This window comes from Mycobacterium sp. NGS29, from assembly GCF_059812965.1.
Window position 1 is genome coordinate 1 of sequence record NZ_JCALDR010000018.1, and the last position, 57,671, is coordinate 57,671.

The following is a 57,671-nucleotide window of genomic DNA, read 5'->3' on the forward strand; positions in this document are numbered from 1 at the left end:
CGGCCACCTCGTGGGCGGCCCCGTACCTGGCCAGCAGCTTCGCCCGCAGCCGCGGGTGCAGGTTGACCTTGGTGATGTCGCCGTCGTAGTGCTCGAGCACCCGGTGGTCCATCACCTTGCGCCACAGCGGCGGGAAGTAGGTCAGCGTGATCATCGAGGCGTACCCGCTGGGCAGGTTGGGCGAGCCGGCCATGCTGCGCAGCGTCTGGTAGCGCCGGGTCGGGTTGGCGTGGTGGTCGCTGTGCCGCTGCAGGTGGTAGAGGAACAGGTTGGTGACGATGTGGTCGGAGTTCCAGCTGTGCACCGGGGCGCACCGCTCGTAGCGGCCGTTCTCCTTCTTCTCCCGCAGCAGCCCGTAGTGCTCGAGGTAGTTGACGGCTTCGAGCAGGCCGAAGCCGAACACTGCCTGGATGATCATGAACGGGATCAGGCTCACCCCGAAGACCGCGATCAGCACGCCCCACAGCAGCACCGACATGGCCCAGGCGTTCAGGACGTCGTTGGACAGGTAGGTGCGGGGGTCCCACGGGCTCTTGCCGAGCCGGCGAATCCGCTGCGCTTCGAGGTGCACCGAGGAGCGGGCGCTGCCGATGACGCTGCGCGGCAGAAACTCCCAGAACGTTTCGCCGAAGCGGGATGACGCCGGGTCCTCCGGAGTGGAGACCCGCACGTGGTGGCCGCGGTTGTGCTCGATGTAGAAGTGGCCGTACCAGGTCTGGGCCAGGGTGATCTTGGACAGCCAGCGCTCCAGGGAGTCCTTCTTGTGGCCCATTTCGTGGGCGGTGTTGATTCCGACGCCGCCGAGGACACCCACCGACAGCGCCACGCCGATCTTGCCGAACCAGCCCAGGCCGCCTTCGAAGCCGAGCCAGTGCAGGTTCGACGCGGTGAACAGGTAGGCGCCCAGCACCACGCTCAGGTACTGGAACGGGATGTAGATGTAGGTGCAGTACCGGTAGTACTTGTCGTTCTCCAACCGCTCCATCACCTCGTCGGGCGGGTTCTGGCCGTCGGGGCCGAACCGCAGGTCCAGCAGCGGCAGCAGGATGTAGAGCAGGATCGGGCCGATCCACAGCGGCACCTGCGCCGCGAAGTGCCAGTCCAGCCGGTTGAGCCCCCAGCTGATCGGCAGCATCACGAACAGCGCCGTCGGGGGGATGAGTCCCATCAGCCACAGGTAGCGCTTCTTGTCGCGCCACTCCGTTGCCGGAGCTCCCGTCGCCTGGGCGTCGATCTGGGTGGTCATATGCCAAACCTCCTTGTGTGTCACACCACGATGAGATTGGACATTACGGCAGTTTGCGTCTCTTGTCTAGACAAAGGGGCCATGTTTGTAAATCAAGTGCTCAAAGACATCCCATTTGTCTACGGCGTCCTGACCTCCACCTGCGCCGCACGACCCCGCTGCAGCGAATGCCGCCGTCCGTATCCGACGTAGATGACCACCCCGATCACCAGCCACACCCCGAAGCGCACCCAGGTCAGGGCGGTGAGGTTGAGCATCAGCCACAGACACGCGCACACCGAGGCGATCGGCAGCAACGGCACCCACGGCGCCTTGAACCCGCGCTGCAGGTCCGGGCGGGTGCGGCGCAGGACGATGACACCGGCCGAGACCAGCACGAACGCAAACAGCGTGCCGACGTTGACCATCTCCTCGAGCTTGTCGATCGGAAACACCGCAGCCGTGGCCGCGATCACGACCGCCACCAGCACGGTGATGCGGACCGGGGTGCCCCGGGCGCTGGTCTTGGCCAGGCCGCGCGGCAGCAGACCGTCGCGGGCCATCGCGAACAGCACCCGGCACTGACCCAGCATCAGCACCATCACCACCGTGGTCAGGCCGGCCAGCGCACCGACCGAGATGATGCCGCTGGCCCAGTGCACGCCGTTGGCCTGGAACGCCGTGGCCAGATTGGCCGAGTGGTGATCGACGGTCTTGAGCTGGGTGTAGGAGATCATCCCGGACAACACCACCGAGACCGCTACGTAGAGGACGGTGACGATGCCCAGCGACGCCAGAATGCCGCGCGGCACGTTGCGCTGCGGGTCTTTGGTCTCCTCGGCCATGGTGGCGACGATGTCGAAGCCGACGAACGCGAAGAACACGATCGAAGCACCCGCCAGCACGCCATACCAGCCGTAGTGGCTGCCGCCCGCCCCGGTGATCAGCGACAGCACCGACTGGTCCAGTCCGTTGCCGCCGTGTTGGACCTCGGGTTCGGGCACGAACGGCCGGTAGTTGGCGCCCTTGATGTAGAACGCCCCGACGACGACCACCAGGAGCACCACCGCCACCTTGATGGTGGTCACCACGGCGGAGAAACGGGACGACAACTTGGTGCCCAGCGCCAGCAGGACCGCCACCAGCGTGACGATCAGCAGCGCGCCCCAGTCGAAGGTGAACCACGCGAAGTGCTGGACCGCGCCGGCGAACCCGAAGACCGTGCCCAGGTAGCTCGACCACCCCTTGGCCACCACCGCCGCGCCGATGGCCAGTTCCAGCACCAGATTCCAGCCGATCACCCAGGCCAGCACCTCGCCGAAGGTGGCGTAGGAGAAGGTGTAGGCGCTGCCGGCCACCGGCAGCGTGGAGGCGAATTCGGCATAGCACAGCGCCGCCAGGGCACAGGTACCCGCCGCGATCAGAAACGAAATCCAGATGGCGGGGCCGGTGATGTCACCGGTGGTCGACGCGGTGACGGTGAAGATGCCGGCCCCGATCACCACCGAGACACCGAAGACGACGAGATCCCACCAGGTGAGCTCCTTACGCAGCCGGGTGCTCGGCTCGTCGGTGTCGGCGATCGACTGCTCGACCGTTTTCCTGCGCCAGCGATCTGCCATCCGAGCACGCCCCTTCAATCACTTATGGACCGGACAGTACTGGGTACTCTGCCCAAATGGTGGGGAGCGCGGAGAACAAGAATCACGCAATAGTCATCGGTGCCAGCATCGCCGGATTGTCCGCGGCGAAGGTGCTGTCGGACTTCTATACGCAGGTGACGGTGTTCGAGCGGGACGAGCTGCCCGGCGAGCCGGCCAGCCGGGCCGCCGTCCCGCAGGACCGGCACCTGCACATGCTGATGGCCCGCGGGGCCAACGAGTTCGAGAGCCTGTTTCCGGGCCTGCTCAACGACATGGTCGCCGCGGGCGTGCCGATGCTGGAGAACCGGCCCGACTGTATCCACCTGGGGGCGGCCGGACACGTCCTGGGCACCGGGCACACGCTGCGCGACGAGTTCACCGCCTACGTGCCGAGCCGCCCGCACCTGGAATGGCAGCTCCGACGCCGGGTGCTCGAGCTGGCCAACGTCGAGATCGTGCAGCGTCCCGTCGCCGAACCGCGATTCGAACCTGCCACACAGCGGGTGACCGGCGTGCTGCTGGACCCCGAAACCCCGGGTCAGGATCCCGAGTTCGTGCCGGCCGACCTGGTGGTGGATGCTGCCGGGCGCGGCACCCGGCTGCCGGTCTGGCTGACGCAGTGGGGTTACCAGCGCGCACCGGAGACGACGGTGGACATCGGCATCAACTACGCGACCCACCGGTTCCGGATGCCTGAGGGGTTGATCCAGGAAAAGGTGGTGGTCGCCGGGGCCTCCCACGACCAGCCGCTCGGGCTGGGGATGCTGTATTACGAGGACCGCACCTGGGTGCTGACCACGTTCGGGGTGGGTCACACCAAACCGCCGCGGACCTTCCCGGACATGCTGGGCCTGGCCAAAGAAATGCTGCCGGACCATTTCAACGCCGCGCTGGCGCAGTCCGAACCCGTCGGCGACCCCTCCTATCACGCCTTCCCGGTGAGCCGCTGGCGCCGCTACCACAAGGTGGAGCGCTTCCCGGGCGGAATCATCCCGTTCGGCGACGCGGTGGCCAGCTTCAACCCCACCTTCGGCCAGGGCATGACCATGACCTCGTTGCAGGCCCGCAATCTGCGCCAAGCCCTGCAGACCCCCGACGTGGACCTGGCCACCGAGCTGAGTCGGCTGACCGCCAAAACCACCTTCCCGGTGTGGATGATGAACGCGATCGGCGACGTGACTTTTCACCACGCCGTCGCCGACCCGGAACCGCGCTGGTACCGCGCGGCGGGCGGGCTGTTCGATCAGTTCCTGGGCGCCGCCGAGACCAATCCCGTGCTCGGCGAATGGTTTCTGCGCCGCTTCTCGCTGCTCGACAGCTTGTATATGGTGCCGACACCGTCCATCCTGGGCCGCACCATCGCGCACAACATGCGCTTGTGGGTAGGCGAGAAACGCGAGCGCCGGTTGGCCCGGCGGGCGGTTACAAGCCGACCGTAGCCCGGAACACCTTGGCCGGTTGGCGCGCGCACAGCCGGATCGGACCGTCGTCGGCGCCCACCCAGGCCGCCGCCCCGCGCTCCAGCGTCAGCGACCCGGTCTTGCCGTGCACCGTCAGCTCCCCCTCGGCGCACAACAGGATCTGCGGTCCGTCATGGCGGGACGGCGCGTCGACCTCGTGGCCCAGCTGCTCACCGTCGAGGACGAGCAGCGCGACCGCGAACTCGTCGGCCGGGGTCTCGTACACCAGGGCCAGGCCGTCGCGGCGGATCGGCGGACGCAGTTGCGACTCGGCGGACGGGGTGAAATCCAGCACCCGCAGCAGTTCCGCCACATCGACGTGCTTGGGGGTCAGGCCGCCGCGTAACACGTTGTCGGAGTTGGCCATCACCTCCAGCGCGAATCCGCGCAGATAGGTGTGCAGGTTGCCGGCGGGCACGAAGATCGCCTCGCCGGGGGCCAGGCTGATGCGGTTGAGCAGCAACGCCGCCAGCACGCCGGCGTCACCGGGATAGCGCTCCCCCAGTTCCAGCACCGTGCGCGCTTCGCCGGCGAACTCGGTGGCCCCGCAGCTCAGATACTGGATGGCCCCGTCGAGTACGGCGGGCACCAGCACGTCGAGGTCGGGCTGGGGGGCGGTGATCCAGGTGGTGAACAACGCCCGCAGGCCGGCTGCATCGGATTCGTCGTCGGACCCCTCGCCGAGCAGGTCGATGAACGGGTCCAGGTCGGAGACGGCCAGCGCCCGCAGCAGGTCGCTGGTGCGGGCCACTTGCCGGAACCCGGCCAGCGCCTCGAACGGCTGCAACGCCACCAGCAGTTCGGGTTTGTGACTGATGTCGCGGTAGTTGCGCACCGGCGAGTTCACCGGAATGCCGAGCCGCTCCTCGCGCCGATACCCCTCGACCGCCTGCGCGGTACTGGGATGGGCCTGTAGCGACAGCGGCTCGTCGGCGGCCAGCACTTTGACCAGAAACGGGAGCACGTCGCCGAACCGTGCCCGCGACGCCGCGCCCAGCTGGCCCTCGGGGTCGGCGCTCAGTGCCGTCAACAACGAGGTCTCGCCGTGCGGCGTGTGCAGAAAGGCCGGGTCGCCCGGGTGAGCGCCGAACCAGAGTTCGGCCTCGGGATGGGCGGCCGGCACCGGCCGCCCGGTGAATTCGGCGAGTGCGGTGCGCGACCCCCAGGCGTAGGTGCGCATGGCTCCGCGTAGCAGTTCCACCCTGTATCTATCCCCGTGCCAATCGCAGGTAAACCGCCGCCATCTCGAGCCGAACGGCCAGCACCGCCAGTTGCTGCTCGACGCGCTGAGCAGCGGTGGGCGCCGGCGCTTCCGGCACGTCCTGGGCACCGATCAGGTAGACGTCGTCCAGCCCGGCCACCCGGGCGGCGACCACCGTGCGCTCAGCGGCCAGCGTCAGCGCCAGCACCCGCAACCGCTGGGGCAGCGGCCCGTCGATCTGCTCGTCGTGGAACAGGTCGTGTTCCGGCGCGGGGTGGCCGCCGGGCCCACCGCGCAGCGCAGCCACCGCGTCCGCCAGGCCGGTGGCGGCGACCGCCTGCTGCGCATTGCGCAGCACCATCGAACTGCCGTGCCGGGCCAGCGTCAGCGTTGCGGCGCTGTCCCCGGCCAGCGCCACCTGGCACCCGGTCAGCCGCGCCGCCAGCATCTTGGCCGGATTGGTGAACAACTCGCGTGCGGCACTGTTGCGCAGCACCTCGGCGTCCAGTTCGTCGGCCAGCGCCCCCAGATCAAGAGGCAGCCGGGAGTCCACGGTCTGCAGCACCGCCAGACCGACCGCCAGATACCGGCACAGCCCGAACTCGTCGGGCGCCCACAACCGGGGCGCCAGCACCGCGACCCGGCCCGCGGTGGAGTCACGCAGCGGACCTTCGAACGGCGCCGCCACCACCACCCGCGCTCCGCGGCGCACCCCGGTGGCGGCCGCGCCGACCAGCACGGGGTCCCCGGGATCGTCGCCGGCCACCACCAGCACATCCAGCGGACCGATCCAGGACGGAGCCTCGGTGGCCAGCACGATCGGCGCCGCAGCGTCGGTGGCCAGCGTCGAGATCAGCAGAGCCCCGGCCGTTTCCGCGGGGCCGCGCCCGGCCACCCAGATCACGCTGCGCGGCCGGTCGTTGCCGCCGAGGGACTCGAGCTCGCCCTCCTCCAGCGCGGCAGCCACGGTGCGCACCTGGGCGCCGGCCATCGACGCCGCCCGCAGCAGGCCGTCCCGGTCGGCGGCCAGCAGACCCTCGGCGTCCTCGAGATCGACAGCTCCGACGGTGCTCACGGTCCCGCCTGGGGTGGGTCGGCCCGGGCCGCGATTTCCTCGCTGATCTGTGCGACCACCGCGTCCACATCCTCGATGCTGCGCCCCTCGACATTGAGCCGCAAGAGCGGCTCGGTGTTGGAGCTGCGCAAGTTGAACCAGCGGCCGTCGCCCAGGTCCGCGGTCACCCCGTCCAGGTGGTCGATGGAGTGGATCCGGCCACCGAACGCCTTCAACACGGCATCCACGCACGCCGCCGCGTCGGCGACGGTGAAGTTGATCTCGCCGGAGGACTCGTAGCGCTGGTAGTCGGCGGTCAGCTCGGAAAGCGGCCGGTCCTGCTGCTCACCGAGCGCCGCGAGCACGTACAACGCGGCCAGCATTCCGGAGTCGGCGCCCCAGAAGTCCCGGAAGTAGTAGTGCGCCGAGTGTTCCCCACCGAAGATCGCGCCGGTCTCGGCCATCAGCGCCTTGATGTAGGAGTGCCCGACGCGCGAGCGCAGCGGCGTGCCGCCGCGCTCGGCCACCAGCTCGGGCACCGCGCGCGAGGTGATCACGTTGTGGATGACGGTGGCGCCGATCTCGCGGGTCAGCTCGCGCGCGGCGACCAGGCTGGTGACCGTCGAGGGCGAGACCGGCCGGCCACGCTCGTCGACCACGAAGCAACGGTCGGCGTCGCCGTCGAACGCCAGGCCGATGTCGGCGTTGGTTTCGCGCACGAAGTGCTGCAGGTCCACCAGGTTCGCTGGGTCCAGCGGGTTGGCCTCGTGGTTGGGGAAGGTGCCGTCGAGCTCAAAGTACAAGGGCAACAACGTGATCGAGTCGATGGCACCGAGCACCGCCGGGGCGGTATGGCCGGCCATGCCGTTGCCGGCGTCCACGGCCACCCGCAGCGGGCGCAGGTCGGCGGTGTTCACCAACGAGCGCAGGAACACGCCGTAGTCGGCCAGCACATCCTGGTCGGTCACCGATCCGGCCGGGCCGTCGTAGCCGGCCGCCGCGCCGGCGATCAGGTCCTCGCTGATGACGGTCAGACCGGTGTCCTTACCGACCGGTTTGGCACCCGCGCGGCACAGCTTGATGCCGTTGTAGGCCGCCGGGTTGTGGCTGGCGGTGAACATGGCACCGGGGCAGTCCAGCAGACCCGAGCCGAAGTACAACTGATCGGTGGAGGCCAGACCGATGCGCACCACGTCCAGGCCCTGACCGGTGACGCCGTCGGCGAACGCCGCCGCCAGCGACGGGGAGCTGTCGCGCATGTCGTGACCGATCACCACCCGGCCGGCGCCCTCGCTGCGCATCAACCGGGCGAAGGCGGCACCGACGTCGGCGACGAAGGGCTCGCTGATTTCCGCACCGACCAGCCCACGGACGTCGTAGGCCTTGATCACACGGTGGACAGCCGCGGCGGGCCAAGACATGTGGGGTGCTCCTGACGACGTGAACTCTTCGCCCGTCAGCCTATCGGCCCGCCGGCACTGCGGACCGGAACGGTCCGGTTGGCGATCGACGGTTCGGCGCGCTCAGTCGGCAGGATCGGGCAGGACCCGCAGGTGTCCGCGCCGGCGTCCGGACCGATGTTCGGGTGGCGCCAGCACACCGGTGGCGTGAGCTCCCGCCGAATGCACCGGATCCCCTACCCCAGCGGCGCGTGGGATGTCGTCGTACCCGTCGTATCCGTCGACCCGCGCGGTGAAGCCGTTCACGACCGCACTCGCACGCACCCCGCCCTCGCGCACCGCATCGGCCAGCGCCACCAGGTCGTCCTCGTCGGGATTGGTGGGCTCGGCGTTGAGCGGTCCGGCGTGGCGCACCAGCTCCCAGCCACGCGGGGCGGTGATGCGGCCGGCATGACCGACACACAGATCCCAGGAGTGGGGTTCCCGCGCGGTAGCGAGTGGTCCGACCACCGCCGTGGAGTCCGAGTAAACGAACGTCAGCGTTGCCACTGCATAGTGCGGACACCCGGGCCGGCAGCAGCGACGGGGTACGTTCACGAGCGAAAGGCTATCGTGCGCAAACGCCGCTCAAGCGCCGGACACGCGCATCGGTTCTAGCCACGATGTACAACCGTTACCATCGGCGCGTGAGCGATTCCCGCGGCTCCGGCCGCAGCGGTCGGCCTGCGGGCAGGTGGGCCGGGACGTTCGGGCACCGATCCCGGCGCAGGGGCCGCGATCTGCGCGGCCCGTTGCTGCCGCCCACCGTGCCGGGCTGGCGCAGCCGCGCCGAGCGGTTCGACATGGCGGTGCTGGAGGCCTACGAACCCATTGAGCGACGGGTCGGTGAGCGGGTAGCCGAACTCGACGTCGCCGTCGACGAGATCCCCCGCATCGCGGCCAAGGATCCCGACAGCGTGCAGTGGCCACCTGAGGTGATCGCGGACGGACCGATCGCCCTGGCCCGTCTGATACCCGCCGGGGTCGACGTCCGCGGCAACGCGACGCGGGCGCGAATTGTATTGTTCCGCAAGCCGATTGAGCGACGGGCGAAAGACACCGTCGAACTCGGTGACCTGCTGCACGAGATCCTGGTGGCCCAGGTGGCGATCTACCTGGACGTGGAGCCGTCGGTCATCGACCCGACGATCGACGACTGAACTTTGTGCGGCGGACTAGATGACGCCGCGCTTGAGGCGGCGACGTTCGCGCTCGGACAGTCCACCCCAGATGCCGAACCGCTCGTCGTGGGCCAGCGCGTAGTCGAGGCACTCATGACGGACCTCGCACCCCAGGCAGATCTTCTTCGCCTCGCGGGTGGAGCCACCCTTCTCCGGGAAGAAGGCCTCGGGGTCGGTCTGGGCGCACAGCGCTTTGTCCTGCCATTGGTCGGCGGGGACTTCCGGCAGTGGCTCGGGCTCGAATGCGGCGGGCGCATCCGGAACCACGCTGAGATGAGGACGGACGGGTGCTTTCGGTGTCGGCAGAGACGTCACGACCGAGCCGGACGTGGTGTGCGGTGTGCCCCCCATTACGCCCCGAAGGTATTCATAGGACATGACTCCGCCTCCTCACTGATAGAGAGTGAATGGTTTACCACTGTTCTGATGTACAGATACCCAATTCGAACAAGTGATCGAATCTCGGTCTGCGACACCGGAACCGGCCGGCCAACCGGGAAATGACACTGATGTGATTAGACACGTGCCGGTGACCCTGGTCAAGCACTTCGGCGCATTTCCATACCATCTCGTAACCGAATTTCGGCGTTTCTGTTGTTTCGGCACTCGGGCGTGTCGAACACAGTATTATCACAAGTCCCTTGTGCCACAGTGGTTACCGATAACAACCCGTCCGCGCGCGCCGGGTACTGTCCTGCGGTGTGAAGGTCACCGTGTTGGTCGGCGGCGTCGGCGGCGCCCGCTTCCTGCTCGGCGCACAACACTTCCTCGGCCTGGGACAGTTTGCTCGGCCGGACCAAACCGGTCATGAACTGACCGCCGTCGTCAACATCGGCGACGACGCGTGGATCCACGGCGTACGCATCTGCCCGGACTTGGACACCTGCATGTACACCCTGGGCGGCGGGGTGGACCCGGAGCGCGGCTGGGGTCATCGGGACGAAACCTGGCATGCCAAAGAGGAACTGGCGCGCTACGGGGTGCAACCCGATTGGTTCGGGCTCGGCGATCGCGATCTGGCCACCCACCTGATTCGAACTCAGATGCTCAACGCCGGTTACCCGCTGTCGCAGATCACCGCCGCACTGTGCGATCGTTGGCAGCCGGGCGCGCGGTTGCTGCCGGCCAGCGACGACCGCTGTGAAACGCATGTGGTGATCACCGATCCGTCCGACGGTTCGCGCAAAGCGATCCACTTCCAGGAGTGGTGGGTTCGCTACCGCGCCCAAGTCCCCACCCACAGTTTCGCCTTCGTCGGAGCCGAAAAGGCTAGCGCCACAACAGAAGCGATGGCAGCCATCGCCGAAGCCGACGTAATCATGCTGGCACCGTCCAATCCGGTGGTGAGCGTCGGGGCCATCCTGGCGGTACCCGGCATCCGCGCCGCCCTGCGCACCGCGACCGCCCCGGTGGTCGGGTACTCACCGATCATCGGTGGAAAACCGTTGCGCGGCATGGCCGATGCCTGTCTATCGGTGATCGGCGTGGACTCCACCGCCGAGGCCGTCGGGCGGCATTACGGTGCGCGCGGCACCACCGGGATACTGGACTGCTGGCTGATCCACGAGGGTGATCGCGCCGAAATCGACGCTGTGGCGGTGCGATCCATCCCGCTGCTGATGAGCGACCCGGCGACCACGGCTGAGATGGTGCGCGCCGGGCTGGAACTGGCTGGCGTGACAGTATGACCGGGCAGCCCACGCTGCCCCCGACGGGCGAACACGGCACCGCCGGGAGGATCGAGATCCTGCCCGTTCCCGGGCTTCCCGAGTTCCGTCCCGGTGACGACCTGGGCGCCGCGCTGGCCGCCGCCATGCCATGGCTGCGCGACGGTGACGTGGTGGTGGTCACCAGCAAGGTGGTGTCCAAATGTGAAGGCCGCCTGGTGCCGGCTCCGCCGGATCCTGAGCAGCGAGATACCCTGCGCCGTAAGCTGATTGACGACGAGGCGATCCGGGTGCTGGCCCGCAAGGGACGCACCCTGATCACCGAGAACCGGCTGGGCCTGATCCAGGCCGCGGCCGGGGTGGACGGATCCAACGTCGGGACATCGGAATTGGCGCTGCTGCCGGTGGACCCGGACGGCAGTGCCGCCGCGCTGCGGGCGCGGCTGGGTGAACTGCTCGGGGTCACCGTCGCCGTTGTGATCACCGACACCATGGGCCGGGCCTGGCGTAACGGCCAGATCGACGCTGCGGTGGGAAGTGCGGGAATAGCTGTGCTGCACAACTATTCGGGCGCCGTCGATCAGCACGGTAATGATCTGGTGGTCACTGAGATCGCCGTCGCCGACGAGATCGCGGCGGCAGCCGACCTGGCGAAGGGCAAGCTGACCGCGATGCCGGTGGCGGTGATCCGGGGGCTCGCACCCGCCGACAATGGCACGACCGCGCGGCACCTGGTGCGCGCAGGCACCGAAGACCTGTTCTGGCTCGGCACCGCCGAGGCCCTCGACCTGGGTCACCGCCAGGCTCAACTGATGCGCCGCTCGGTGCGGCAGTTCAGCAGCGAACCGGTGCCGGCGGAGCTGGTCGAAGCCGCGGTCGCCGAGGCGCTGACCGCCCCGGCCCCGCACCACACCCGGCCGGTGCGGTTCGTGTGGCTGCAGACCCAGGCCACCCGAAATCGGCTGCTGGACCGGATGAAAGACAAGTGGCGGACCGATCTGAGCGGTGACGGCAAGCCCGCCGATGCAGTGGAGCGCCGCGTCTCGCGCGGCCAGATTCTCTATGACGCGCCCGAAGTCGTCATACCCTTTCTGGTGCCCGACGGCGCGCACAGCTACCCGGACGCCGCGCGCACCGAGGCCGAGCACACCATGTTCACCGTCGCCGTCGGCGCCGCCGTCCAGGGTCTGCTGGTTGCGCTGGCGGTCCGCGGCCTGGGCAGCTGCTGGATCGGGTCGACGATCTTCGCCGCCGACCTGGTGTGCGAAGAGCTTGGCCTGCACCGTGATTGGGAGCCGCTGGGGGCCGTCGCAATCGGCTACCCCGCCGAGGCGATCGAACCGCGCGAGCCGGCGCCGGTCGCGGATCTGTTGATCCGCCGATGAGCTTGCGGGATTCGGTGATCGACCTGCTCGCCGGGTGGCAGGCGCCCGAACCCGCCCAGGACGCGCTGCGCCAGGCCGTGCTCGGGTTCGTGCTGGCCCGCCCGGACGCGTGCCTGCGGGAGTGCGAGCCCGGGCACATCACCGCCTCGACCCTGGTGCTCGACGACAGCGGCGAGCGGGTGCTGCTCACCCTGCATCCCCGGCTGCACCGCTGGGTGCAACTCGGCGGACACTGCGAGCAGGATGTCGATGCCGACATCCAGGCCGCCGCGCTGCGCGAGGCCGTCGAGGAGTCCGGCATCCCCGACCTGGCGCTGGACCCGGAACTCGTTGCCGTGCACGTCCACGCGCTGACCTGCTCGCTGGGCAAGCCGACCCGGCACCTGGACCTGCAGTTCGTGGCGCGTGCGCCGGCGGGTGCCCGGATCGCCATCAGCGACGAGTCCGACGACCTGCGCTGGTGGCCGGCGGACGCGCTGCCCGAAGGCACCGATCACGCGTTGGCGTACCTGGTGGATCGCGCCCGCCGCCCGGAGGAAGCTCAGACGTCCGACGAGTAGCGGATCCCACCGTCGGGAATCGAGACCCCGGGCCACACCCGCGCCCCGCGCAGCAGTTCGCAGCGCGCACCGATGTCGCAGCCGTCGCCGATCACGCCGTCGCGGATCAGCGCCCGCGGCCCGATGCGGGCACCGAACCCGATGATCGAGCGCTCGATCACACTGCCCGCCTCGACCTTGACCCCGTCGAAGATCACCGCGCCGTCCAGCCGCACCCCCGCGCCGATCTCGGCGCCCCGGCCCACGACGGTGCCGCCGATCAGCAGCGCGCCCGGCGCCACCGCCGCGCCGTCGTGCACCAACGACTCGCCCCGCTGCCCGTGCAGGGCCGGCGACGGCGCGATCCCGCGCACCAGATCGGCCGAGCCGCGCACGAAGTCCTCCGGGGTGCCCATGTCGCGCCAGTAGGTGGCGTCGACGTATCCGCACACCTTGACGTCGTCCGCCGACAGCAGCGACGGAAATACCTCGCGTTCCACCGACACCTCGCGCCCGCGCGGAATGCGGTCGATGATGTCGCGGCCGAACACGTAACAGCCGGCGTTGATCTGATCGGTCGGCGGGTCCTGTGTCTTCTCCAGAAAGGCGACGACCCGGTCCGTGTCGTCGGTGGGGACGCAACCGAACGCGCGCGGATCACCGACCCGGACCAGGTGCAGCGTCACGTCGGCCTGATGCCCGCGATGAAACTCCAGCAACTGGCCCAGATCGGCGCCGGAGAGCACGTCGCCGTTGAACACCATGACGGTGTCGTGGCGGAGCTTGGGGGCGACATTCGCGATGCCGCCGCCGGTGCCCAGCGCGTTCTCCTCGGTCACGTACTCGATCTGCAGGCCGAGCTTGGATCCGTCGCCGAACTCGGCCTCGAACACCTCGGCCCGGTACGACGTGCCCAGCACCACGTGCTCGATGCCGGCGGCGGCGATCCGCGACAACAGATGGGTGAGAAATGGCAGCCCGGCCGTCGGCAGCATCGGTTTGGGCGCGGACAGCGTCAGGGGCCGCAGTCGCGTGCCTTTGCCGCCGACCAGGACCACCGCATCGACGTGGTGGGTTGCCAACTCAGTGCCGCCCTTCTGCCAGTTCCCGCTGCAACGATTTGCGCGACCGGCGCAGCGCGCTGCGCACCATCAGGCGCGAACGCACCGCCAGCGAACCGCGCAGCGTCCAGCGCAGCGGGGCGCGCCACCATCCGGAGTGCCGGTCCGCCAAGAAGATATAGGTACTGCGGTGATGCGCAGCCAGGTGGCTGGCCGGGTCCCGGCCGGTGGAGTGGCCTTTGTGGTGCAGCACCTCAGCGGTGGGGACGTACACGGACTGCCAGCCGGCTCTGCCGAGCCGGTCGCCGAGGTCGACGTCCTCCATATACATGAAGTAGCGCTCGTCGAAACCGCCGATCTGGTCGAACGCCGCGCGCCGCACCAGCAGGCACGACCCCGACAGCCAGCCCACCGGGCGCTCGCTGGGCTCCAGGTGTTCCTGCCGGTACGCACGGGTCCACCGGTTGCGCGGGTAGACCGGGCCGAGCACCGCGTGCATGCCGCCGCGGACCAGGCTGGGCAGGTGACGCGCGGACGGGTACACCGACCCGTCGGGGTCCCGGATCAGCGGGCCCAGCGCACCCGCCCGCGGCCACCGGGCAGCGGCGTCCAGCAGCGCGTCGATGCTGCCCGGGCCCCACTGCACGTCCGGGTTGGCCACGATCACCCAGTCGTCCATCCAGTTTTCGTCGCGCTGGTCGAGCTTGGCGACGGTGCGGTTGACTGCCGTCCCGTAGCCGAGGTTGGACCCGGTGGGCAGCAACCGCACATTGGGATAGCGCAGGACGGCGGCCTGCGGTGTTCCGTCGGTGGAGCCGTTGTCGGCCAGCAGCACGCTGACCGGACGTTCGGTGGCCAAGGACAACGACGCCAGGAACCGCTCCAGGTGCGGGCCCGGCGAATAGGTCACCGCAACGACCGGCAGAACGTCAGTCACGCGTTGAGGGTAACGGTCGATCGGTCGCCGCGGTCAACGCCGCGACCAGCGCACTGCGCCACGGACGCAGCGGGGCCAGTCCCGCCGCCACCCAGGCCCGATTGGACAGCGCCGAATACGACGGGCGCGTGGCGGGCCGCGGAAACTCGTCGGTGCCGCACGGATTGACCCGCTGCGGGTCGGCGCCGCTTTCCTCGAACACCGCCCGGGCCTGCTCGTATCGGGAGACCACACCCTCGTTGGCGGCGTGCAGTAGGCACCCACGAACGTCACTGTCGGCCAACTCCAGCAGCGCGGCAGCCAGATCGGCGGCGTAGGTCGGTGAGCCGGTCTGGTCGTCGACCACCTTGACCGGTCCGTCTCCGGCGGCCAGCCGCTGCATGACCGCGACAAAGTCGTTGCGGTGCACCCCAGCGGTGTAGACCCAGGCGGTGCGCACCACGACGGCGTCCGGCAGCGCGGCGTGCACCGCCTGTTCCCCGGCGAGCTTGCTGGCCGCGTAAACACCTTGGGGCGCGGTCGGGTCGCCCGGCTCGTAGGGCCGCGACTGCGCGCCGTCGAACACGTAATCGGTCGAGATATGGATCAGTCGGGCACCGGTGCGCGCACAGGCACGCGCCAGATGCTCGGGACCGGCGGCGTTGACGGCGTACGCGCCGGCCTGGTCGGTTTCGGCGCCGTCGACGTCGGTGTAGGCGGCGCAGTTGATCACCACGTCGTCGGGCTCGATCACCCCGGCCGCGGCGGGGTCGGTGATGTCCCATTCCGATGACGTCCTGGCCAGCACGTTCCGCCCGGCGCGGGTGGCCTGTGCGCGTATCAGGCTGCCGAGCTGACCGCCCGCACCGGTGATCACGAGCCTGGCTGACATGTCTTGAGTCTGGCACGCCGAGCCTGGCTACCCGGAAAGCCGGTGTTGCGCAAGTAACCTACAGTGGTGTTTGAGCAGAGTGTGACTCGTGTGATGCGTGTGGTTTGCACGGCAATGGCCGTCCTGGTCGTACTCGGTACCGGCGTCGCCTGGAGCAACGTGAAGTCGTTCGAGGACGGCATCTTCCACATGTCGGCACCCTCGCTGGGCCACGGAGCCGACGACGGCGCGATCGACATCCTGCTGGTGGGCCTGGACAGCCGCACCGACGCGCACGGCAACCCGCTCTCCGCTGAGGAGCTGGCATCGCTGCGCGCCGGCGACGAGGAAGCCACCAACACCGACACCATCATCCTGATCCGCATCCCCGACAACGGGAAGTCGGCCACTGCGATATCGATCCCCCGCGACTCCTACGTCCAGGCCCCCAACCTGGGCAAGACCAAGATCAACGGCGTGTACGGACAGACCCGCGAGACCAAGCGCGTCAGCCTGGTCAAAGCCGGCGCCTCGGCCGGCGAGGCCGCCGCGGTCGGCACCGAGGCGGGCCGCGAAGCGCTGATCAAGACGGTAGCCGACCTGACCGGCGTCACCGTCGACCACTACGCCGAAATCGGACTGCTGGGCTTCTCCCTGATCGCCGATGCGCTCGGCGGCGTCGAGGTGTGCCTCAAAGACGCTGTCTACGAACCTCTTTCCGGCGCCGACTTCCCCGCCGGCCGGCAGAAGCTGAACGGCCCCCAGGCACTGAGCTTCGTGCGCCAGCGTCACGAACTGCCGCGCGGCGACCTGGACCGGGTGGTGCGCCAGCAGGCGGTGATGGCCTCGCTGGCCCACCGGGTGATCTCCGGGAAGACGCTGTCCAGTCCCGCCACCCTGCGACGACTCGAGCAGGCCGTGCAGCGCTCGGTGGTGTTGTCCTCCGGTTGGGACATCATGGATTTCGTGCGGCAGCTGCAGCAACTGGCCGGTGGCAACGTGGCGTTCGCGACCATCCCGGTGCTCGACGGTGCCGGCTGGAGCGACGACGGCATGCAGAGCGTGGTGCGGGTGGACGCCCACCAGGTTCAGGAGTGGGTCGGCGGCCTGCTGCACGAACAGGATCAGGGTAAAACCGAGGAACTGGCCTACACGCCGGCCAAGACCACCGCCAACGTGGTCAACGACACCGACATCAACGGCCTCGCGTCGGCGGTGTCGGATGCGTTGAGCGCCAAGGGCTTTACCGCCGGCTCGGTGGGCAACAACGAGGGCGGCCACGTCAAGGGCAGTCAGGTGCGGGTCGCCAAGACCGACGACCTGGGCGCCCAGGAGGTCGCCAAACTGTTGGGCGGGCTGCCCGTCGTCGCCGACACCTCGATACCGGCCGGATCGGTGCGGGTGGTGCTGGCCAACGACTACACCGGCCCGGGATCCGGACTCGACGGTGGGACAGCTACGTCCGCGCGGGTCTCGAGTGCGGCGGCCGGCAACAGCACGGGTGGCACGGTCCCGGCGCCGTCACCGATCTTGACCGCGGGCTCCGAGAACCCCGAGTGCATAAACTGACCGTGCCGTGTCTGCCCTGACCACGCTGTCCGCAGCGATCCTGGACCCGATGCTGCGCGCCGACCCGGTCGGCCCGCGCATCACCTACTACGACGACGCCACCGGCGAGCGGATCGAGCTGTCCGCGGTGACGCTGGCCAACTGGGCGGCCAAGACGGCCAATCTGTTGCGCGACGAACTGGGCGCCGGGCCGGGCAGTCGGGTCGCCGTTCTGCTGCCGGCGCACTGGCAGACGGCGGCGGTGCTGTTCGGGGTGTGGTGGATCGGCGCCGAAGCGGTGCGGGACGGACCGGCCGAGGTCGCGCTGTGCACGATCGACCGGCTCGACGAGGCCGACGACGCGGCCAATGGTGGCGAGGTCGCCGTGCTGTCGTTGGATCCCTTCGGCAAGCCGGTGCCTGATCTGCCGATCGGCGTCACCGACTACGCCACGGCGGTGCGGGTGCATGGCGATCAGGTCGTCCCCGCGCGCACCCCCGGCCCGGCGCTGGCCGGTCAGTCTGCGGCCCAGGTGCTGGCCGCCTGTGCACAATCCGCGGCGTTGCAGAGTCTGACCGGCGAGGATCGGGTGTTGTCCAGCTTGGCCTGGGACCGGCCCGAGCACCTGGTGGACCGATTGCTGACGGTGCTGTCGGTGGGCGGGTCGCTGGTCCAGGTGGCCAACCCCGACCCAGGCGCGTTGCCGCGTCGGGTCGAAACGGAGAAGGTCACCCGGGTGCTGGACAAATGACGAAAGCTTTCGGACGGCAAAATCGAATTAACTGACTCGTCAATTCGCAGGGACGGCCGTCGGGCGCCGCGTCGGGGGCGCCCACCACGTCGTTCGGCGCCGGCGGCCGGTGTCGGTGAATGTGACAGCCAGGTAGTGGAATACTATTCAGCAAATTGCTTGAAGTCTTTTCCGCGTGCCCCGATTCAACGAAACCGCCCGGTCGGCAATATTCGTTCGCCACGAGTCGTATAGAGCACCGGTCACCACCTGTCGGCACGGCCCGGCGCTGCCGCCGGGTCGGCAAACGATGCGGCACAACGAATTCACCCAGGCCGACGAGACTGCGCACGCTGAGGGCCGCGCTGGCCTGCGAGAAATGCATCTATCACTTGAATTGTTCGAAGATCATTTGAGACTCCTATGTGCCGAATTGAAACGCAACTGCGAATGCGCGAAAACAGCAAATTATCGATGTCCCAGCTATACGATGCGGCTTATCGATGGCGACTGACCGGTCGGGAGTCGACGTGCCAGCCGTCTCCCGTTGCCGCGCGTCGAAGGAGTCCACGAATGTCGTATGTGTTCGCCGTGCCCGAGATCATGGCCGTCGCCGCCCGCGAGGTGTCCGGGGTGGGATCGGCGGTGCAGACTGCCAGCCACGCGGCGGCAGGCGCCACGACCGCGGTGGCAGTCGCCGCCGGGGACGAGGTCTCGGCGGCGATCGCCGCCCTGTTTTCCACCCACGGCCAGCAGTACCAGGCGCTGCACGCTCAGGCGGCCGCATCGCACGCGCAGTTCGTCAAGACGTTGCTCGGGGCGGGTTCGGCCTATGCCCTGGCCGAGGCGGCCAGCGCAGCACCGTTGCAGAGTCTCGAAGAAGCCGTGCTGGGTGTCATCAACGCGCCTACCAATGCGTTGCTGGGCCGCCCGCTGATCGGCAACGGTGCCGACGGCGCTGCCGGGACCGGTGCCAACGGCGGGGCCGGCGGGCTGTTATGGGGTAACGGCGGTAACGGCGGTTCGGGGGCGGCCGGGATGGCCGGTGGGCGCGGCGGCGACGCCGGGTTGTTCGGTCACGGCGGTGCCGGCGGGGCCGGCGGCATCGGGGCGAACGGCGCGACCGGGCCGAGCGGGGTGATCGGCGGCACCGGTGGCGCCGGCGCGGCCGGCGGGGCCGGCGGCAATGGCGGCATCCTGTGGGGCAACGGCGGGGCGGGCGGGGCTGGTGGCGTCGGCGGGACCGGTGGTGCCGGCGGCGCGGGCCTGGCCGGTGCGACCGGCACCGCCGCCAGCGGCGGTGTCGGCGAAACCGGTAGCGACGGTGGACAGGGCGGCTTCGGCGGCACCGGCGGCGCAGGTGGGGCCGGCGGACAGTCCAGGGCGCTGTTCGGCGGGACGGCAGGCGCGCACGGCGTCGGCGGCGCGGGCGGGACCGGCGGCACCGGCGGCACCGGCGGGACCGGCGGCACCGGGGCGGTCGACACCGGCTCGGGCGCAGGCACCGGCGGCAACGGAGGCACCGGCGGGGCGGCCGGCATCGGTGGGACGGGCTACGCCGGCGCCGCGTCCGGTGCGGCGGGCACGGGCGGCGAAGGCGGTGCGGGCGGTGAGGGCGGCGCAGGCATGCAGGGCGATTCGGCCATGTCCCCCGGCCTGGTCGGCACCGACGGCGGAAAGGGTGGCCAGGGCGGCACCGGCGGCGCCGGCAACGGCGGCACCAACGGCGACGGCGGCCGGGGCGGTACCGGCGGTAAAGGCGGCCAGGGCGGAACCAACCTCATCGAAAAAGGTGGCATGGGCGGGACCGGCGGCATCGCGGGCCAGGGGGGTGCCGCCGGGAGCGGCGGCACCGGCGGCACGGCAGGCAGCTCCGGTGTCGGCGGGCAGGGTGGCACCGGCGGCACCGGCGTTTTCGGCGGCACCGGTGGCACCGGTGGTGAGTCGACCACGCACACCGGCCACGCCGTCGGCGGTGCCGGCGGTGCAGGCGGCGAAGGCACCGAGGTGGGCGGCGTCGGCGGCTTCGGAGGGACCGCCACCGGCTACGGCACTGCCGACGCGACCGGAGGAATCAGTGGGACCAGCGGAATCGGTCCCGCAGGGATCGGCGGGGCCGGAACCGGTGGCAAGGCCTACGTCTACGGCGCCGGGACGGCCACCGGCGGCCAGGGCGTGGCGGGGGCTACCGGGATCGGCGGCTATGGCGGCTACGGCGGGGACGCGTACAGCTATGGCACCGGCAATGCCGTCGGCGGCGCCGGCGGCGCCGGCGGTAGCAGCGACACCGCGACCGGCGGCGGCGGCGGGGCCGGCGGCATCGCGTACAACTACGGCACCGGATCGGCCACCGGCGGCGCAGCGGGAGCCGGCGGCGACGGCGCCACCACCGGCGGCCGAGGCGGCGATGGTGGCCACGCGGTGATCTTCCTGGAGGGGTCGATGGCAACCGCCACCGGTGTCACCGGCGGTGTGGGCGGCAATGGTGTTACCGGTGGCGACGGCGGGCACGGCGGTTCGGCCTACACCGCGGGCATCGGGCAGGTCTCGGCAGGCACCGGCGGTGCCGGGGGTGACGGCACCACCGGTGACGGCGGCACCGGTGGAACCGGGGGCATGGCGATTATCGAAAACAGTGGATCCACCCACAACACCGTTGGCGGAATGGGCGGCCTCGGCGGCGACAGCATCACCGGTCGCGGCGGGACCGGCGGGGACGGCGGTCAGGCGGCGACATCTGCGCCGGGCAGCGCCACCGGAGGCGCGGGCGCCACCGGAGGCAGCGGTGCGGCCGGCGGCGGCCACGGCGGGGCCGGGGGCAACGCGAGCAGTGAAGGCGCCGGCTCGGCGTTCGGTGGTGCCGGCGGAGCGGGCGCAGACGGCGGTAGCACCGGGCCCGGCGGCAACGGCGGCCTCGGCGGCGACGCCTCCAGCTTCTCCTCCGTTGCCGGCCCCCACACCGGTGGTCAGGGCGGCGCCGGCGGTGCGGGCACCACCGGCGGCACCGGCGGCCGTGGCGGCGATGCCTACAGCGAAGGCATCGGATTCACCGCAGGCGGCGACGGTGGCGCCGGGGGCGCCGGCTCCAGCGGCAACGGTGGCGACGGCGGTGACGGCGGCGGGGCCCAAAGCTACAACCCCACCGGCACCGCCAACGCCAGCAGCGGCAACGGCGGCGCGGGTGGCAGCAGCGAGGCAGCCGCCGGCGGCAAGGGGGGCTCGGTCAACGTCGTATTCCAGTACGGAGCCGGCGACGGTATCGGCGGAACGGGCGGGGACGGCGGCAGCGGCGCCGTCGCCGGCGGGGAAGGCGGCAGGGGTGGCGGTGTGGTCGGCCAAGGGACGGGCGACGCGCTCGCCGGCCGCGGCGGCGCCGGCGGTAATGCCTCCGGCGGCACCGGTGGCAAGGGCGGCATCGGTGGTGACGTGTACTACGCCAAGGTCGATTCAGCAGGGGCTGCCGCGGGTGGCGACGGCGGCACGGGCGGCGCCGGTGTCTCAGGTGGTGCCGGCGGAGCCGGCGGGGTGGCCACCCATGAAGGAAACGGCAGCGTCTGGGCCGGCAGTGGCGGTGCGGGCGGCACCGCCACCTCCGGGACCGGTGGCGCCGGCGGGAACGGTGCCACTGCTAGCAGCGACAGCGCGACAGCCGACGCCGAGGCGTTCGGCGGTAGCGGCGGGGACGGCGGCACCAGCGAAACGGGCACCGGCGGCAGCGGTGGGGAAGGCGCGTACGGCGCAACCCGCGGGACCGGCAACGCCTACGGCGGGGACGGCGGCGCCGGCGGCTCCGGTGGCGCCGACGGTGGCGCCGGCGGCAACGCGGGCGTGGCCATCACCAACGGCACCGCGAACGCGATCGGCGGCACCGGCGGGCAGGGTGGCGACGCCGGTACGGGAACCGGCGGCACCGGCGGTAATGGTGGCAGCGGCGCAGTGCAGTTGGTCGGCGGAACGGCGACGGCAGTCGGCGGGGACGGCGGCGCGGGCGGCGCAGGAACCACCGGCGGCGCGGGCGGCGAGGGCGGTTGGACGCACTCGTTCGGCACCGGCAGTGTCGACCCAGGCACTGGCGGGGCGGGCGGCAACGCCACCACCGGCAACGGCGGAAAGGGAGGCACCGGCGGCCAGGTGATGATCTACGACCCCACTTCGTCGGTAGACGCGGTCGGCGGCACCGGCGGAGTGGGTGGCTCCAGCCTCAGCGGCGCCGGTGGTATCGGCGGCACGGGCGGGATCGCCTACAGCGAAGGCTCGAACCACCTCACCGGTGGCGTCGGCGGCACGGGCGGCAATGGTGGTGCCGGCGGTGGGACCGGTGGCGTCGGCGGTGAGGCGATCAGCAAGGCTGCCGGGATCGCTGACGGCGGTACCGGGGGCACCGGCGGTGCTGCGACGCAGCCGGGCAGCCCGGGCGGCAACGGCGGCAAGGGCGGCAACGCCAGCTCGATCTTCGGAGTGGCCCACGGTGGGCCCGGGGGTGGCGGCGGCGCCGGCACGCCGCCGGGTTCCCCGGGTGCGCCGGGGACGCCGTAGGCGCCGTCCTGGTCGTACTGGGTACCGGCGTCGCCTGGAGCTGGCCTGGGAACCCGCGTCCTCCAGATCTGGACCGGCGTGATCAGTCGGGCCGGCATCCGCCAGCTGAGCTACTGGCCGAACGAGATCTCCAGCAGGCTCTTCTTCTGCTCGGTGTATTCCTGTTCGCTCAGCAGTCCGGCGGCGCGCAGTACGGCGATCTCGCGGATCGCGGCAGCCACGCCGGTCATCACGGTCCGCGGAGCGGGCACTACCTCGACATCCTCGGTGGGTGCTTGCTCGGGGGGGCCGGCGGGCCGCGCCGGCGTGCCATTCTTCGGGCCGTCCGCGCCGGCCGGCGGGCCGGCCATCGCCTGCGCGGCCATGACGCCAGCTCCCATCTGATTGACCGAGTTTGCTGCGCCGAGTTCTGCCGCCGCTGCCGTGTTCGCACCAGCCAACGGAGTGGTCAGTGCGGTCGGGCGTATTTCGGCTGCGACGGTCCGGGTCCAACTCGGCGGCACCGTCAAGCCCCCGATCACGTTCGCGCGGGCCACCGCCGCAGACATCGTCGGCACTGGCAGCCCGCCCGCGGGCGGCTTCGCCAGCGGCGCCACAAACGGCTCCACGGGTGCCGGTCCGGTACCGGGCCACGGCTCCACCCCGTCCCAGGCGCTGAATGTCTCGTCGTCATCGACTCCCGAGGCAGCGGTGAACCCGGCCAGCGGAAAATCCCCGAAGTTGCCGATCACGTCTGCCGGTAAGACCCCGAAAAGGGCCACTATTTCGGTTGGCGCAACGAGAAAGAGTCCGACCAGGCCGACCAGGAGTTCGAACTGTTCGAACTGGGCCGGGACCGCCATTGCGGACAACGCTTGCGGCACAACCGAACTGATCGCGGCGGCTTGGCCGGCCGTCCCGCCCGGATCGGTGTTCTGGTGCGGAGGGGTGAACGGTGTCAGCACCGTTGCGGCTGCCGACGAAGCTGCATAGTTGTACATTGCCAGGCTGTCCTGCGCCCACATCTCGGCGTACAGCGCCTCGGTTGCCGCGATCGCCGGAGTGTTCTGTCCCAGGAAATTCGTCGCCACCAGCGCTGCCAGCAGGCTGCGGTTGGCGGCGACCTCCGCAGGTGGCACCGTCGACGCGAACGCGGCCTCGTAAGCGGCGGCCGCCACCCGGGCCTGGGCGGCGGTTTGCTCGGCTTGGGCGGCGGTAGCGCGGAGCCATTCCACATATGACGCGGCCGCTGCGCTCATCGCCGCGGACGACGGACCCGTCCAAGTCCCTGCGGTGAGCTCCGACACCTCCGACTGATATCCGTTGACCGCCCTGTGCAGCTCGTCCGCCAGGCTGGCCCAAGCCTGTCCAGCGGCCAGCATCGGCCCCGGTCCTGGACCGGTATACATCCGACCGGAGTTGATCTCCGGCGGATAGATGCCGAAATCCACTGCAGCGCATACCTCGTCTCGTTGGTTCTCGATGACTGATGCAGTCGCCCTACCGGGGCCTCAGCGACCCAGCAAGCGGTTCTTCTGCTCGGTGTATTCCTCGTCGGTCAAAATCCCCTCGTCGCGCAGCTTGGTGAATTCACGCAGCTCGGCCGCGACTCCGGTGACCACAGCCCGGGGCTTGTCGTTGGTCGGCTCACCGGTTTCGCCGGGTGCCGCGTTGTCGCCGGGGGTCCCAGCAGTTCTGGCGCGAGCGGCCCCCACCGCCTTCCCGGCATCCTTGCCGACGCGCCGTCCTGCGCCCACGGTTCCGGCCATGGCTCGTCCGGCCATGCCCGCCAGTGCCAGCTGACCGAGCGTGCCGGCCGAGCCGGCTCCCGCCACCGGTACGGCGGCGACTTCCGCTGCGGATCCAGCTAGCGCCGGCAGCGTGTACGCGACCGGGCGCACCGAAGGGGTGGCGACGGTCCACGTCGGCGGCACGGACAACGCCCCGACCGTTTTGGCCTCACCCAGACCGGCCGACAACTTCGGCGGCGGTACCGTGCCCGCCGGCAAGTTGAGCAGCGGCGCCGGAAACGGCTCCACCGGCGCCGGCTCCGTGCTCGGAAAGGGCATAACGCCATCCCAGCCGCTGAGGATCTCGTCGCTGTGCAGACCCACCATGGTGCTGTAGATGGCGACCGGAAGGTTGACCACCCCGAGCACACTGGCAGGCACGCCGAGCCCAAGGGTGGCGATGGCCGCTGACAGGCCGAAGGTGATGGTGGACAGATCGCCCAGCACGGCGAGCAGGAGCAATGGGTCCTCCGCGGCCGCCGCCGGGGTCGCCGCGCTCTGCAGCGCGCTAGGCACCGCGGCAAAGGCTCGCTGGACGGCGCTCTCCGTCGCGGCCCGTCCGGCTGCAGCCTGGTTGGCCACGCCGTCCGGGTCAGTGATCTGCGGGGGTGGTTCGAACGGCGTCAGCTCGGTCGCTGCGGCCGAGGAGGCTGCGTAGCTGTACATCGCCGCCGCGTCCTGGGCCCACATCTCCCCGTACTCGGCTTCGGTGGCCGCAATCGCCTGGGTGTTCATGCCGAACACATTGGTCGCGACCAGGGTCGACAACTGACTGCGGTTGGCCGCCACGATCGGCGGCGGAACCGTCGCCGAGAACGCGGTTTGGTAGGCAGCGACGGCGACCTTGGCCCGGGCGGAGGTTTCTTCGGCCTGTGCAGCGGTGGCTCGCAACCACGCCGCATATGACGCCGCCGCTGCGCTCATCGACGCCGACGACGGCCCCAACCAGGGACCAGCGGTCAACGCCGACACCACGGCCTGGAGCGAACTCGCCGCCGAATTCAGTCCCGTGCCGAGCGCACCCCACGCCTCGGCCGCGGCCAGGAACGGTCCCGACCCAGCACCGGCAAACATGAGGGCCGAGTTGACCTCTGGCGGGTAGCTCCCGAAATTCATGACTCGTTGCTCCTCGAAGCACCGTGTCCGGGTTGAACTCATCGCACCGCTCGTGGCGCAGGGACCCGAGGACGGAATCAGTAGACAAGCCAGGGTACTTCGGCCGCCGCACATCGCGCCCCGCGATGCGGCATATACATAGGCCGCGCATATTTTGCCGCAGCCTGAACCGAATTGGACGAGCGTTGGCACGACGATTCATGTTGATATCGCAATATTTGGATGTTAGCGTCGGGAAAACCCTGTAGAAAGGTGCGGATGATGGCGGTGCAGGTGCTTCTGGCCAAGGCGGCTTCGACGGTGATCACCGGGCTTGCCGGGGTGACCGCCTACGAAGTGCTCAAGAAAGCCGCCAGGAAAGCACCCCTGCACGAGACCGCGGTGAAGAGCGCCGAACTGGGTCTGCGCGGCACCCGCAAGGCAGAAGTAGCCGCCGAATCGGCCCGCCTCAAGATCGCCGATGTGATGGCCGAAGCGCGCGAACGCATCGGCGAAGAGGCACCCACCCCGGCCGTCGGCGAAGTCCACGACCACGATCACTGACCAGCACATGACGCCGGAAGTCGTTTCCGACGCCGCCGGTCGGATGCGAATCAAGGTCGACTGGGTTCGCTCCGATGCCCGGCGCGCCGTCGCCGTGGAGGACGCCGTCGCCGAGTGCGACGGCGTGCGGGTGGTGCACGCCTACCCACGGACCGGGTCGGTCGTCGTCTGGTACTCCCCCAGCCGCTGTGACCGCGCCGCGGTGCTCGACGCCGTAGCGGGCGCCAAAAGCACTGCGGCGGAACTGATTGCGGCTCGGGCCCCGCACTCGTCGGAGATCCGCAACACCGACGTGCTGCGCATGGTCATCGGCGGCGCCGCGCTGGCACTGCTCGGGATACGCCGCTATGTGTTCACCCGCCCCCCATTGCTCAGCCCGAGCGGGCGGGTGGTCGCCACCGGCGTCACCATCTTCACCGGTTACCCGTTCCTGCGCGGCGCGCTGCGCTCGGTGGGCTCGGGCCGGCTCGGCACCGATGCGCTGGTCAGTGCGGCCACCGTGGCCAGCTTGGTGCTGCGCGAGAATGTGGTGGCGCTGACGGTGTTGTGGCTACTCAACATCGGCGAATATCTGCAGGACCTGACGTTGCGCCGAACCCGGCGCGCCATCTCGGAGTTGTTGCGCGGCAACCAGGACACCGCCTGGTTGCGGCTGCCCGACGGCACCGAGGTGCAGGTCGCCATCGACACCGTCCAGATCGGCGACGAGGTAGTGGTCCACGACCACGTCGCGATCCCGGTCGACGGCGAGGTGGTGGCCGGCGAGGCCGTGGTCAACCAGTCCGCGATCACCGGGGAGAACCTGCCGGTCTCGATCACCGCCGGAGCACATGTGCACGCCGGGTCGGTGGTGGTGCGCGGCCGGCTGGTGGTGCGCGCGCAGGCCGTCGGCAACCAGACCACCATCGGCCGCATCATCACCCGGGTCGAAGAGGCGCAGCACGACCGCGCCCCGATCCAAACGGTCGGGGAAAATTTCTCCCGCCGTTTCGTGCCCACGTCGTTCGTCGTCTCCGCCTTGACCCTGCTGGTCACCGGCGACGTGCGGCGCGCCATGACGATGCTGCTGATCGCCTGCCCGTGCGCGGTGGGGCTGTCCACCCCGACGTCCATCAGCGCGGCCATCGGCAACGGCGCGCGGCGCGGCATCCTGATCAAGGGCGGTTCGCATCTCGAGCAGGCCGGCCGGGTCGACGCGATCGTCTTCGACAAGACCGGCACGCTGACGGTCGGACGTCCGGTGGTGACCAATATCGTTTCGCTGCACAAGGATTGGGAACCCGAGCAGGTGCTGGCCTACGCCGCCAGCTCGGAGATCCACTCACGGCACCCGCTGGCCGAGGCGGTGATCCGCTCCACCGAGGAACGCCACATCAGCATTCCGCCGCACGAGGAGTGCGAGGTGCTGGTGGGGCTGGGCATGCGGACCTGGGCCGACGGGCGCACCCTGTTGCTCGGCAGTCCGGGACTGCTGCGCGCCGAGCACGTCCGGGTGTCCAAGAAGGCACAGGAGTGGGTCGACAAGCTGCGCGCCGAGGCGGAGACCCCGCTGCTGCTCGCGGTGGACGGCAAACTGGTGGGCCTGATCAGCCTGCGCGACGAAGTGCGACCCGAGGCCGCCGACGTGCTGAAGCTCTTGCGAGCCAACGGCATTCGCCGGATCGTGATGCTGACCGGAGACCACCCGGACATCGCCGCGGTGGTGGCCGCCGAATTGAATATCGACGAGTGGCGCGCCGAGGTGATGCCTGAGGACAAGCTCGAGACCGTGCGGCAACTACAGGGCGAAGGATACGTGGTCGGCATGGTCGGCGACGGCATCAACGACGCCCCCGCCCTGGCTGCCGCCGACATCGGCATCGCGATGGGACTGGCCGGCACCGACGTCGCGGTGGAGACCGCTGATGTGGCGCTGGCCAACGACAACCTGCACCGACTGCTGGACGTGCGGGACCTGGGCGCCCGTGCGGTGGACGTCATCCAACAGAACTACGGCATGTCGATCGCCGTCAATGCCGCCGGGCTGCTGATCGGGGCGGGCGGCGCGCTGTCACCGGTGCTGGCCGCGATCCTGCACAACGCGTCGTCGGTCGCGGTGGTGGCCAACAGCTCGCGACTGATCCGCTACCGACTGGACTGAGCCGCACATAGATCGCCAATATTGGTGTGCGGCAATATCTTTCATCGGACAACGATATTTGGTCCACCCAATTGGCCAAAATCGGCCAACGTGCGGTGGGTGACCGATACGATGCGCTCACCGGTGGCAGCCCAACTGGCCGTAAGCCATCTGGCGGCGAGGAGAAGACCATGTCCTATGTGTCCGTAGTGCCCGATGCAATTGCCGCTGCGGCCGCGCAGGCGTCGGGAGTGGGCTCGGCGGTAAGCGGCGCCAGCCAGGCTGCCGCGGGCGCCACGACGGCGATGACGGCCGCTGCCGCGGATGAGATCTCCGCGACCATCGCCGCGTTGTTTTCCGCCCACGGCCGCCAATACCAGGCGATGCAAGCGGAGGCGGCGGCGTTGCACGAACAGTTCGTACGCGCCCTGTCCGGGGCCGGGGGCGCCTACGGCTGGGCCGAGGCGGCCAATGTCGCGTCGGTGCAGAGCTTTGAAGAGGCAGTGCTGGCGGCGATCAACGCCCCGACCAACCTGCTCCTGGGCCGCCCGCTCATCGGCGACGGCACCAACGGTGCGGCCGGCACCGGTGCCAACGGCGGCGCCGGCGGCCTGTTGTGGGGCAACGGCGGCAACGGCGGGTCCGGCGGAGTGGGGCAGGCCGGCGGCCGTGGTGGCGATGCCGGATTGTTCGGCCGCGGCGGTGCCGGCGGCGCCGGCGGCCAAGGTGTGCCGGGGGCCACTGGCACCACCAAGTTCGGCGGGCCCGGCGGGATCGGGGGCGCCGGCGGGGCAGGCGGGAACGGCGGCCTGTTGTGGGGCGACGGCGGAGCCGGCGGGATCGGTGGAACCGGCGGCACCGGCGGGGCCGGGACGGACGGCGGCGTGGGCGGACGCGGCGGCACCGGGGCGTCCGGTGGAGCCGGAGGCAATGCGCCAGGACTGTTCGGCGGCACCAACGGCGACGGCGGCCGCGGCGGCGACGGCGGGTTGGGTGGCCGGGGCGGTCACCTGGCGGCCGGTACCGGTGGCAACGGCGGCAACGGCGGCACCGCTGGTCAGGGCGGCAGCGCCGGGACCGGTGGGACAGGCGGGAGCGCGGGTGACGCCGGCATCGGCGGGACGGGTGGCAACGGCGGCGACGGCGTCCACGGCGGCGACGGCGGCAAGGGCGGCGACGCAGTCGGAGCCGGCACCGCGAATGCCACCGCCGGTCGCGGCGGCGACGGCGGCGCCGGCACCGTTCGTGGCGGCAGCGGCGGCGACGGCGGATTGGCCACGGCCCACGGCACCGGCACCGCGACCGGCGGCAACGGGGGCCGCGGTGGCGACGGCGGAGGCGATGGTGGTGACGGCGGCACCGGACTGATCGCCAACGCGAACTCGACGGCGACCGCCACCGGCGGCACGGGTGGCGACGGCACCAACGGCGCCTCCGGCGGCAACGGCGGCCGGGGCGGCAACGCTGAAAACGAAGGTCTCGGCGCCAACTTCGCCGGTGGCGGTGGCAGCGGCGGTCAGGGCGCCACCGGCGGCGGCGGTGACGGTGGCACCGCCGGCAGCTCACTGGTCAACAACCCCAACTCGACGGCCGATCTCGTCGGTGGCGTAGCCGGCGCGGGCGGCAACGGTGGCGGCACCGGTGATGGCGGCCGTGGCGGCGACGGCGGCCTGGCTTACACCTCCGGCCTGGGCACCGTCACCGGCTCCGACGGCGCAGCCGGTGGGACCAGCTTTGCCGGACAAGGTGGCGACGGCGGCGACGGCGGCGGCGGCATGATCGACTCCACGACCTCCACCGCGACCGCTACCAGCGGTTCCGGCGGCAACGGCGGCTCAGGATTCGCCGGCGGCAACGGCGGTAACGCCGGCGAGGCGGAGAACGGCGGACTGGGCAACAACGTCGCCGGGGCGGGCGGTGCCGGTGGCAAAGGCAGCATCGGAAATGGCGGCACCGGGGGCGCCGGCGGCCATTCGCAGATCGACAACCCCAACTCGACGGCAAATGCCGTCGGCGGTAAAGCCGGCGCGGCCGGCAACAGTTCCGGCGGCACCGGAGGTGTCGGCGGCGAAGGCGGATCGGCTGAGAACAACGGCTTGGGTGCGGCGACAGGCACTGCCGGCGCACCCGGCGGGACCAGCACGTTTAGCAAGGGCGGCGACGGGGGCGTCGGTGGTTTCGCGTCGATCGGCTCCACCACCTCGACTGCTTCCGCCACCGCCGGGAACGGCGGTCAGGGTGGCGCCGGCAGTGCCGCCGGTGGCAACGGAGGCGCCGGCGGCAGCGCGCAGAACGCGGGTCTGGGCAGCGGCTTCGGCGGGGCGGGCGGTCAGGGCGGCGCCGGCACCGATGTCGGCAGTACCGGCGGCGCCGGCGGCACCGGCGGCGATTCGACGATTTCTGCCACCCTCCCGTCGACCAGCAAGTCCGTCGGCGGCAACGGAGGCAACGGCGGCGACGGCCTCGCCACGGGCGGCGCCGGCGGCAAGGGCGGCAAAGCCTTCGGAATCAACCCCCAGCAGGGAACGGACGGCTCCCCCGGCCAATAGCCGACGGCCGCCGGAGGGATCAGCAGCAGTCCTCGCCGCGCCAAGCGCGGACTCCCTGCCACACCGCGATCCCAGCGACGGCCAGTCCGATCACCGGGTCGATCCACCATCCGGCGGGCCAGGCCGCGGTGACGGCCAGACCGACCAGCACCCCGGCGGCCTGCACCGCGCACAGATAGTTCTGCGTGCCCTCTCCCGCGGTGGCCCCGGACCGCAGACGCGTGCCCAGCCGGCGATTCGCCCAGCCGAGCACCGGCATCAGGATCAGGGCCAGTGCGGTCAAGCCGATCCCGATCACCGACGTCTCGGCGTGCTCGCCGACGAACAGGTGACGGATGGATTCGGCGGCGACATACGGAGCCACCAGCCAGAAAGACACCGCGACACCGCGTTGGGCACGTCGTTCGGCGGTGTCCGACAGCACCCGGTCACCGCTGAACCGCCACACCACCATGGCGCTGGCCAGGCCCTCGGATGCCCCGCCCAGGGCCCAGCCGGTCAATGCGACCGACCCGACCGCCAAGCCCTGCCACACACCGATGCCACCCTCGATCAGCAACACCGCGAGGCTGACCCAGGCCAGCCGGTGTGCCCACCGCGCGTTGCGCTGCCATTCGGAGTCGTGCAGCGCAGGCGCCGCGTGCACGTGGGAGGTGGCCGCAGTCTCCATCCCGTCGATGCTAGCGGTGCGCCGGCTGCGACCGTGCCATGCGCGCCCGCTCGTCGGCGCCTCGTTAATCTGTCTAACCATGCCGAACAACGCCGCCGCCAAACCTCTGGACGGCTTCCGGGTACTGGACTTCACCCAGAACGTGGCCGGACCGCTGGCCGGACAGGTGCTGGCCGACCTGGGCGCCGAAGTCATCAAGATCGAGGCGCCTGGCGGCGAACAGTCCCGGCGCCTCACCTCGGTGTTGCCCGGCCGGCCCCCACTGGCGACCTACTTCCTGCCCAACAACCGCGGCAAGAAGTCGGTGGCCGTCGACCTCACCGACGACCGAGCCAAGCAGCAGATCCTGCAGCTGGCCGACACCGCCGACGTGGTGCTGGAAGGGTTCCGGCCCGGCGTCATGGAACGGCTCGGCCTCGGTCCGGACGAACTGCGGTCCCGCAACCCGACATTGATCTATGCCCGGCTGAGCGCTTACGGCGGCAACGGACCCCACGGCTCACGCCCCGGCGTCGATCTGATGGTCGCCGCCGAAGCGGGCATGAGCACCGGCATGCCGACGCCCAGCGGCAAGCCGCAGATCATCCCGTTCCAGCTGGTCGACAATGCCAGTGGTCACGTGCTGGCCCAGGCGGTGCTGGCCGCCCTGCTCAATCGGGAACGGCACGGCGTCGGCGACCTCGTCGAGGTCGCGATGTACGACGTCGCGGTCGGCCTGCAGGCCAATCAGCTGACCATTCACCTGAACAAGACCGGCGCGCCGGCGCCGGCCCCGAAACCCGACGCGCCGGTCAAGAAACGTAAGGGCGTCGGCTTTGCCACCCAGCCGTCGGACGCCTTCCGCGCCTCCGACGGCTACCTGGTGATCAGCGCCTACGTGCCCAAGCACTGGACCAAACTGTGCGAGATCATCGGCAGACCCGACCTGATCGACGACGAGCGGTTCGCCGACCAGCGGTCCCGGGCGATCAACTATCCGGAACTGACCGATGAACTCGAGCAGGCGCTGGCCACCAAGACCGCGGCCGAATGGGTCGAGCTGCTGCAGCAGGGCGGCCTGATGGCCTGCCTGGCCTACAGCTGGAAACAGGTGGTGGACACCCCGCTGTTCGCGGAGAACGACCTCGCCCTGGTCGTCGGCGACGGCGAGGCCGCGGTCACCGTGATCCGCACCCCGGCGCGCTTCGCCAGCTTCGACGCCACGGTCACCGACCCGCCGCCGGCGGTCGGTCAACACAACGAGCTGTACCTCACCGGCGGTTCTTAAGCGCGGTTCGCCAATCGGTGTCTTTTCTTTGAATACGCCATGAATCGGTGCTCGGCCGACCGATTCCGCGTGCCGCGAGGGACGATTTGGGCGTCCGCCTCCGGCGGAAATCATAGCGGGATTCACATGTTTGCTGCCGGCAGATATGACGTTCCCGCCGGTCCGCCGCCCGGTGGACACGGTACGGACAGGCCGTGTTCACCCCGGTCCTGAAAGGTCGCCGGCGAGCGGCGGTCGCAACGGTCCGCTGACTGTCCAGACGGCCGGGTTCCGAGGAGTCCTATGAGCAGCACCACCACCGGTTCCGCTGCGGCGCCGGAGTCCGGCGGCCTCCTGACTAATTTGCGCAATGACCTCCCGGCATCCATGGTCGTGTTCCTGGTCGCGCTGCCGCTGTCGCTGGGAATCGCGATCGCCTCCGGCGCCCCGCTCGAAGCGGGGCTGATCGCCGCGGTGGTCGGCGGTATCGTCGCCGGCGCGCTGGGTGGTTCTTCGGTCCAGGTCAGCGGCCCGGCTGCGGGCCTGACCGTGGTGGTCGCCGAGCTGATCGAACGTCTCGGGTTCGAGATGTTGTGCATGATGACCCTGGCGGCCGGTGTGCTGCAGATCCTGTTCGGCGTGAGCCGGATGGCGCGCGCCGCGCTGGCGATCGCTCCCGTCGTCGTGCACGCCATGCTCGCGGGTATCGGCATCACCATCGTGCTGCAGCAGTTCCATGTGCTGATCGGCGGCAAATCGTTCAGCTCGGCGTGGCAGAACCTGATCGCGATCCCCAACGGGATCCTGCACCACGAACTGCACGAGGTGATCGTCGGCGGCACGGTCATCGTCATCCTGTTGGCCTGGGGCAAGCTGCCGCCGAAAGTGCGGATGGTTCCCGGCGCCCTGGTGGCCATCGTGGCTGCGACGATCCTGGCCAGGGTGGTCGGCCTCGATGTGGAGCGCATCAATCTGCAGGGCAGCTTCTTCGACGCCATCGGCCTGCCCCAGCTTCCGGAACCGGGCAGGCCGACCTGGACCACCGAGATCAGCACCATCGTCTTCGGCGTCCTGACCATTGCGCTGATCGCCAGCGTGGAGTCGCTGCTCTGCGCGGTCGGGGTCGACAAGCTGCACAGCGGTCCGCGCACCAACTTCAACCGCGAGATGATCGGGCAGGGCAGCGCAAACATGCTGTCCGGTCTGCTCGGCGGACTGCCCATCACCGGCGTCATCGTGCGCAGTTCGGCCAACGTGGCCGCCGGTGCCCGGACCCGGATGTCGGCGATCCTGCACGGCGTGTGGGTGTTGCTGTTCGCCTCGCTGTTCACCGACCTGGTCAAGCTGATCCCCACCGCTGCCCTGGCCGGCCTGCTCATCGTGATCGGTTTGCAGCTGGTCAAACTGGCCCACGTCCAGTTGGCCTGGCGCACCGGGAACGCCGTCATCTACAGCATCACCATCGTGTGCGTGGTGTTCCTCAACCTGCTCGAGGGTGTGGCGATCGGCTTGGCCGTGGCGATCGGCTTCCTGCTGGTGCGCGTGGTACGGGCCCCCATCGAAGCCCGCCCGGTGGGCGACGAGACCAAAGAGTGGCGCGTCGACATCGACGGCACGCTCAGCTTCCTGCTGATGCCGCGCCTGACGGGCGTGCTGTCCACGTTGCCGAAGGGTTCTGACGTCACGCTGAACCTCAACGCCGACTACATCGACCATTCCATCTCGGAGGCCATCTCAGACTGGAAGACCAGCCACGAAGCCACCGGCGGGCGGGTCCGAATCAATGAGATCTCACCGGCGAACCTGTCCACCGCGCACACCAGGCCACCGAAACGCCACTTCAAGTCGGGCTCGTTGCGGGAAGTCCCGTGGACGTCACGCCGGGACCGCAACGGAGATCGGTCCGACGTGTCGATCCTCGACGGCGTCGAGGAATATCACCGCAGCGGCGTGCCGCACCTGCACCACCACGTCTCGGAGTTGACCGATTCGACCAACCCGGACACCCTGTTCCTGACCTGCGCGGATTCCCGGATTCTGCCGGACACCATCACCGCCAGCCGGCCCGGGGACCTTTACATCGTCCGCAATGTCGGCAACCTGGTGCCCGACGATCCCGCCGATCGCTCGGTGGACGCCGCGCTGGACTTCGCGGTCAACCGGCTGGGCGTGACATCGGTGGTGGTCTGCGGTCATTCGTCGTGCCGCGCGATGCAGGTGCTGCTGGACGGCACGTCTGTCGACCCCGGCACTGCGATCGGCCGCTGGCTGGAGTACGCCCAGGAGAGTCTGGACGCCTACCGCAACCATCACACGGCCCGCGTGAGCAGCACGTCCAACGGCTTCCGGTTCAGCGACGTCGACCAGCTGGCGATCGTGAACATCGCAATGCAGGTGGACCGGCTGAGCCGGAACCCGATCCTGGTGCCCGCGCTGGAGTCGGGCGCGATACAAGTGGTCGGCATCTTCTTCGACTTCGCCACGGTGCACGTGCACGTGATCGACCGGGACGGCATCGTGCACGCCGCCGAGTCCGCCGACGCGATGGCTCAGCCGTTGGGCAGCCGCACGACCTGAAGGAAGAACTCGTCGATCTGCCGGACCGCGTTCATGAACTGGTCGAGGTCCACCGGCTTGGTGACGTAGGCGTTGGCGTGCAGCTTGTAGCTGCGCAGGATGTCTTCCTCCGCCGAAGACGTGGTCAGCACCACGACCGGAATCCGGCACAGCTCGGGATCGGACTTGATCTTCTGCAGCAGTTGCCGGCCGTCGTATTTCGGCAGGTTCAGGTCGAGCAGGATGAGGTCGGGCCGCGGCGCGTGCTCGTAGGCGCCGCGCTTGTAGAGGTAGTTCAGCCCTTCCTCACCATCGCGCGCCACATGCAACCGGTTGTTGAGCTTGTTGTGCTCGAAGGCTTCTCGGGTGATGAGTTCGTCTCCCGGGTCGTCCTCGACCAGCAGGATGTCGATCGCCCGACCGGGTGCCATCATCATCATTCGCGTGCTCCTTCTGCAGTGACCAAGCTCTGTTGGACCGCCGCGCCGGCCCCCCCGTTGGACTCGACGATCGGCAGGGTGAACTCGAACCGTGTCCCTTCGGTATACGAGGTGTCGATCCACACGGTGCCGCCGTGGTGTTCGACGATCTTCTTGCATAACGCGAGCCCGAGTCCCGTTCCACCATAGGCGTCGCGACCGTGCAGGCGCTGGAAGATGATGAAGACCTTGTCGACGAACTCCGGCGGAATACCGATGCCGTTGTCGGCGACGCTGAGCAGCCAGAAACCCTGCCGGTTGCCGGTGCCGCGTTGGCAGTCGATGACGATCCGGGGCGCAAGGTCTTCCCGGCGGAACTTCACCGCATTGCCGATCAGGTTCTGCCACAGCATGGTCAGCAGCGTCGGGTCGCCGTACACCTGGGGCAGACGCGGGTTCAGCCGGACGATCTCGGCCTGCGATTCCTCGATGGCGACCGCGAGGTTGGCCACCGCCGAATCAAGTGCGGTGTCGAGCTCGACGGCGGTGTACTTGGTGTTGAGCCGGCCCACCCGGGAGAAGCTGAGCAGGTCGTTGATCAGCACCTGCATGCGCTTGGCGCCGTCCACAGCGAAGTTGATGTATTCCACACCGCGGGCGTCGAGCTTGTCCGCATACCGCCGCTCGAGCAACTGACAGAACGACGCGACCTTTCGCAGCGGTTCCTGCAGATCGTGGGACGCGACGTAGGCGAACTGCTCCAGTTCGGCGTTCGACCGGCGCAGATCGCTGGCCTGCTCGTCCAGCTGGGCCTGGGCGATCTGGGAATCTTCCAACGCCAGCACGATTCCCTGCCGCATGTTCTCCACATCGACGGCCATGCCGCGGATGTCGGCGGGCCGACGCGGCGGCTCGATGGTCTCGGTGAAATGGCCGTCGGTGATAGACCGGCACGAAGCGGCCAGCGCGGCCAGCGGACGGGTGACCGCACGCTGCACCAGCAGGCCCAACAGCGCGGCGGTGGCGATGAACACCAGCACCATCCCGCCCAGCACCCGGTCCCGCCAGTCGTTCATGCGCTCGAGTCGGGCGGCGCCGCCGTCGCGGGCCGCGGTCAGATGGGCATTCTGCGCATCGAAGAGAGCGCGCAGGTGGTCGAAGTCGGACTTGCCCAGGGCCGCCGTGGCATTGGGCACCACCGCCGGCACGTGCGGAGTGACCCGGGAAATCAGTGGCTCCGCGTAGTCGTGACGCCACCTGGCCGCGGTCGTCTCGACGGCTTCCAGGTCGGCGATCAGATCGGGCCGTCGCACCAGGCGCTGCCGAATGTCCTGCGAGGCCGCCTGTTCGGCGCGTATCCCGTCGTAGTACGGGGTGAGGAACTGCGGATCGGCGGAGATCAGATAGCCCCGCAGGCCCGTCTCCTGATCGCGCAACGCCGACTGCAACTGGGCGGCCGCCACCCGCGACGGCTGGATGTCGTCGCGCAGCGAACGCGACACCTCGTCGGTGCGGTCCAGCAGCAAGCTGCCGATCACGGCACCCACCAGCACCAGCACGCCCATCGTGGCCAGCACGTACACCAGCCAGCCCCGGACGGTGAGCTGCGCCTTGGGCAGCGTGCCCCGCGCGTCGTTCCTCACGAGGCCGTCACCGGGTCGTCCGTTCGACGCGCACCACCGCGATGTCGTCGCTCAAGCCGCCCATGCTGCGGGCGAGTTCTTCCGCACCGTCGATGAGGGCGTCGACGAACTCCGGGCCCGACAGTCCCGCATGTCCTCGCGCCAGCGTCAGCAGGCCGTCCTCGCCGAGTCGCCGCCCGCCCGGCCCCGCATAGCCCTCGAAGAGGCCGTCGGTCAGCAGCAGCAGGCCGTGCCCGGCGGGCAGGGTCAATTCGTGCAAGGGCCAGTCGGTGCTGTGCAGTCCCAGCGCGGGACCGTAGGGCGGCTCGATCCACTCCACCGATCCCGGGCCGTGCAGCAGCATCCCCGGATGACCGGCCCGGACCGCGGTGATCGGTGCAGGCTCGGGCGGTATCGCCAGGCTCAGCACCGTGGCGAAGACACCGTTCTCGGCGCGCTCGGCGTGCAGCACCCGCTCCAGCTGGCGCATCTGGTCCACACCGTGAATGCCGGTGAAAGTCAATGTGCGCCAAGCGATCCGCAGCGCCGCACCCAGAGCCGCCTCATCCGGGCCGTGCCCGGCGACGTCGCCGATCAGCACGTGGGTGACGCCGTCGGGCGTCTGGACCACGTCGTAGAAGTCGCCGCAGAGCAACGCGTTCTCCCGGCTGGGCCGGTACCGGGTCACGATTTCCACGCAGGGCCGCTCCAGCAGCAGCGGGGACGGCAGCAAGCCGCGTTCGAGCAGCGCGTTCTCCCGCGCCCGTAGTTCGCTGGCGTGCAGGTCCGCGGCGATCAGCTCGGCGCGTTTGCGCTCGATCGCATAGAGCAGCGCGCGTCGCAGCATCTCCGGCTCAACCCGCCCCTTGACCAGGTAGTCCTGGGCGCCGGCGGCGACCGCGGAGGCGCCGAAGTACTCGTCGTTCAGTCCGGTGAGCACCACGATCGGGACGGTGGCATCACTGCGCAGGATGCGGTCCAGCGCGTCGATCCCGTTGGCGTCGGGCAGGTTCAGATCCAGCAGCACGCAGTCGGGCCGGGCGGCGGCCAACTCGCGTTCGGCGTGCGCCATCGACTGGGCCCACACCACTTCGATGTCGGCGACCGCATCGGTGATCAGCTCTTCGACCAGTACCGCGTCGGCCCGGTCGTCTTCGACCAGCAGCAGGGACAGGGCCTGCCAGCTGTCCGCCGGCACCATAGAGCCCGGCAGGGAACCCGGCACCGTCAAGTCCCCGCCCCCGGCGGGCGCGGACCTACGTTTCTCACCAAATTCGGCTCCCCAGGGCAACAGTGGCACCACGTCATGTGGTCGTCGTACGACGCGTCGGCACCCGGCCGGCGCGCCGACACAGGCCTACACGTTGGCGCGTCCACCACGACTGGCTTCTCAATCGCGTGGACTCGATCGTCAGTGGATCCTATGCAATGGCGACGGGCTTTCTGCCCAGTTCGGACAAACTATATGCGCACCGGTGGATAACGCTCAGCGCAGCAACGCCCGGGACATCACAACCCGCTGAATCTGGTTGGTGCCCTCATAGATCTGGGTGATTTTGGCGTCGCGCATCATCCGTTCCACCGGGAAGTCGACGGTGTACCCGGCGCCGCCGAAAAGCTGCACGGCGTCGGTGGTCACCTCCATCGCCACGTCGGATGCCAGGCACTTCGACGCCGCGGAGATGAAACCCAGATTTCCCTCGCCGCGCTCGGCGCGGGCGGCGGCGCTGTACACCATCAGCCGCGCGGACTCCACGTTCATCGCCATGTCGGCGATCATGAACTGCACGGCCTGGAAGCTGCTGATCGACTGACCGAACTGCTTGCGGTCCTTGGTGTAGGCGATGGCCGCGTCCAGCGCGCCCTGCGCGATGCCCACAGCCTGGGCGCCGATGGTCGGACGGGTGTGGTCCAAGGTGGCCAGCGCGGTCTTGAATCCCGTACCCGGGTCGCCGATCATCCGGTCGCCGGGGACGCGGCAGTTCTCGAAGTACAACTCGGTGGTCGGCGAGCCCTTGATGCCCAGCTTGCGTTCCTTGGGGCCGACGACGAAGCCCTCGTCGTCGATGTGCACCATGAACGCCGAGATGCCGTTGGCCCCTTTGTCCGGGTCGGTCACGGCCATCACGGTGTACCAGGATGACTTGCCGCCGTTGGTGATCCACGCTTTGGCGCCGTTGAGGATCCAGTCGTCGCCGTCGGCCTTGGCCCGGGTCCGCATCGAGGCGGCATCCGAGCCGGCCTCGCGTTCGCTCAGCGCGTAGGACGCCATGGCCTCCCCGGCGGCGATGGACGGCAGGACCTGCTTCTTCAGCTCGTCCGATCCACGCAGGATCAAGCCCATGGTGCCCAGCTTGTTGACCGCCGGGATCAGCGACGCCGACGCGTCGACGCGGGCGACTTCCTCGATGACGATGCAGGCCGCCACCGAGTCCGCGCCCTGACCGCCGTATTCCTCCGGGACGTGCACGGCGTTGAAGCCCGAGGCGTTCAGCGCGTCCAGCGCCTCCTGCGGGAACCGGGAGTTCTCGTCCACATCGGCGGCGTGCGGAGCGATTTCCTTCTCCGCAAGCGCGCGGATCGCGGCGCGCAGCTCCTGGTGCTCCTCGGGTAGTTGGAACAGATCGAACGACGGATTTCCGGCCCATCCAGCCATCACCAGCCTCCTAAGACCTCTTGCTACTGATCGGTAACTTTACTCTGCAGCGCCGCATCCTTGGCCGCGACCGTCTCGGCCAGCTGATCCTGAAACGCCACCACCCGCGCCCGCAGCTGCGGGTCCGCTGCACCCAGCATCCGCACCGCTAACAACCCGGCGTTACGCGCGCCGCCGATCGACACCGTCGCCACCGGGACCCCGGCCGGCATCTGCACGATCGACAGCAACGAGTCGAGCCCGTCCAGCCGGGCCAGCGGCACCGGGACGCCGATCACCGGCAGCGGCGTGGCCGCGGCCACCATGCCCGGCAGATGCGCGGCGCCGCCCGCACCCGCGACGATCACCTCGATGCCACGGTCCGCGGCCTGCCGGGCGTAATCGAACATCACCGCGGGCGTGCGGTGCGCCGAGACCACCCGTACCTCGTGCGGGATGTCGAACTCGGCCAGCGCCTGGGCGGCCTCCTGCATGACCGTCCAGTCGCTGTCGCTGCCCATGATCACCCCGACCCTGGGTGCCCGGGGTTGCTCAGTCATCGGCGTGCCCATCCCATCCGTCCGTCCACTGCGCGTGCGCCAACCAGTGTGCTGCCAGCTCGGCGCGTTCCCGCAGGCCGGCCACGCCATCGGGACCGGTCGCGCGCCGGCCGACGAAGTTGATGTGCCCGACCTTGCGGCCGGCGCGCTCGGCCTTGCCGTACAGATGCACCTGCGCGTCCGGCATCCGGGCGAACAGGTGATGCAGACGCTCATCGATGGACATGGCCGGTGTCTGGGCGGCCCCCAGCACGTTGGCCATCACCGTCACCGGCGCCACGGCGTCGGTGTCACCGAGCGGGTAGTCCAGCACCGCCCGCAGATGCTGCTCGAACTGGCTGGTCAGGGAGCCGTCCATGGTCCAGTGCCCGGAATTGTGCGGCCGCATCGCCAGCTCGTTGACCACCAGAGAACCGTCGGTGGTCTCGAACAGCTCCACCGCGAGCACCCCGACCACACCCAGTTCCCCGGCCAACCGCAGCGCCAACTGCTGGGCGGCGGACGCCACGTCGGTGGCCAGGTCCGGTGCGGGCGCGATCACCTGGACGCAGATGCCGTCGCGCTGCACCGTCTCCACCACCGGCCACGCCGCGCCCTGCCCGAACGGTGAGCGGGCCACCAGCGCGGACAGTTCCCGGCGCAGCGCCACCCGCTCCTCGACCAGCACCGGCACCCCGCCGGCCAGGTACTCAGCGGCGAACTGGCGGGCATGCGCAAGATCAGCCGCCATCGCCACACCGCGGCCGTCATAACCGCCGCGGGCCGCCTTCACCACCAGCGGACCTCCGATCCGCGCGGCGAACCGGTCCAGCTCGGCCAGACCCTCGGCGGTCTCGATGCCGATGTACCGCGGCACCGGCGCGCCCAGCACCTCCAACCGTCGCCGCATCACCAGCTTGTCCTGGGCGTGCATCAGGGCCTGCGGCGGTGGCGCCACGTTCACGCCCTCGGCGACCAGCTTCTCCAGCAGCTCGTTCGGCACGTGTTCGTGGTCGAACGTCAGCGCGGCCGCGCCGGCGGCCACCCGGCGCAGGTCTGCCAGGTCGGTGTGCGAACCGATCACCACGTCGGGGCTGACCTGTGCGGCCGGGTCGTCCGCCGAATTAGCCAGCACGCGCAAACTCTGTCCGAGCGCGATGGCGGCCTGGTGCGTCATCCGGGCAAGTTGACCACCGCCGACCATGGCTACCAGCGGGGTGCGGGGTCTGGACACGGCCATCATGTTGTCATGGCACCTGACCGGCGTGTTTACCGGGAGTTGTGCCAAATTGTTATGTATCATTTTGCGCCTATTTCGAGATCATCCGTAGACTGGCGTGCTGTGTCCTTCGCCGATGCCACAATTGCGCGCCTCCCCGGGGTGGTCCAGCCCTTTGCGATGCGCCACCACGAGCTGATCAAATTTGCCATTGTCGGCGGCACCACGTTCATCATCGACTCGGCGATCTTCTACACGCTGAAGCTGACCATCCTCGAGTCCAAGCCGGTGACGGCGAAGGTGATCGCAGGCATCGTAGCGGTCATCGCGTCCTACATCTTGAACCGCGAATGGAGCTTCCGTAACCGCGGTGGGCGCGAACGGCACCACGAGGCGCTGCTGTTCTTCGCGTTCAGCGGCGTAGGTGTGTTGCTCAGCATGGCGCCACTGTGGTTCTCCAGCTACGTGCTGGAACTGCGGGTGCCGAACGTGTCCCTGACGATGGAGAACCTCGCCGACTTTCTCTCGGCGTACATCATCGGCAATCTGCTGCAGATGGCGTTCCGGTTCTGGGCTTTCCGGCGCTGGGTGTTCCCGGACGCGTTCGCCCGCGACCCGGAGAAGGCGCTGGAGTCGGCGCTGACCGCGGGCGGGATCGCCGAAGTGTTCGAGGACGAGCTGGAAGACGGCAACGTCACGTTGTTGAAGTCGTGGCGCAACCGCCGGTCGAGGACAGCTCAGCTGGGCGATTCCTCGGACCCCAGGGTGTCGAAGACTTCGTGATACAGCAGCGCGTGCACCTCGCGTAGCCGCGGAATGTTGTAGAACTGCAACGGGTCCTGGGACGCCGACTCGATGATCAGCGTCCCGGTGCGGAACATCCGCTCGAATACTCTGTCCCGGAACTCCACGCTGTTGATCCGGGCCAGCGGAATGTCGATACCGCTTCGGGTCAGCACGCCGTGCCGGTACATCACCCGCCGGTTGGTCACCACGAAATGCGTGGTCAGCCAGGTCAGGATCGGCCACACCGTGAGCCAGCCGACGATGATCAGCCAGCCGCCCCAGATGACGCCGTAGATGATTTTCTTGGTCAGCGGCTGCCACGGCGTCGACTCCAGGGCGCCGGACCCCAGCGCGGCCAGGCCGGTTACCAGGATCAGCACCAGCACCGGGAGGATCAGTCGCTTCCAATGCGGATGGCGGTGCAGGACCACCTTCTCGCCCTTGGCCAGTGCATTGTCCGGATAGCCCATGGCACAAACCTATCGCTGCGTCAGCGCAAATGGATGACGTCGCCGGCCGACACCACGACCAGCTGACCCGATTTGCCGGAATTGCTGTCCCAGGTTTCCAGCATCAACCGGCCGTGGTCGTCGATATCCCGCGCGATCCCGACGACGTCGCTGCCACCGGGGAGTTCGGCCCGCACCCGGGATCCCAGCGTGAGACTGCGGGCCCGGTAGTCAATGGCCAGCCGGGGGTCGGCTCCCCGTGCTTCGCGCCAGGCGGCGATGCGCTCCCCGAGGTCCCGCAGCAGCCGGCGGACCAGGAGGTCGCGGTCGGGCTGCGCGACGCCCTCAGCCCGCAGTGAGGTCGCCCCGACGTCCGGGGGCGCCTCGGTCACGTTGACGCCGATGCCGATCACCGCGAACGGCTGGGTCACCTCGACCAGGATGCCGGCCAGTTTGCCGCCGCCGGCCAGCACGTCATTCGGCCATTTCAGGCCCGCTTCCACGGGGCTGACGGAGGCCACCGCATCAACCACCGCCAGCCCGGTGGCCAGCGACAACCAACCCCACCCGGCGGTGGGCACGTCGTCCACCCGCACTCCCACCGACAGCGCGATCTGTCCGCGCGGCGCGGCCGACCATTGCCGGCCGTGGCGCCCACGTCCGGAGGTCTGCTGCTCGGCGATCAGCACCGCGCCGTCGATGTCGGTGCCTGACGACGCGCGGGCCAGCAGGTCGGCGTTGGTGGACCCGCTCTGGGCGACGACGTCGAGGTGCCGCCAGTAGGAGTCGCCGAGCACGTCGGCGCGCAGGGCGGCTTCGTCGAGGGCCGGCTGATCGGAGTCGGTCATCGGCTCAGCTTAAGACGCGGCCGGTCCGCTCCGGGCGCGCTGCAGCATGTCCCGCACCGCGCCATCTGGTGTGAATCGTGGGCGTAGCGGGTGCAGCCTGGGCGGGAAGAACGTGAAATCGCCGCCCAGAGCTCACGCTCAACGCCGCAGGCTCCCGCTGCGCTGCAGCATGTCCCGCACCGCGAGGTGACTGAACAGCATGCTGGTCCCGATCGGGTTACCCCCGCCGGGGTAGGCCAGGCCGCTCGGCGCGGCCATCGTGTTGCCGGCGGCGTACAGGCCCGGGATCGGGTTGCCCGCCGTGTCGAGCACCCGCGCGGCGGCATCGGTGCGCAACCCGCCCTTGGTGCCCAGATCCGAGATGCCAAAGGCCGCAGCGTGATACGGCGGCGTGTCGATCGGCACCAAGGGCGAGGCCCCGCCGGAGAAGGCGCGGTCAAACGCTTCGTCACCGCGTCCGAAGTCCTGGTCGACACCCGCCGCGGCGAATTCGTTGAACCGGGCCACCGTCGCCACCAGCGCGGCCGGTGGCACCCCGATCTTGGCGGCCAGCTCCGCCAGGGTGTCGGCGCTGTGCCACAACCCGGCCGCGACGTACTTCTGCGTCTCGACGATCGACACGTTCGCCGCCTTGACCGGCGGCACCTCGCCTTCCCGATCGTCGTAGATCATCCAGTACGGCAGCGTCATCGAGCCGTCCTGCAACTGGGCGATGATCTCCCGGCCGGCCCGGTCGTAGGCCCGGGACTCGTTGACGAAGCGGTTGCCGTCCTGGTTGACGAAGATGCCGCCGGTGAACCACAGCGCGAACGCCGAACGGCCGTCGGGGTGCGTCATGCCCGGCGACCACCAGGCCTGGTCCAGCAGGTCGGTGTCGGCGCCGACGGCGATGCCGGCCTGCAGCGCCTGCCCGAGGCTGCCGGGCCCGCCCATCGTGTCCCGGGCGTGGCCGGGCACGCCGTACCGGCGGCGCAGCTCGTCGTTACCTTCGAAACCACCGGCGGCCAGCAACACTCCCCGCCGGGCGCGAATGGCCGTGCGTTCGCCCCAGCTGTCCACGATGGCCCCCACCACCTCACCGTCGGACACCACGAGTTCGACCAGCGCCGTGTCGCGTCGCAGCGACGCGTTCGGGTACTGCTTGATCGCCGTCAGGAACCGCGCGATCAACGCCCGGCCCCCGACGTAGTAGTCCGCCGGGGTAGCCGCCCCGAGCCGGTCGGTGTCCAGCGGCCCGCGGATGGCGTCGCGCAGTTCCGGGGCGGCGGCCACCTTCAGCGGCTTGGCCGCGATGTGCCGCTGGCCGTCCAACCGGGCCTTGGGCGCCCTGCCGTAGTAGTCGGCCCACGGCAGCGGCACGAACGTGATGGCGGGGTCCTGCTCCAGATACTCGATCAGCGGCGCACCGCCGCGCACATAGGTCTCCTGCAGCTCGACCGGGGTCCGGTCGCCGACGACGGCGCGGTAGTAGGCGAGCGCGTCCTCGATGGTGTCGTCCGTTCCGGCGCGCTGCAGCACCGGATTGCACGGAAACCACACCCCGCCGCCGCCGGAGTAGGCGGTGGTGCCGCCGAACCGCTCGGTGGACTCGACCAGCAGCACGTCGAGGCCCTCGCGGGCGGCGGTGTACGCGCCGGTCACTCCCCCGCCGCCGGAGCCCGCGACCACTACGTCGGTCTCGGCTGCCCACTCGATCGCCGCATGGTCGCCCATCAGCGGAGACTACTTAAGGGCATATTAAGGGCCTCCCACCGGGCGGGCTGAGTCTGCCGATAGCATCGACTCCCATGACAAGCGTTGCCGACCACACTGCCGAGCCCGCCGCCGAGCACGTCATCGACATCCACACCACCGCCGGCAAGCTCGCGGAGTTGCACAAGCGCCGCGAAGAGTCGCTGCACCCGGTCGGCGAGACCGCCGTGGAGAAGGTGCACGCCAAAGGCAAACTCACTGCGCGCGAACGCATCACGGCGCTGCTCGACGATGAATCCTTCGTCGAACTCGACGCCCTGGCCAAACACCGCAGCAAGAACTTCGGCCTGGAAGCCAACCGTCCGGTCGGCGACGGTGTGGTCACCGGCTACGGCACCATCGAGGGCCGCGACGTGTGCATCTTCAGCCAGGACGCCACGGTGTTCGGCGGCAGCCTCGGCGAGGTCTACGGCGAGAAGATCGTCAAGGTCCAGGAGTTGGCGATCAAAACGGGCCGGCCGCTGATCGGCATCAACGACGGCGCCGGCGCCCGCATCCAGGAAGGCGTCGTCTCGCTGGGTCTGTACAGCCGGATCTTCCGCAACAACATCCTGGCGTCCGGCGTGATCCCGCAGATCTCACTGATCATGGGCGCCGCGGCCGGTGGCCACGTCTACTCTCCCGCCCTGACCGACTTCGTGATCATGGTCGACCAGACCAGCCAGATGTTCATCACCGGGCCCGACGTCATCAAGACCGTCACCGGCGAGGACGTCACCATGGAGGAACTCGGCGGCGCCCACACCCACATGGCGAAATCGGGCACGCTGCACTACGTGGCGTCCGGTGAGCACGACGCCTTCGACTATGTCCGCGACCTGCTGAGCTACCTGCCGCCCAACAATGCCACCGACGCCCCCCGGGAGCCGGCCCCGCTGCCGGTCGGGGCCATCGAGGACAACCTCACCGACGAGGACCTCGAGCTGGACACCCTGATCCCGGACTCACCGAACCAGCCCTACGACATGCACGAAGTGATCGTCCGGATCCTCGACGACGACGAGTTCCTCGAGGTCCAGGCGGGTTACGCGCAGAACATCATCGTCGGGTTCGGCCGCATCGACGGCCGGCCGGTCGGGATCGTGGCCAACCAGCCCACCCAGTTCGCCGGCTGCCTGGACATCAACGCCTCGGAGAAGGCGGCCCGCTTCGTGCGGACCTGCGATTGCTTCAACATCCCCATCGTGATGCTGGTCGACGTTCCCGGCTTCCTGCCCGGCACCGGTCAGGAATACAACGGCATCATCCGCCGCGGCGCCAAGCTGCTGTACGCCTACGGCGAGGCGACCGTACCCAAGATCACCGTCATCACCCGGAAGGCCTACGGCGGCGCGTACTGCGTGATGGGCTCTAAGGACATGGGTTGCGACGTCAACCTGGCGTGGCCGACGGCGCAGATCGCGGTGATGGGCGCCTCCGGCGCGGTGGGCTTCGTCTACCGGCAGAAGCTGAAGGAAGCGGCCCAGAACGGTGAGGACGTGGACGCGTTGCGGCTGCAGTTGCAGCAGGAGTACGAGGACACCCTGGTGAACCCGTACATCGCCGCCGAGCGCGGCTACGTCGACGCGGTGATCCCGCCGTCGTACACCCGCGGGTACATTGGCACGGCGCTGCGGCTGCTGGAGCGCAAGATCGCGCAGTTGCCGCCGAAGAAGCACGGAAACATCCCCCTGTGAGCGAGGTGAGTGACGTGACCGAGGCACCCGAGGCGCCGCAGCTGCTGCACGAGCCGCACATCCGGATCGTCAAAGGCCACCCCACCGACCAGGAGTTGGCGGCGCTGATCGCCCTGCTGGGCAGCATCGGCGGTCAGACGGCGCCGCCGGAACCCGAGCCGGCCCGCTGGGGCCTGCCGGTGGACAAGCTGCGCTACCCCGTCTTCAGCTGGCAACGCATCACCCTGCAGGAATTGACGCACATGCGTCGATGACCCGGCTGGTGCTCGGGTCGGCCTCCTCCGGCCGGCTGCAGGTGCTTCGCCAGGCGGGCGTTGACCCGCTGGTGGTGGTCTCCGGCATCGACGAGGACGCGCTGATCGCGGCGCTGGGTCCGGCCGCCGCACCCGACGAGGTGGTGCGAGCCTTGGCGACCGCCAAGGCCGAACACGTCACGACGCGGCTCACCGACCCTGAGGTGACCGCGGATTGCGTGGTGATCGGCTGCGATTCGATGCTCTACCTCGACGGTCGGCTGTGTGGCAAGCCCGCGTCGGTCCAGGACGCCCGCCGACAGTGGCAGTCGATGGCCGGGCGTGCCGGGCACCTGCACACCGGGCATTGCCTGGTCCGGCTGCGCAACCATGCCGTCGTGCAGATCGAGGCCCAAACATCGGTCACCACAGTGCATTTCGGCACCCCGACGAGTGCGGATCTGGAGGCGTACCTGGCCAGCGGGGAGCCGCTGCGGGTCGCGGGCGCCTTCACGGTGGACGGACTCGGCGGCTGGTTCGTGGACGGCGTCGACGGCGACCCGTCGACGGTGATCGGGGTCAGCCTGCCGCTGCTGCGCACCCTGCTGACCCGGTGCGGGGTGTCGGTGGCTGCGTTGTGGTCGGCCAACCCGTCGTAGCCAGGCACTGGGTAGGCTCGATGACGTGCCACTTCCCCCAGATCCCAGCCCCACCCTGTCGGGCTACGCCCATCCCGAACGGCTTGTCACCGCCGACTGGTTGTCGGCCAACATCGGCGCACCCGGCCTGGCGATCGTTGAATCCGACGAGGACGTGCTGCTCTACGACGTCGGGCATATTCCCGGAGCCGTCAAGATCGACTGGCACACCGACCTCAACGATCCCCGGGTCCGGGACTACATCGACGGCGAGCAGTTCGCCGCGCTGATGGACAGCAAAGGCATCGCCCGCGACGACACCGTGGTGATCTACGGCGACAAGAGCAACTGGTGGGCCGCCTACGCGCTGTGGGTGTTCACCCTGTTCGGTCATCCCGACGTCCGCCTGCTCAACGGCGGCCGCGACCTCTGGCTCGCCGAACGCCGCGACACCACCCTGGACGTGCCGGCCAAGAGCTCGACCGGCTACCCCGTCGTGCAACGCAACGACGCACCCATCCGGGCCTTCAAGGAGGACGTCCTCGCGGCGCTGGGCAGCCAGCCGCTGATCGACGTGCGCTCTCCCGACGAGTACACCGGCAAGCGCACCCACATGCCCGACTACCCGGAGGAGGGGGCGTTGCGAGGTGGCCACATCCCCACGGCGCGCTCGATTCCGTGGGGCAAGGCAGCCGACGACAACGGCCGCTTCCGCAGTCCGGAGGAACTCCAGGAGCTCTACGGTTTCCTGAACCCGGACGACCAGACCATCGTCTATTGCCGCATCGGTGAACGGTCCAGCCACACCTGGTTCGTGCTCACCTACCTGCTGGGCAAGTCGGGTGTCCGCAACTACGACGGCTCGTGGACCGAGTGGGGCAACACCGTGCGGGTGCCGATCGTCGGCGGTCCCGAGCCTGGGCGGGCTCCGGCAGCGACGCCCGCCGGATGAGCATGCCTGCGCCCCTGGCGGAGGTGGTGTCCGACTTCGCCGACGTGCACGGTCAGGACAAGCTGCAGCTGTTGTTGGAGTTCGCCAATGAACTCCCGGCGCTTCCGGCGCACCTGGCCGAGTCTGCGATGGAGCCGGTGCCCGAGTGCCAGTCGCCGTTGTTTCTGCATGTCGACGCCAGCGATCCGGATCGGGTGCGATTGCACTTCAGCGCGCCGGCCGAGGCTCCGACCACCCGTGGCTTCGCCTCGATCCTGGCGACCGGACTCGACGAACAGCCCGCCGCCGACATCCTGGCGGTGCCGGAGGACTTCTACACCGACCTCGGGCTCGGCGAATTGATCAGCCCGTTGCGGCTGCGCGGCATGTCGGCGATGCTCGCCAGGATCAAGCGCCGGCTGCGCGAATCCGCGTGACGGTAGACCGGTTTCCACCGGCTTCGGCGCGCCGCATAAACTTCCCGCACAAGACTTGTAAGAAATTCTCTTAGAGACGACCAAGCCTAAAACAGGAGGCGCAGTGCCCAGTCACGCCAGCTCGCGAATCGCCAAGGTTCTGGTCGCAAACCGCGGCGAGATCGCAGTCCGGGTGATCCGGGCGGCCAAGGACGCCGGCCTGGCCAGCGTGGCCGTCTACGCCGAGCCTGACGCCGACGCTCCGCACGTCGCTCTGGCCGACGAGGCGTTCGCGCTGGGCGGTCAGACTTCGGCCGAGTCGTACCTGGATTTCGGCAAGCTGCTCGACGCGGCCGCCAAGTCCGGCGCCAACGCCATTCACCCCGGCTACGGCTTCCTGTCGGAGAATGCCGACTTCGCCCAAGCGGTGATCGACGCCGGGCTGATCTGGATCGGGCCCAGCCCGCAGTCGATCCGCGACCTCGGCGACAAGGTCACTGCGCGCCACATCGCGGCCCGCGCGCAGGCGCCCCTGGTGCCCGGCACCCCCGACCCGGTCAAGGACGCCGACGAGGTGGTGGCCTTCGCCAAGGAGCACGGCGTACCGATCGCGATCAAGGCCGCTTTCGGCGGCGGCGGCCGCGGCATGAAGGTGGCCCGCACGCTCGAAGAGATCCCCGAGTTGTTCGAGTCCGCTACCCGTGAGGCCGTCGCCGCGTTCGGTCGCGGCGAGTGCTTCGTGGAGCGTTACCTGGACAAGCCCCGCCACGTCGAGGCCCAGGTGATCGCCGACCAGCACGGCAACGTCGTCGTGGCCGGTACCCGGGACTGCTCGCTGCAGCGCCGGTTCCAGAAACTGGTCGAAGAAGCCCCGGCGCCGTTCCTCACCGACGCCCAGCGCAAGGAAATCCACGAGTCGGCCAAGCGGATCTGCAAAGAGGCCCAGTACTACGGCGCCGGAACCGTCGAATACCTGGTCGGCCAGGATGGGCTGATCTCGTTCCTGGAGGTGAACACCCGCCTGCAGGTCGAGCATCCGGTCACCGAGGAGACCGCTGGCCTGGACCTGGTGCTGCAGCAGTTCAAGATCGCCAACGGCGAGAAACTGGACATCACCGAAGACCCCACGCCGCGCGGACACGCCATCGAATTCCGGATCAACGGCGAGGACGCCGGGCGCGGCTTCCTGCCCGCGCCGGGCCCGGTCACCCGGTACGACACCCCCAGCGGGCCCGGGGTGCGGCTGGACTCCGGGGTGCACGCCGGTTCGGTGATCGGCGGCCAGTTCGACTCGATGCTGGCCAAGCTGATCGTCTACGGCGCCGACCGCAACGAGGCGCTGGCCCGCTCGCGGCGCGCGTTGGACGAGTTCCACGTCGAAGGTCTGGCCACCGTGATCCCGTTCCACCGCGCCGTGGTGTCCGATCCGGCCTTCATCGGCGACGAGAACGGCTTTACGGTGCACACCCGCTGGATCGAGACCGAGTGGGAGAACACCGTCGAGCCGTTCACCGGCGGTGAGCCCATCGACGAGGAGGAGACCCGGCCCCGGCAGAAGGTGGTCGTCGAGGTGGACGGCCGTCGCGTCGAGGTCTCCCTGCCCGGCGATCTGGCGCTGGCCAGCGGCGCTCCCGACGCGGTCGGGGTGGTGCGCCGCAAGCCCAAGCCACGCAAGCGCGGCGGCCACGGCGGCGCTGCGGCCTCCGGTGACGCGGTGACCGCCCCCATGCAGGGGACCGTGGTGAAGGTCGCCGTCGAAGAAGGCCAGGAGGTTTCCGCCGGCGATCTCGTGGTGGTCCTGGAGGCGATGAAGATGGAGAACCCGGTCACCGCGCACAAGGACGGTGTGATCACCGGCCTGGCGGTCGAGCAGGGCGCCGCCATCACTCAGGGCACGGTGCTCGCCGAAATCAAGTAGGCGGGTTCACTCCAGCTGATCGCGCAGCCTGGCCAGCGATTTGGCCAGCAGGCGCGACACGTGCATCTGCGAGATGCCGACTCGTTCGGCGATCTGGGTCTGCGTCATCGACTCGAAGAACCGCAGCACGAGCACCATGCGTTCGCGTTCCGGCAGCGCCTCCAGCAGCGGGCGCAGCGCCTCGCGATTTTCGATCCGGTCCAGACCGGAGTCGACGTCGCCCAGGGTGTCGGCGATTGCGCGGGCGTCGTCGTCCTCGTTGCCGCCACCGCTGTCGATGGACAACGTGTTGTAGGAGCTGCCGGCGACCAGCCCCTCGACCACCTCGGCGCGGTCCATGCCGAGTTCGACGGCCAGCTCGGTGGCGGTGGGAGCGCGGCCGAGTCGCTGGGACAACTCGGCGGTGGCGGTACCCAGCCGCAGGTGCAGTTCCTTGAGCCGGCGCGGCACTTTGACCGACCAACTGTTGTCGCGGAAGTGCCGCCGGACCTCACCCATGATGGTCGGCACCGCGAAGGAGACGAAGTCCGAACCGGTTTCCACGTCGAACCGGACGACCGCGTTGACCAGCCCGACCCGCGCCACCTGGATCAGGTCGTCGCGTGGTTCGCCGCGACCCTCGAAGCGCCGCGCGATGTGATCCGCCAACGGCAGGCAGCGTTCCACGATCTTGTCCTGGTGACGCTGGAACTCCGCTGAGCCGGCAGCAAAGACCCGCAGCTCGCGGAACATGTCCGGGACATCGGCGTATTCATTCGGTCGAGAATTTGAACCGCCGGCAGTTTGCTGTGTCAACTGGCCGTCACTTACCGGGGGCCGCCCGTCGTGCGGTCAACGATATGCCGAAGACACTGCCCGTGGCATCGGGCTCGCGACCGTCATGGAACGTCTGGACGTCATCGGCCAGCGAGGTGAGCACGTGCCAACTGAAGCTGCCAGGAGACACGACGTCGTGGGTGTCGCAGGCCGTGGAAGCCTCGACCACTAGCTCGTCGTCTCGCGGATCCACCACCAGGGTGAGCGAGGCGCCGGGGGTTGCCGAACGGATCAGTCGGGTGCACACCTCGTCGACGGCCAGCCGCAGGTCCGCCACGGCGTCGAAATCCAGGTCTTCGAAGGTGCCGATGGTGCCGACCAGGGTGCGTAGCATGGCCAGGTTTTCCAGCCGTGCAGCTACCTTGAGTTCGACGGCGCGATAACCGCGTTGACGCCCGTCAGCGCGTAGATCCGCATCGGTCATGTGGCCTCCCGGCAATATTCGACCGACACTACTCCTGGCATGGTCACGGCCTGTGGCGCCGGGTTGAGACCCGCCGTGGACCAATGGATCGAGACGGTTGGTCATGGTCGCCGCCAGTTGCCGGCGAGACAGACGGTTCCGACACGACTTGCGCGCGCTGACAACAGAGCATCGCGGTGATTGCCGGGGGGTAGGTCGGGGTGATCGTGGTTCCAGTTGGAGTGGGGGTGGTAGCGCTGGTGATTCTGTCCCGCATGATGCGGCGCACACGCTATTGGACTCGTGCCGGTGCTCATCATGGTCTACTCCTGATACCCAGTCGTCAGCGCGGGTAAAACTACGACATCCGGAGTTACCAACGGCCAGCACCCCCCGCGTCGGCCTCGAACTTTACCGCCGCGGAAAAGCGTTGCCGTTACAGGCCCAGCACCGGGCCGGCGATCGGCGGAACTCCCATCGACACCGTGATCACCATCAACGTGAGCAGGAACCAGCCAGCGCCGTGCCAGCCCCACCAGATCCCTTGCTCGTGCCAGACCCGGTAGGTGCGGAAGAACGCCCAGAGGCCGGCCAGCAGCAGAATCAGGGGGCCGCCGAGCGCGAGCATGGTGCGTTCGGGTGGACCACACGCCACCGTGTCGATGCTGCCCCCGCCGCACGTGCTGACCCACATCGCGGCCATCACCACGAATCCGATGCCGGCCAGCGTCGCCAGGACGGCGAATTTGATGGCAGCGTGGACTTCCCTGTCGTCGTGACCTATGCGGTCACCACGCACCCTCTCGTCTGCCGTATGCATCGGAGCACCTCGTATCTGCTGGCTGAACCAACTTGGAACCCGTTGTCATTCAGTACCCCGCGGTACCACTCAGCAAACCGTTGCGCCCGGTTCGAAGCGCAGCTCACACCCGTCGCGGGGCCGATTGGAGCACCTAGAACGCCCGCCCGCGCCGGCCGACCACCGGGCCCGGGCAAGTCCGCTACCCCTCCGGTATGGCGGAGCCCACCCCGACCGTGAGTAGTATCACTGCTTATGGCGACAGCCAGGAGGCGGTTATCGCCTGAGGATCGACGTGCGGAACTGCTTGCCCTGGGGGCGGAAGTCTTCGGTAAGCGGCCCTATGACGAGGTGCGGATCGACGAGATCGCCGAGCGTGCCGGTGTCTCGCGCGCGCTGATGTACCACTACTTCCCGGACAAGCGGGCGTTCTTCGCCGCGGTCGTCAAGGACGAGGCGGACCGGCTCTACTCGGCAACCAACATCCAGCCGACGTCCGGTATGACGATGTTCGAGGAGATCCGCACCGGCGTGCTGGCCTACATGGCCTACCACGAGCAGAACCCGGAGGCGGCCTGGGCGGCATACGTCGGTCTGGGCCGGTCCGACCCGGTTCTGTTGGGTATCGACGACGAAGCCAAGAACCGGCAGATGGAACACATCATGACCCGGATCGGCGAGGTCGTCAGCGGCATGCCGGGCACGCAGGTGCTGGAACCCGACGTCGAGCGCGACCTGCGGGTGATCATCCACGGCTGGCTCGCGTTCACCTTCGAGATCTGCCGGCAGCGCATCATGGATATGACCCTGGAGGCCGACCGGCTGGCCGACGCCTGCGCGCATACGCTGCTCGAGGCGATCGCGCGGGTCCCGGACATCCCGGGTGAGTTGGCCGAGGCGATGTCGACCGCGCGCTTCAAGCCGCAGGCCTGACACGGCTCCACCGGTGTTGTCGGTGCCTGTTGACACGATGGTGTGGTGAGTAATCCACCTGGGGCGCTGGCCCGGTTCAGTGCGGTCACGCGTGACTGGTTCACCAGCACCTTCGCCGCGCCCACCGACGCGCAGGACGCCGCCTGGAATGCCATCGCCGACGGTGACCACACGCTCGTGGTGGCGCCCACCGGGTCCGGCAAGACACTGGCGGCCTTCCTATGGGCGTTAGACAACCTCGCCAGACTGGCCTCGTCGGACCGGCCGGCAGGCACCCGGGTGCTGTACGTCTCGCCGCTCAAAGCGCTGGCCGTCGACGTCGAACGCAACCTGCGCACCCCGCTGGCCGGACTGACCCGCCTCGCGCACGTCCGCGGCCTGCCCGCACCGCAGATCAGCGTGGGCGTCCGGTCCGGTGACACCCCGCCGGCACTGCGCCGCCAACTCATCACCCACCCGCCCGATGTGCTGATCACCACTCCCGAGTCACTGTTTCTGATGCTGACCTCAGCAGCCCGGGAGACTCTGGCCGGGGTGCAGACGGTCATCGTCGACGAAATCCACGCCATCGCGGCCACCAAGCGCGGTGCACACCTGGCGCTGTCGCTGGAACGGCTGCGCGATCTGTCCGAGCGGGGCCCGGCCCAGCGCATCGGGTTGTCGGCCACCGTGCGTCCGCCCGAGGAGGTGGCGCGCTTCCTTTCCGGCGGGTCCCCGACCACCATCGTGGCGCCGGCGTCGACCAAGACCGTCGAGCTCTCCGTTCAGGTGCCGGTGCCGGACATGACCAATCTGGCCGACAACTCCATCTGGCCCGATGTCGAGGCGCGGCTGGTGGATTTGATCGAGTCGCACAACTCCACCATCGTGTTCGCCAATTCGCGGCGGTTGGCCGAGCGTTTGACCGCACGGCTCAACGAGATCCACGCCGAACGCTCCGGTGTCGCGGTGGCACCGGACGGCAACCCGACGGTGCCCGGCGGCGCACCGGCCTACGTGATGGCCAGCGGGCAGACCTTCGGGGCGCCCACGCTGCTGGCGCGGGCCCACCACGGCTCGGTCAGCAAGGAGCAGCGCGCCCTGGTCGAAGAGGATCTCAAAGGCGGGCGGCTCAAAGCCGTGGTCGCCACCTCCAGCCTGGAACTGGGCATCGACATGGGCGCAGTCGATCTGGTGATCCAGGTCGAGGCGCCCCCGTCGGTGGCCAGCGGCCTGCAGCGGATCGGGCGGGCGGGCCACCAGGTGGGCGAGGTGTCGCGCGGGGTGTTGTTCCCCAAACACCGCACCGACCTGCTGGGCTGCGCGGTCAGCGTGCAGCGCATGCTCACCGGCCAGATCGAGACCATGCGGGTGCCCGCCAACCCGCTGGACATCCTGGCCCAGCACACGGTGGCGGCCGCGGCCCTCGAGCCGATCGACGCCGACCGCTGGTTCGACACCGTACGCCGCAGCGCGCCGTTCGCCACCCTGCCGCGCAGCGTGTTCGAAGCAACCCTGGACCTGCTGTCCGGCAAGTATCCGTCCACCGAGTTCGCCGAGCTGCGACCGCGGCTGGTCTACGACCGCGATCACGGCACCCTGACCGGGCGGCCGGGCGCGCAACGGCTGGCCGTCACCTCCGGTGGGGCCATCCCCGACCGCGGATTGTTCACCGTCTACCTGGCCACCGATTCCGAGAAACCGTCGCGGGTGGGTGAGCTGGACGAGGAAATGGTCTACGAATCCCGGCCCGGCGACGTCATCTCGCTGGGCGCCACCAGCTGGCGCATCGTCGAGATCACCCATGACCGGGTGCTGGTGGTTCCCGCTCCGGGCCAGCCCGCCCGGTTGCCGTTCTGGCGTGGCGACGACGTGGGCCGGCCCGCCGAACTCGGGGCCGCGCTGGGCGCGCTGACCGGCGAGTTGGCCAGCCTGGACCGCGACGCGTTCGGCAACCGTTGCGCGAACTGGGGTTTCGACGACTACGCCGCCGAGAACCTGTGGCGGCTGCTCGACGAACAGCGCACCGCAACCCGGGTGGTGCCCACCGACACCACGCTGCTGATCGAGCGCTTTCGCGACGAGTTGGGCGACTGGCGGATCATCCTGCATTCGCCCTACGGGCTGCAGGTGCACGGCCCGCTCGCGCTGGCCGTGGGGCGGCGGCTGCGCGAGCGCTACGGCCTCGACGAAAAACCGACCGCCTCCGACGACGGCATCGTGGTGCGGTTGCCCGACACCGGCTTCTCCGGTGACGACACCCCGCCGGGCGCCGAGCTGTTCGTGTTCGACCCCGACGAGATCGACCCGATCGTCACCGCTGAAGTCGGCGAGTCCGCCCTGTTCGCATCGCGGTTCCGGGAGTCGGCGGCCCGCGCCCTGCTGCTGCCCCGCCGCAATCCCGGACGTCGCTCGCCGTTGTGGCAGCAGCGCCAGCGCGCCGCGCAGTTGCTGCAGGTAGCACGCAAATACCCGGACTTCCCCATCGTGTTGGAAACGATCCGCGAATGCCTGCAGGACGTGTACGACGTCCCCACCCTCACCGGGCTGATGGCGCAGATCGCGCAGCGCCGGGTGCGGGTGATCGAGGTGGAGACCGCCAAACCCTCGCCGTTCGCGGCGTCGCTGTTGTTCGGTTACGTCGGCGCGTTCATGTACGAGGGCGATGTCCCGCTGGCCGAGCGCCGCGCCGCGGCACTGTCGCTGGACAGCACGCTGCTGGCTGAGCTGCTCGGCCGGGTGGAGCTGCGCGAGCTGCTGGACCCCGAAGTGATCGCCGGTACCGGGCGCCAGTTGCAGCACCTGTCGGAAGACCGGGCCGCCCGCGACGCCGAAGGTGTCGCCGACTTGCTGCGACTGCTGGGGCCGCTGACCGCGGCGGAAATCGCCGCCCGCTCGACGGCCCCCGACGGCCCCGCCCTCAACGGTTGGCTGGAGGGGTTGCACGCCGCCCGGCGCGCGTTGACCGTGTCGTTCGCCGGACGCAGCTGGTGGGTGGCCGTGGAGGACATCGGCCGGTTGCGCGACGGTGTCGGCGCGGCGGTTCCGGTGGGCCTGCCCGCGAGCTTCACCGAGGAGGTGGCCGACCCGCTGGGCGAACTGCTGGGCCGCTACGCACGCACCCGCCCGCCGTTCACCACCGCCGAGGCCGCCGCCCGGTTCGGTCTGGGCCTGCGGGTCAGCGCCGACGTGCTCGGACGGTTGGCCGGTGACGGCCGGCTGGTGCGCGGGGAGTTCGTCGAGAGCGCCGGGGGCGCCGGCGCCGAACAGTGGTGCGATGCCGACGTGCTGCGCATCCTGCGGCGACGGTCGCTGGCAGCGCTGCGCGCGCAGGTGGAACCGGTCAGCACCGCCGCCTACGGTCGATTCCTGCCGGCCTGGCACCACGTCGGGGACAGGTCGTCGGGGCATGCCGGCCTGGACGGCCTGGCGTCCGTCGTCGATCAGCTCGCCGGGGTGCGGATCCCCGCTTCCGCACTGGAACCGCTGGTCCTGGCGCCCCGGGTGCGCGACTACTCCCCCGCCCTGCTCGACGAGCTGCTCGCCACCGGCGAAGTCACCTGGTCGGGTGCGGGGTCGATCTCGGGCAGCGACGGCTGGATCGCACTGCATGTCGCGGACTCCGCGGCCCTGACG

At 69.5% G+C, this 57,671-nt stretch carries 46 protein-coding genes and 1 pseudogene (1 of these 47 running past the window's edge); 22 read left to right on the forward strand and 25 right to left on the reverse strand.

Annotation, left to right across the window (positions count from 1 at the left end):
- Both AC5Y5Z_RS20795 and AC5Y5Z_RS20800 read right to left on the reverse strand, forming a co-directional pair.
- Positions 1–1,246 (reverse strand): alkane 1-monooxygenase (locus AC5Y5Z_RS20795; protein WP_499927265.1); only part of this gene is annotated, 1,246 nt, incomplete at its 3' end.
- Positions 1,247–1,365: 119 nt separating this feature from the next.
- Positions 1,366–2,847: an amino acid permease gene (locus tag AC5Y5Z_RS20800; RefSeq protein ID WP_499927267.1), complete on the reverse strand. Its 1,482-nt coding sequence runs from the start codon at positions 2,845–2,847 to the stop codon at positions 1,366–1,368.
- Positions 2,848–2,936: 89 nt separating this feature from the next.
- Here AC5Y5Z_RS20800 and AC5Y5Z_RS20805 point away from each other — a divergent pair, with 89 nt between their 5' ends.
- Positions 2,937–4,307: an FAD-dependent oxidoreductase gene (locus AC5Y5Z_RS20805; protein ID WP_473139791.1), complete on the forward strand. Its 1,371-nt coding sequence runs from the start codon at positions 2,937–2,939 to the stop codon at positions 4,305–4,307.
- Here AC5Y5Z_RS20805 and manA read toward each other — a convergent pair.
- The 4 genes from manA to AC5Y5Z_RS20825 all read right to left on the reverse strand — a co-directional run bounded on the left by manA (position 4,291) and on the right by AC5Y5Z_RS20825 (position 8,580).
- Positions 4,291–5,529, reverse strand: coding sequence for a mannose-6-phosphate isomerase, class I (manA, locus tag AC5Y5Z_RS20810; protein ID WP_463828277.1), 1,239 nt, complete (start codon positions 5,527–5,529; stop codon positions 4,291–4,293). The genes AC5Y5Z_RS20805 and manA overlap by 17 nt on opposite strands.
- A gap of 7 nt (positions 5,530–5,536) precedes the next feature.
- Positions 5,537–6,604 (reverse strand): TobH protein, encoded by a 1,068-nt coding sequence (locus AC5Y5Z_RS20815; RefSeq protein ID WP_463828278.1) that lies wholly within the window; start codon positions 6,602–6,604, stop codon positions 5,537–5,539.
- Positions 6,601–8,004: a phosphomannomutase/phosphoglucomutase gene (locus tag AC5Y5Z_RS20820; RefSeq protein WP_499927269.1), complete on the reverse strand. Its 1,404-nt coding sequence runs from the start codon at positions 8,002–8,004 to the stop codon at positions 6,601–6,603. The genes AC5Y5Z_RS20815 and AC5Y5Z_RS20820 overlap by 4 nt, the downstream gene beginning before the upstream one ends.
- Positions 8,005–8,106: 102 nt before the next feature.
- Positions 8,107–8,580: a DUF3499 domain-containing protein gene (locus AC5Y5Z_RS20825; RefSeq protein ID WP_463828280.1), complete on the reverse strand. Its 474-nt coding sequence runs from the start codon at positions 8,578–8,580 to the stop codon at positions 8,107–8,109.
- A 182-nt stretch (positions 8,581–8,762) separates the two neighbouring features.
- Here AC5Y5Z_RS20825 and AC5Y5Z_RS20830 point away from each other — a divergent pair, with 182 nt between their 5' ends.
- Complete coding sequence (locus tag AC5Y5Z_RS20830) at positions 8,763–9,182, forward strand: metallopeptidase family protein (RefSeq protein WP_473139792.1); 420 nt, start codon at positions 8,763–8,765, stop codon at positions 9,180–9,182.
- A gap of 15 nt (positions 9,183–9,197) precedes the next feature.
- Here AC5Y5Z_RS20830 and AC5Y5Z_RS20835 read toward each other — a convergent pair whose 3' ends face one another.
- Positions 9,198–9,554, reverse strand: coding sequence for a WhiB family transcriptional regulator (locus AC5Y5Z_RS20835; protein ID WP_463828356.1), 357 nt, complete (start codon positions 9,552–9,554; stop codon positions 9,198–9,200).
- 350 nt (positions 9,555–9,904) lie between these two features.
- Between AC5Y5Z_RS20835 and cofD the strand changes: the two genes are divergently transcribed.
- The 3 genes from cofD to AC5Y5Z_RS20850 are packed head-to-tail and all read left to right on the forward strand — an operon-like array spanning position 9,905 to position 12,815.
- Positions 9,905–10,891, forward strand: coding sequence for a 2-phospho-L-lactate transferase (gene cofD, locus AC5Y5Z_RS20840; RefSeq protein WP_499927271.1), 987 nt, complete (start codon positions 9,905–9,907; stop codon positions 10,889–10,891).
- Positions 10,888–12,255 (forward strand): coenzyme F420-0:L-glutamate ligase, encoded by a 1,368-nt coding sequence (locus tag AC5Y5Z_RS20845; RefSeq protein ID WP_499927273.1) that lies wholly within the window; start codon positions 10,888–10,890, stop codon positions 12,253–12,255. The genes cofD and AC5Y5Z_RS20845 overlap by 4 nt, the downstream gene beginning before the upstream one ends.
- Positions 12,252–12,815 carry an NUDIX hydrolase gene (locus AC5Y5Z_RS20850; RefSeq protein ID WP_499927275.1) on the forward strand — a complete coding sequence of 188 codons (564 nt, stop codon included), beginning with the start codon at positions 12,252–12,254 and terminating at the stop codon, positions 12,813–12,815. The genes AC5Y5Z_RS20845 and AC5Y5Z_RS20850 overlap by 4 nt, the downstream gene beginning before the upstream one ends.
- Here the strand turns inward: AC5Y5Z_RS20850 and manB are convergent.
- From manB to rfbD, 3 genes are read right to left on the reverse strand one after another with little or no spacing between them, the layout of a single operon-like run.
- Complete coding sequence (manB, locus tag AC5Y5Z_RS20855) at positions 12,797–13,876, reverse strand: mannose-1-phosphate guanylyltransferase (protein ID WP_463828284.1); 1,080 nt, start codon at positions 13,874–13,876, stop codon at positions 12,797–12,799. The two genes, AC5Y5Z_RS20850 and manB, sit on opposite strands and share 19 nt — an antisense overlap.
- A gap of 1 nt (position 13,877) precedes the next feature.
- Positions 13,878–14,792: a glycosyltransferase family 2 protein gene (locus AC5Y5Z_RS20860; protein ID WP_463828285.1), complete on the reverse strand. Its 915-nt coding sequence runs from the start codon at positions 14,790–14,792 to the stop codon at positions 13,878–13,880.
- Positions 14,785–15,663, reverse strand: a complete 879-nt coding sequence (gene rfbD, locus AC5Y5Z_RS20865) for a dTDP-4-dehydrorhamnose reductase (RefSeq protein WP_499927278.1) — start codon at positions 15,661–15,663, stop codon at positions 14,785–14,787. Before rfbD ends, AC5Y5Z_RS20860 begins: the two co-directional genes overlap by 8 nt.
- Positions 15,664–15,756: 93 nt before the next feature.
- On the opposite strand from rfbD, the gene AC5Y5Z_RS20870 reads away from it, so the two are divergent.
- From AC5Y5Z_RS20870 to AC5Y5Z_RS20880, 3 genes are all read left to right on the forward strand, one after another.
- A complete protein-coding gene (locus AC5Y5Z_RS20870) occupies positions 15,757–17,211 on the forward strand; it encodes an LCP family protein (RefSeq protein WP_473139793.1) in 1,455 nt (484 codons plus the stop codon).
- A 49-nt stretch (positions 17,212–17,260) separates the two neighbouring features.
- Positions 17,261–17,941 (forward strand): TIGR03089 family protein, encoded by a 681-nt coding sequence (locus AC5Y5Z_RS20875; protein ID WP_463828358.1) that lies wholly within the window; start codon positions 17,261–17,263, stop codon positions 17,939–17,941.
- Positions 17,942–18,493: 552 nt separating this feature from the next.
- Positions 18,494–22,456: a PE family protein gene (locus AC5Y5Z_RS20880; RefSeq protein WP_499927280.1), complete on the forward strand. Its 3,963-nt coding sequence runs from the start codon at positions 18,494–18,496 to the stop codon at positions 22,454–22,456.
- 110 nt (positions 22,457–22,566) lie between these two features.
- On the opposite strand, the gene AC5Y5Z_RS20885 is transcribed toward AC5Y5Z_RS20880, so the two are convergent.
- Entirely contained in the window at positions 22,567–23,886 is a 1,320-nt protein-coding gene (locus tag AC5Y5Z_RS20885; RefSeq protein ID WP_499927282.1) for a PPE family protein, read from the reverse strand.
- A 60-nt stretch (positions 23,887–23,946) separates the two neighbouring features.
- The gene (locus tag AC5Y5Z_RS20890) at positions 23,947–25,341 is read right to left on the reverse strand and encodes a PPE family protein, SVP subgroup (RefSeq protein WP_499927284.1); all 1,395 of its coding nucleotides are present in this window, start codon (positions 25,339–25,341) and stop codon (positions 23,947–23,949) included.
- Between the two features lie 261 nt (positions 25,342–25,602).
- Here AC5Y5Z_RS20890 and AC5Y5Z_RS20895 point away from each other — a divergent pair, with 261 nt between their 5' ends.
- The 3 genes from AC5Y5Z_RS20895 to AC5Y5Z_RS20905 all read left to right on the forward strand — a co-directional run bounded on the left by AC5Y5Z_RS20895 (position 25,603) and on the right by AC5Y5Z_RS20905 (position 30,552).
- Complete coding sequence (locus AC5Y5Z_RS20895) at positions 25,603–25,884, forward strand: DUF1490 family protein (protein ID WP_463828290.1); 282 nt, start codon at positions 25,603–25,605, stop codon at positions 25,882–25,884.
- Between the two features lie 7 nt (positions 25,885–25,891).
- On the forward strand, positions 25,892–28,024 hold the full coding sequence (gene ctpC, locus AC5Y5Z_RS20900) for a manganese-exporting P-type ATPase CtpC (protein ID WP_499927286.1): 2,133 nt from the start codon (positions 25,892–25,894) through the stop codon (positions 28,022–28,024).
- Positions 28,025–28,194: 170 nt separating this feature from the next.
- On the forward strand, positions 28,195–30,552 hold the full coding sequence (locus AC5Y5Z_RS20905; protein WP_499927288.1) for a PE family protein: 2,358 nt from the start codon (positions 28,195–28,197) through the stop codon (positions 30,550–30,552).
- A gap of 19 nt (positions 30,553–30,571) precedes the next feature.
- Here the strand turns inward: AC5Y5Z_RS20905 and AC5Y5Z_RS20910 are convergent, their stop codons facing one another.
- Positions 30,572–31,222 (reverse strand): cation efflux transmembrane domain-containing protein, encoded by a 651-nt coding sequence (locus tag AC5Y5Z_RS20910; protein ID WP_463828293.1) that lies wholly within the window; start codon positions 31,220–31,222, stop codon positions 30,572–30,574.
- 79 nt (positions 31,223–31,301) lie between these two features.
- On the opposite strand from AC5Y5Z_RS20910, the gene AC5Y5Z_RS20915 reads away from it, so the two are divergent.
- Complete coding sequence (locus tag AC5Y5Z_RS20915) at positions 31,302–32,489, forward strand: CoA transferase (protein WP_463828294.1); 1,188 nt, start codon at positions 31,302–31,304, stop codon at positions 32,487–32,489.
- Positions 32,490–32,771: 282 nt separating this feature from the next.
- Positions 32,772–35,045 (forward strand): SulP family inorganic anion transporter, encoded by a 2,274-nt coding sequence (locus AC5Y5Z_RS20920; protein ID WP_499927291.1) that lies wholly within the window; start codon positions 32,772–32,774, stop codon positions 35,043–35,045.
- On the opposite strand, the gene AC5Y5Z_RS20925 is transcribed toward AC5Y5Z_RS20920, so the two are convergent.
- From AC5Y5Z_RS20925 to AC5Y5Z_RS20950, 6 genes are all read right to left on the reverse strand, one after another.
- On the reverse strand, positions 35,018–35,458 hold the full coding sequence (locus tag AC5Y5Z_RS20925) for a response regulator (RefSeq protein ID WP_463828359.1): 441 nt from the start codon (positions 35,456–35,458) through the stop codon (positions 35,018–35,020). The genes AC5Y5Z_RS20920 and AC5Y5Z_RS20925 overlap by 28 nt on opposite strands.
- A gap of 2 nt (positions 35,459–35,460) precedes the next feature.
- Positions 35,461–37,008, reverse strand: coding sequence for a sensor histidine kinase (locus AC5Y5Z_RS20930; RefSeq protein WP_499927376.1), 1,548 nt, complete (start codon positions 37,006–37,008; stop codon positions 35,461–35,463).
- Positions 37,009–37,093: 85 nt separating this feature from the next.
- Positions 37,094–38,266, reverse strand: a complete 1,173-nt coding sequence (locus AC5Y5Z_RS20935) for a PP2C family protein-serine/threonine phosphatase (RefSeq protein WP_473139718.1) — start codon at positions 38,264–38,266, stop codon at positions 37,094–37,096.
- A 285-nt stretch (positions 38,267–38,551) separates the two neighbouring features.
- A complete protein-coding gene (locus tag AC5Y5Z_RS20940; RefSeq protein ID WP_499927293.1) occupies positions 38,552–39,721 on the reverse strand; it encodes an acyl-CoA dehydrogenase in 1,170 nt (389 codons plus the stop codon).
- A 23-nt stretch (positions 39,722–39,744) separates the two neighbouring features.
- Positions 39,745–40,260, reverse strand: a complete 516-nt coding sequence (gene purE, locus AC5Y5Z_RS20945) for a 5-(carboxyamino)imidazole ribonucleotide mutase (RefSeq protein WP_463828297.1) — start codon at positions 40,258–40,260, stop codon at positions 39,745–39,747.
- Positions 40,253–41,482, reverse strand: coding sequence for a 5-(carboxyamino)imidazole ribonucleotide synthase (locus AC5Y5Z_RS20950; RefSeq protein ID WP_499927295.1), 1,230 nt, complete (start codon positions 41,480–41,482; stop codon positions 40,253–40,255). Before AC5Y5Z_RS20950 ends, purE begins: the two co-directional genes overlap by 8 nt.
- Before the next feature lie 99 nt (positions 41,483–41,581).
- Here AC5Y5Z_RS20950 and AC5Y5Z_RS20955 point away from each other — a divergent pair, with 99 nt between their 5' ends.
- Positions 41,582–42,241: a GtrA family protein gene (locus AC5Y5Z_RS20955; RefSeq protein WP_463828299.1), complete on the forward strand. Its 660-nt coding sequence runs from the start codon at positions 41,582–41,584 to the stop codon at positions 42,239–42,241.
- On the opposite strand, the gene AC5Y5Z_RS20960 is transcribed toward AC5Y5Z_RS20955, so the two are convergent.
- From AC5Y5Z_RS20960 to AC5Y5Z_RS20970, 3 genes are all read right to left on the reverse strand, one after another.
- Complete coding sequence (locus AC5Y5Z_RS20960) at positions 42,196–42,714, reverse strand: PH domain-containing protein (RefSeq protein ID WP_499927297.1); 519 nt, start codon at positions 42,712–42,714, stop codon at positions 42,196–42,198. The two genes, AC5Y5Z_RS20955 and AC5Y5Z_RS20960, sit on opposite strands and share 46 nt — an antisense overlap.
- A 20-nt stretch (positions 42,715–42,734) precedes the next feature.
- On the reverse strand, positions 42,735–43,541 hold the full coding sequence (locus tag AC5Y5Z_RS20965) for a biotin--[acetyl-CoA-carboxylase] ligase (protein WP_499927299.1): 807 nt from the start codon (positions 43,539–43,541) through the stop codon (positions 42,735–42,737).
- 138 nt (positions 43,542–43,679) lie between these two features.
- A complete protein-coding gene (locus AC5Y5Z_RS20970; protein ID WP_499927301.1) occupies positions 43,680–45,254 on the reverse strand; it encodes an FAD-binding protein in 1,575 nt (524 codons plus the stop codon).
- Between the two features lie 74 nt (positions 45,255–45,328).
- Between AC5Y5Z_RS20970 and AC5Y5Z_RS20975 the strand changes: the two genes are divergently transcribed.
- The 6 genes and pseudogenes from AC5Y5Z_RS20975 (at position 45,329) to AC5Y5Z_RS21000 (ending at position 51,105) form a co-directional block, all read left to right on the forward strand.
- Complete coding sequence (locus tag AC5Y5Z_RS20975; RefSeq protein ID WP_463828303.1) at positions 45,329–46,969, forward strand: acyl-CoA carboxylase subunit beta; 1,641 nt, start codon at positions 45,329–45,331, stop codon at positions 46,967–46,969.
- A pseudogene (locus tag AC5Y5Z_RS20980) lies at positions 46,945–47,223 on the forward strand (acyl-CoA carboxylase subunit epsilon); the annotation flags it as partial. The gene AC5Y5Z_RS20975 and the pseudogene AC5Y5Z_RS20980, both read left to right, overlap by 25 nt.
- Positions 47,220–47,861 (forward strand): Maf family protein, encoded by a 642-nt coding sequence (locus AC5Y5Z_RS20985; protein ID WP_499927303.1) that lies wholly within the window; start codon positions 47,220–47,222, stop codon positions 47,859–47,861. The pseudogene AC5Y5Z_RS20980 and the gene AC5Y5Z_RS20985, both read left to right, overlap by 4 nt.
- Before the next feature lie 25 nt (positions 47,862–47,886).
- On the forward strand, positions 47,887–48,792 hold the full coding sequence (locus AC5Y5Z_RS20990) for a sulfurtransferase (RefSeq protein ID WP_499927305.1): 906 nt from the start codon (positions 47,887–47,889) through the stop codon (positions 48,790–48,792).
- Positions 48,789–49,208 carry a SufE family protein gene (locus tag AC5Y5Z_RS20995; RefSeq protein WP_463828306.1) on the forward strand — a complete coding sequence of 140 codons (420 nt, stop codon included), beginning with the start codon at positions 48,789–48,791 and terminating at the stop codon, positions 49,206–49,208. The genes AC5Y5Z_RS20990 and AC5Y5Z_RS20995 overlap by 4 nt, the downstream gene beginning before the upstream one ends.
- Before the next feature lie 103 nt (positions 49,209–49,311).
- Positions 49,312–51,105 carry an acetyl/propionyl/methylcrotonyl-CoA carboxylase subunit alpha gene (locus AC5Y5Z_RS21000; RefSeq protein WP_463828307.1) on the forward strand — a complete coding sequence of 598 codons (1,794 nt, stop codon included), beginning with the start codon at positions 49,312–49,314 and terminating at the stop codon, positions 51,103–51,105.
- Positions 51,106–51,111: 6 nt separating this feature from the next.
- Here AC5Y5Z_RS21000 and AC5Y5Z_RS21005 read toward each other — a convergent pair whose 3' ends face one another.
- From AC5Y5Z_RS21005 to AC5Y5Z_RS21015, 3 genes are all read right to left on the reverse strand, one after another.
- On the reverse strand, positions 51,112–51,900 hold the full coding sequence (locus AC5Y5Z_RS21005) for an RNA polymerase sigma factor SigF (RefSeq protein WP_463828308.1): 789 nt from the start codon (positions 51,898–51,900) through the stop codon (positions 51,112–51,114).
- Positions 51,901–51,907: 7 nt separating this feature from the next.
- Positions 51,908–52,345 carry an anti-sigma factor gene (locus AC5Y5Z_RS21010; protein WP_463828309.1) on the reverse strand — a complete coding sequence of 146 codons (438 nt, stop codon included), beginning with the start codon at positions 52,343–52,345 and terminating at the stop codon, positions 51,908–51,910.
- A 415-nt stretch (positions 52,346–52,760) separates the two neighbouring features.
- Entirely contained in the window at positions 52,761–53,144 is a 384-nt protein-coding gene (locus AC5Y5Z_RS21015) for a hypothetical protein (RefSeq protein ID WP_499927308.1), read from the reverse strand.
- A gap of 234 nt (positions 53,145–53,378) precedes the next feature.
- Between AC5Y5Z_RS21015 and AC5Y5Z_RS21020 the strand changes: the two genes are divergently transcribed.
- Positions 53,379–54,056, forward strand: a complete 678-nt coding sequence (locus AC5Y5Z_RS21020; protein ID WP_463828311.1) for a TetR/AcrR family transcriptional regulator — start codon at positions 53,379–53,381, stop codon at positions 54,054–54,056.
- Positions 54,057–54,101: 45 nt separating this feature from the next.
- On the forward strand, positions 54,102–57,671 hold the 5' portion of the coding sequence (locus AC5Y5Z_RS21025; RefSeq protein ID WP_499927310.1) for an ATP-dependent helicase. Its footprint extends 984 nt past the window's final position; only the first 3,570 of its 4,554 coding nucleotides appear in the window; the start codon lies at positions 54,102–54,104; its stop codon lies off the right edge, out of view.

What these genes read in the sequence shown, in the direction of transcription:
- AC5Y5Z_RS20925 (WP_463828359.1), bottom strand. Translation starts at nt 35,458, where the DNA reads ATGATGGCACCCGGTCGGGCGATCGACATCCTGCTGGTCGAGGACGAC.
- AC5Y5Z_RS21020 (WP_463828311.1), top strand. Translation starts at nt 53,379, where the DNA reads ATGGCGACAGCCAGGAGGCGGTTATCGCCTGAGGATCGACGTGCGGAA.
- AC5Y5Z_RS20800 (WP_499927267.1), bottom strand. Translation starts at nt 2,847, where the DNA reads ATGGCAGATCGCTGGCGCAGGAAAACGGTCGAGCAGTCGATCGCCGAC.
- AC5Y5Z_RS20875 (WP_463828358.1), top strand. Translation starts at nt 17,261, where the DNA reads ATGCTGCGCGCCGACCCGGTCGGCCCGCGCATCACCTACTACGACGAC.
- AC5Y5Z_RS20975 (WP_463828303.1), top strand. Translation starts at nt 45,329, where the DNA reads ATGACAAGCGTTGCCGACCACACTGCCGAGCCCGCCGCCGAGCACGTC.
- AC5Y5Z_RS20970 (WP_499927301.1), bottom strand. Translation starts at nt 45,254, where the DNA reads ATGGGCGACCATGCGGCGATCGAGTGGGCAGCCGAGACCGACGTAGTG.
- AC5Y5Z_RS21010 (WP_463828309.1), bottom strand. Translation starts at nt 52,345, where the DNA reads ATGACCGATGCGGATCTACGCGCTGACGGGCGTCAACGCGGTTATCGC.
- AC5Y5Z_RS20850 (WP_499927275.1), top strand. Translation starts at nt 12,252, where the DNA reads ATGAGCTTGCGGGATTCGGTGATCGACCTGCTCGCCGGGTGGCAGGCG.
- AC5Y5Z_RS20835 (WP_463828356.1), bottom strand. Translation starts at nt 9,554, where the DNA reads ATGGGGGGCACACCGCACACCACGTCCGGCTCGGTCGTGACGTCTCTG.
- AC5Y5Z_RS20905 (WP_499927288.1), top strand. Translation starts at nt 28,195, where the DNA reads ATGTCCTATGTGTCCGTAGTGCCCGATGCAATTGCCGCTGCGGCCGCG.
- AC5Y5Z_RS20950 (WP_499927295.1), bottom strand. Translation starts at nt 41,482, where the DNA reads ATGATGGCCGTGTCCAGACCCCGCACCCCGCTGGTAGCCATGGTCGGC.
- AC5Y5Z_RS20935 (WP_473139718.1), bottom strand. Translation starts at nt 38,266, where the DNA reads ATGGTGCCGGCGGACAGCTGGCAGGCCCTGTCCCTGCTGCTGGTCGAA.
- AC5Y5Z_RS21015 (WP_499927308.1), bottom strand. Translation starts at nt 53,144, where the DNA reads ATGCATACGGCAGACGAGAGGGTGCGTGGTGACCGCATAGGTCACGAC.
- AC5Y5Z_RS20845 (WP_499927273.1), top strand. Translation starts at nt 10,888, where the DNA reads ATGACCGGGCAGCCCACGCTGCCCCCGACGGGCGAACACGGCACCGCC.
- AC5Y5Z_RS20915 (WP_463828294.1), top strand. Translation starts at nt 31,302, where the DNA reads ATGCCGAACAACGCCGCCGCCAAACCTCTGGACGGCTTCCGGGTACTG.
- AC5Y5Z_RS20985 (WP_499927303.1), top strand. Translation starts at nt 47,220, where the DNA reads ATGACCCGGCTGGTGCTCGGGTCGGCCTCCTCCGGCCGGCTGCAGGTG.
- AC5Y5Z_RS20965 (WP_499927299.1), bottom strand. Translation starts at nt 43,541, where the DNA reads ATGACCGACTCCGATCAGCCGGCCCTCGACGAAGCCGCCCTGCGCGCC.
- purE (WP_463828297.1), bottom strand. Translation starts at nt 40,260, where the DNA reads ATGACTGAGCAACCCCGGGCACCCAGGGTCGGGGTGATCATGGGCAGC.
- AC5Y5Z_RS20820 (WP_499927269.1), bottom strand. Translation starts at nt 8,004, where the DNA reads ATGTCTTGGCCCGCCGCGGCTGTCCACCGTGTGATCAAGGCCTACGAC.
- ctpC (WP_499927286.1), top strand. Translation starts at nt 25,892, where the DNA reads ATGACGCCGGAAGTCGTTTCCGACGCCGCCGGTCGGATGCGAATCAAG.
- rfbD (WP_499927278.1), bottom strand. Translation starts at nt 15,663, where the DNA reads ATGTCAGCCAGGCTCGTGATCACCGGTGCGGGCGGTCAGCTCGGCAGC.
- AC5Y5Z_RS20995 (WP_463828306.1), top strand. Translation starts at nt 48,789, where the DNA reads ATGAGCATGCCTGCGCCCCTGGCGGAGGTGGTGTCCGACTTCGCCGAC.
- AC5Y5Z_RS20960 (WP_499927297.1), bottom strand. Translation starts at nt 42,714, where the DNA reads ATGGGCTATCCGGACAATGCACTGGCCAAGGGCGAGAAGGTGGTCCTG.
- AC5Y5Z_RS20920 (WP_499927291.1), top strand. Translation starts at nt 32,772, where the DNA reads ATGAGCAGCACCACCACCGGTTCCGCTGCGGCGCCGGAGTCCGGCGGC.
- AC5Y5Z_RS20930 (WP_499927376.1), bottom strand. Translation starts at nt 37,008, where the DNA reads ATGGGCGTGCTGGTGCTGGTGGGTGCCGTGATCGGCAGCTTGCTGCTG.
- AC5Y5Z_RS20895 (WP_463828290.1), top strand. Translation starts at nt 25,603, where the DNA reads ATGGCGGTGCAGGTGCTTCTGGCCAAGGCGGCTTCGACGGTGATCACC.
- AC5Y5Z_RS20940 (WP_499927293.1), bottom strand. Translation starts at nt 39,721, where the DNA reads ATGGCTGGATGGGCCGGAAATCCGTCGTTCGATCTGTTCCAACTACCC.
- AC5Y5Z_RS20910 (WP_463828293.1), bottom strand. Translation starts at nt 31,222, where the DNA reads ATGGAGACTGCGGCCACCTCCCACGTGCACGCGGCGCCTGCGCTGCAC.
- AC5Y5Z_RS20870 (WP_473139793.1), top strand. Translation starts at nt 15,757, where the DNA reads ATGCGTGTGGTTTGCACGGCAATGGCCGTCCTGGTCGTACTCGGTACC.
- AC5Y5Z_RS20880 (WP_499927280.1), top strand. Translation starts at nt 18,494, where the DNA reads ATGTCGTATGTGTTCGCCGTGCCCGAGATCATGGCCGTCGCCGCCCGC.
- AC5Y5Z_RS20890 (WP_499927284.1), bottom strand. Translation starts at nt 25,341, where the DNA reads ATGAATTTCGGGAGCTACCCGCCAGAGGTCAACTCGGCCCTCATGTTT.